We start from the raw sequence: 42104 nt of genomic DNA on the forward strand, positions 1-42104 counted from the left end.
TATTCCAGGACACACTCGATGGGTTGATTGAAGCTGGGGCAGAGCGTGACGCAGCCAGCATCTTGATACCACCGTCCTGGAGGTATTCGTCAGGCAAAGTAGCCCAGGGCGAATATCTTGGTGTGGTGATATCTGATCTGGGAAAGCAGCGCTTCGAATACACGGCATCGACAGAGGGGCTTGCCTTGTTGGGGGCGCTGGCCTTGGCATTTGTCCCGGAGAGCCCGGCGCACTAATTTTCCGTTCCCTGGATCCGGTTTCCGCAATCGATTTGCAATTCGAGGGGTGGCTTTCGGTCTCCGATAGGCCAAAGCGGAGCTATCAGTCATCGAACCCGTCGTCAGGCTGCGATGCGTCGACCGGTTTTCACATAGATCGGGGTGCTGTCAGTCGGACGCTAACCTCTCTCCGGCAGGCGCAACTCCCCTTACCCCGTTATGCTATCAGGCCATAAGCGTTTGCCACTCTGCCAATGCGGCAGAGCGGCGAGCCTTGTAAGTTTCTCTGTCGACTAGGTGGCGTTCTGAATTGAAATGATTGTGGACGTTAGCGTGGACCGAAGCGAATTTCTGTAAGCTCTTCATTAGCCGGAAACGCTGCATAACTCGTTCTCGCCTGCGTAGAGGCAAGTGTGCATTCTCGACCCTGTTATTCTCCCACCTCCCCATTATTCGACGATCCTCGATTCCCAGTTCGCGCATCGCGGCAGGATAGGATTTCAGCCCATCGGTGACGATCTCGACCGGGCCACCATGGCGCTTCAGTGCCTTCTTGAAGAATGCCAAAGCCGCAGATTTATCACGCTTTTTCGTGACATAGCTTTCCAAGATCTCGCCCTCGTGATCCACAGCACGCCAAAGGTAATGCGTCTCGCCATTGATCTTCACGAAGCACTCATCGACATGCCACCGCCACTGGGTGTAGCCCTTCATACGGCTGATCCGCTGCCGCCTGATGTCAGCCGCGAACAGAGGTCCGAACCTGTTCCACCAGAGCCTGACGGTCTCGTGGCAGATATCGATTCCGCGCTCCGCGAGCAAATCCTCCACGTTTCGAAGCGAGAGTGGAAACCGAACATAGAGCATCACGACCATGCGGATGACTTCAGGCGAAGAGTGGAAATATCGGAATGGATTTTTGGCCTTGTTCATTCAATCCGGCTAGCAGCCAGGCCGATCAGCCGCCATCGCTTTGACAACTCCGCTCTGACAGTGCCATCCTTGAAGAAGCTGATGGGGCATGGCCTCTGGCTGCCGCAGCCCATTGCGCCATGTCAGTGCCGCGAGATGCCGTAAATTTGGCATTTTGTGCGGTTCGCAATCGCAACGCGGCACATGTCAAACGAGATACTCACCTATGTAAGACGCCATGCGTTGGCCAATATCCGATAAGTCCGCGCACTGCGGAGATTCCGGCACGCGTGGCTTAACGGCACAAGTTCAGACGTCCTGAAAGAGCGGCAATGAACAATACGGAAATCAGACATGTTCGCACGCCAACACGAAAAGTAATACCAGCGAATATTTCGACCAGGTCACACCTGCCACCAGAAAACGATCAGCAATGACTGTGGAACCGAGACTCATGATCGACCCTGTAGTGCACCTTCAAACCAATGATCGGTTTTCGAGCATGTTCGTCAACGGACGCTGGCTCGAACCGTCAGGCTCTGTCGAAGTCGACGTAGTGAACCCGGCGAGCGAATTGCCGATTGCCACTATCCGGCTTGGGGACCGGTCCGACGTCGATGCAGCGGTTGCCGCTGGCCGCGCAGCCTTTGCGGGCTGGTCACAGACGCCTGTGAGCCGCCGCGTCGCGATCTTGCAACGGATTCGAAGCCTGATCCTCGAGCGGTCCGAACTGTTCGCGCGGGCCATATCCCTCGAAATGGGTGCCGCGATCACTTCGGCACGAACCGCACAGGTCCCCCTGGCGGCCGAACATGTCCGCGTCGCGGCGGAGAATCTAGCTAGCTATGCGTTCACCGAAATGCGTGGAACGACCGCGGTCACCCACGAACCGATCGGCGTTTGCGGACTCATCACGCCCTGGAACTGGCCGCTTTACCAGATCACTGCAAAAGTAGCACCGGCACTCGCTGTGGGCTGCACAATAGTGCTGAAGCCCAGCGAGCTTTCTCCTCTGAGCGCGCTTCTGTTTGCCGAAGTCTTAGAAGATGCGGGGGTACCGGCGGGTGTTTTCAATTTGATCAACGGGTCCGGTCCGGAAGTCGGTGAAGCGCTTTCGAGCCATCCCGACGTCGACATGGTATCCTTGACCGGATCGACCCGCGCGGGAGTGCTCGTTTCGCAGGCAGCGGCAGAGACGGTGAAGCGGGTGACGCTCGAACTGGGCGGCAAGTCTCCAAACGTCGTCCTGCCGGATGCCGATCTTGAGGCCGCGGTCGCTCCAGGTGTAGCCGCATGTTTCCGCAATGTCGGCCAATCCTGCAGTGCGCCGACGCGTATGATCGTGCCACGCAGCAGTCTGGCCGAAGTGGAAAGAATTGCAGAGGCGACGGTCAATGCACTGGTTGTCGGTGATCCCTCGGATGAGGAGACGACACATGGCCCCATCGCCAACCGCGCCCAGTTCGAGCGTGTGCAGGCAATGATCGCGACCGGCATCGCCGAGGGCGCAAAGCTCGTCTGCGGCGGTACTGGCCGTCCCGATGGACTGGAACGCGGATTCTACGCAAGACTCACTGTTTTCAGCGAAGTGACTGCTGGCATGACCATTGCGCAGAAGGAAATCTTCGGCCCCGTGCTCACGGTTATTCCCTATGATACGATCGAAAAAGCGATCGCGATCGCCAACGATACTATCTACGGATTGGGTGCGCATGTCCAAGGGCGCGACCGCGAACAGGCGCGCCGCGTCGCCCGCGCCATCCGCGCCGGACAGGTTCACATCAACTACCCCGCCTGGGATCCGCAGGCACCATTCGGAGGTTACAAGCGTTCGGGTACCGGGCGCGAATACGGGGTGGAGGGAATGGAAGAATATCTGGAAACCAAGGCGATTGTAGGATTCGACGCCGCCGATGATTGAGACGGTTGTGCTAGCCCCCTGCTAGTCTTGCATGACTCCGCTCGGGACGAGCAGGATCGGTGCAGCGTCATATGGGTTTGGCAAAGAGCGCCATTATCATGACGCGATGCACTTTAGCCGGAAAGCGTCTTGGTGCCAATCCAATGGTATCAAGGTCTAGATCGAGCCGACTTCGATCTTGGAACCGCCCAGAAGGCGATTGAGACTGAACGGTCGGGGATCGACGCTCGGTGTATCGTTATTGACGAAATCGGCGACAAGGTGACCTATGCCCGGTCCGAGGCCGAAGCCATGCCCCGAACAACCGGCGGCGAGGACAAGGCCGCCAATCTTCTCGACAGGCGAAATGACCGGAATTGCATCGGGAGTTGAGTCCACATACGCGCCCCACGCCGAATCGGGTTCGATCCCTGCGACTTCAGGATAAGTCTCGCGAACGTTCTTCAGGATCTTGGCCAGCAGCCGCGGCATTGGGCCGGGACCGAGGACCCGATTTTTCTCAAAGATCAGTGGGTCATTACTCAACAAGGCGCCGATCGATTCCGGACCGCTAATGAAAGATCGTCCGATGCCGAATTCCACCGCCTTCAGTCGTTTGATGAATTGCGGCATAAACTGGCGCGAAAACCGAATGCCTTGCGGCGTGATCTCCAGCGTGGCGCGGCCGCTAATGGCCATCGTATAGCTCCCGTCCAGCCGCCGGGTCATCGCGAAATCGGGGCAATAAAGGACTTCGCCCAGATTCTCGATCGGGCGCGTACGCACCGCTGTCTGGCGTACGCTGGCCTGAGGGAAGGTTACGCCATGCGGGCGAAGGAAGCGCGATGCCCATGCGCCACCCGCACACACAACCGCATCGCACCGGATCGATCCGCGTTCGGTGACTACGCCGGCAACTCTTCCGTTGGTGATTTCAAGACTACGAGCTGCACAGCCCTGATGGATGGTCGCGCCGAGTGCCCTGGCACCTTCGGCGAGCACTGGCGCTGCCAGTTCGGGCTCGGCCTTTCCGTCGTTGACAGAATGCAGACCCCCGACCCATTTGCTGCGATTCTCCGGAATCCGCTCCGCGGCTTCACGCGCGGTGAGCATGTAGGTGTTGACGCCGAATTCCTCTGCCACGGTGAGCCAGGATTCCCATCCGGCAAGCATGTCTTCATCATCGGTCGTGTAGACGAGGCCCGTACGGCGAAAACCGAGATCCATCCCGATCTCCTGCGCCAGACCGTCCCACAAATTCATCGCAAGTATCGCCAGCGGCATTTCGCGTCGATCGCGATTCTGCTGCCGGCACCAGCCCCAGGTACGGCTCGATTGCTCGCAGCCGATATACCCCTTTTCGACCAGCGCGACCGAAAGCCCGCGTTTTGCAAGGTAATAGGCCGATGCCGTGCCGACGATGCCACCGCCGACGACGACCACATCGACAGCTGACGGAAGCTTTTCGTCGCTGACGACGGTCTTGATGGCAGGGCCCATGAAAACACCTCGATTACGGTTCAGGCGGCCAGCCGAGCGGGCCGATTTCTGCTGCTTCAGTCTATCGCATCCGCCACACGAAAGATTGCTCCGAAATCTCTTGCCTGGACAGCATAAGTTCTAGGTCAGCCCATAAAGTTCGGGACCGTGGCGTGAATCAGGTGTGATGATGCGAAATTTCAGACTTGACCCGCATAGACGTTCAGGCGCCGCCGGGGTTCAACAAGCCAAGCACGGAAACCAGCGCTACGATCAGGAACATGCAGGTCGTTTCCAGTATCAGCGAGACTGTCAGCCTACGCCGGGCGCCTGCCTCTCCCCGGTCGAACGCGGGTGTGAGGCGCCAGCGGTTGAGCGCCGCAAATCCGAGCATGGCGACGAACAATGCCAGTTTTACCAATAGCAAGAGCGACCAGCTGCTGTCGATTTGCCAGCCTTCGCGGCCAATAAGTACTGCATTGGCCGCGCCGGTCAGGGTCAGCAGGATCACGACGGCCGTGCCGGTCCGCGCGAACGCGGTCAGACGTTCCACGAGTGTGCGTTCCAGCCGACCCGTGCTGGCAGAGCGAACAAAATGCACGAGCGCACCCAGCCAAAGCGAGGCGGCGGCGAGGTGAACCACATCGAACAGGCGCTGAATACTGCCGATCGTGCCCATCACTGCGCCGGCATGACCCGTCCATGCGTTCACGCCAAGCGCGGTAAGCCCCAGCACCGCCAGTAACACCGTCCGAGGAAATACGATGGCCACAAGCAGGAAGCCCGCCAGCGCGATCAGCCGCCAATGCAGCACGTCGCCCAAAGGTGTCGCGTCGAGCACGGCCAGAACCATGGCCTGGTCCAATTCCCCGACCGGCATCGCAGCCATGACCGCAACATTGGTTACGGCCCACAAACCACTCGCCACCATGGCAACCGCGGCGCCGACGGCAAACAAGAGCCGCATCGCGCCCTCGACCCTGTCGAAGCCCACCAAACGCAAGTGGAAGGGAACACCAGCAAGCACCAGCAGGAGCGCCAGCATCGCAAAGCGCGCGGCAATGAGGGCAGGATCCGCCATCACAGAGGAACTACAGTCCTTGTCACGAGGCGATCAACTCTCACTTGACCTTGAAGGAGTAAGCCCCCTCAATCCGGTGCTGATCCGCGGCGACGACGTGCCATGTCAGATGGTAGGTGCCGGCAGGCAGCGGACGGGGCAATGTAACCGTCAATGTCTTGCCCGTCACTTTCGTCGCAAAGCCCTTCACCGGCATCGGTTTGTGGTTCGCCATCCCGGGCATGCCGGTCATCGTCAATTCGATACCCGACAAGGGGGCGACCAGGTCTTCCGAATAGGTGAGCGTGATATTCGTGGGACTGCTTACCATCGCTTCGGCAGCTGGGCTGGCCGAGACCAGCCTGGGATGGGCCATGGCGGTCGTCGGCAGGACTAGGCCGGCAAGCAAGGCAGGTGCTGAAAGGCGCAGGGCGGAACTCAAGATGGACTTACGCATGATTGCTCCATTGTTTGGGCAGCGGCGTGACAAGCGCGCTGCCAGGAAGTGGCATTAAGGGGCGTCAGAAGATGATACGCAGGCCATCGGCAAATCCCTCGCGATCTGTTTCCAGCAATGGCCGGGATGTGCTAACACCAGTCTATGGAGAATGTCCGGCTGATGGAGTGATGCCTGGCGATCATGCGAATATCGTCACGCGATAAAGCCTGATTGGATAAAGCAGTGAAGGGCATCGATGCCCTGAATTCTGCGATCTGCGAAAGGCCGGTCCCCGTGCGCCTGTATGCATTAGACGACACGGTGTTCCACGGGCGAGACAAAAACTGTCGTCATTGCTTGAGGGATAAACTTCTCCCGCGCGTAACTCATGCATGACAAGTTCCAGATCGCCGTCCGTCGACCGTCGCCGTTTCATCGCCTCGTCCGCCGCCTTAGCCGCCTTGTTGGGAACCGGGCGAATGGCCCCGGCCTGGGCGCGAAGCGGAACCACAGGCCTCGCAACCGGCGGGGCGCTTTCGGGCGATGAGATCGCACTGACGATTGAGCACAACAGCTACTCAATATCGGGCCGCACCGGGCACGCGATAGCCGTTAACGGTACCCTCCCCGCCCCGCTCATCCGCCTGCGCGAAGGGCAAAATGTGCGGATTGCGGTGACCAACTGGCTACATGAACAAAGTTCGATTCACTGGCACGGCCTCCTCGTACCGTTCCAGATGGACGGCGTCCCGGGCGTAAGCTTTCCCGGTATCGATGCAGGACAGACATTCGTTTACGAATTTCCAGTCCTCCAGTCCGGAACATATTGGTACCATAGCCACTCCGGCATGCAGGAAGCCTTGGGTCTTTATGGCCCGATCGTGATCGATCCCGCCGGCATGGACACGCAATACGATCGCGAACACGTGCTGGTCCTTTCGGACTGGAGCTCGATGCATCCGCACGAACAGCTTCGGCGACTCAAACGCATGGGCGGCTATTTCAACTTCCAACGCCAGACGCTTGCGGGCCTGCTGGCGGGCAAGGGGCAAAGCCTTTCGGAACGGATCGAATGGGGCGCCATGCGGATGGACCCTACAGATATTTCCGACGTGACCGGCTCGACCTATTCCTTCCTCATCAACGGGCAAGCGACTGCCGAAAACTGGACCGGCCTGTTCAAGCCTGGCGAGCGGGTGCGCCTGCGTGTCATCAACGCTTCGGCCATGACCAATTTCAATTTCCGCATTCCCGGATTGCCGCTGACGGTTGTCGCTGCCGACGGCCTGGCGGTGCAGCCGGTTGAGACCGACGAAGTACAGATCGCCATCGCCGAAACCTACGACTTCATCGTCACGCCGGGAGAGGATGCTGCCTATGGCATCATTGCAGAAGCCATCGACCGCAGCGGCCAGGTTCGCGCGACACTGGCGACGCGCCACGGGCTCGCCGCGCCGGTGCCGCCACTACGCGAACGCCCGCTTCTGACGATGCGCGACATGGGCATGGATATGAGCGGGATGGATATGGGCAGCGACGGCGTGCTCGATCTGTCGCAGCCGGCCAGTGCTGCGGCGGACGGTGGATCGATGGAAGGGCATTCGATGTCGATGCGCGATCCCTCGGTAGCGCCGCAGGTCAAAATGGGCCCCGGCGTCGCTTCGCTTTCACCCATGCCGGTGAACCGCATGGGCGACAGGCCAACCGGGCTCGAGGAAGTGGGGCACCGGGTCCTGACCTACGATCTCCTGCGTTCGGCCGAGCCGAACCCTGACACAAGGGCGCCGTCGCGCCAGATCGAACTGCACCTGACAGCCAACATGGAGCGGTACATGTGGTCGATCGACGGGGAAGCACTAGCCGATGCCCCTCCGCCAATACCGTTCCGCTTGGGTGAACGTGTGCGCGTCCGGCTCGTCAACGACACGATGATGCCGCATCCAATCCACCTGCATGGCCATTTCTTCGAACTGGTTGCCGGCCAGCCGGGCCGCAGGCCGCGCAAGCATACCGTCAATGTCCTGCCGGGCGGAACGGCAGAGTTCGACCTTACCGCCGATGCGGAGGGTGACTGGGCATTCCATTGCCACATGTTGCTGCACATGCATGCGGGAATGATGCGGGTGGTCACCGTGCGCGACGACACGGAGGCAGCGTGATGCGACAGTTCCTGAGCGTTTGCGCGCTGCCTTTACTTGCAGTGCTTGCCACCCCCGCAGCCGGCCAGGACCATTCGGCGCATGGAGTCCAAACCGGCGACGAGAGTGACCAGGATGCGCATGAGGCAATGGATCATGGCTCGATGGAGCAAGGCGAGACGGACCATGAGGCAATGGATCATGGCTCGATGGACCACGATACGATGGACCATTCCATGCATCACGGTCACACAGCTTCAGACAGCACCGGTCCGGCGGATCGGCCAGGCGATGCCCCGCCTCCGCCAGTGCCGACCGATCATGCGGCCGATGCCGTTTTTCCGCCAGACGTCATGGCCCGCTCCCGCAGAGATCTCTATGCCGGCATGCGCTTTACAGCGTTATCCGCCAGGCTGGATATGCTGGAATATCGCCTGCACGAGGGATCAGACGGTTATGCTTTCGAGGGAGAGGCCTGGTATGGCGGCGACATCGATCGCGCAGTTCTCGGCATCGAGGGGGAAGGTACCTTCGGGGAAACGCCTGAATCCATCGAGTTGGACGCCTTCTGGCGGCACGCAATAAACCCCTGGTTCAACCTGCAACTCGGCGCGCGGCACGATCTTGGGTCCGGTCCCGACCGATCTTACGCCATGGTTGGGATTGAGGGTCTCGCTCCCTATTGGATCGAGACGCGGCTTCGCGCCTTTGTGTCGGAAAAAGGCGATATGCACTTGCGTGCCGAGGCCGCGTACGATCAGCGTATCACTCAGCGGCTTGTGCTCGAACCCGAAGTGGAGCTCGACTTCGCACTGCAAGACGTACCCGAACTCGGCATCGGCAGCGGGTTTGACACGCTCGAACTGTCGGCGCGTCTTCGTTACGAGATTGCGCGGAATTTCGCACCTTACATCGGCATCGTGTGGGAACGGAAACTCGGCCAGAGCGCCGATTTCGCGCGAGCGGAAGGCGAGGATCCGTCCGTGACTTCGTGGCAGGCTGGCATTCGTTTCTGGTTTTGATCGAAAATACCGAAAGTTGTTTGCTGTCAGCGTGTTTTGCCGTTGAGGCTGCGTAACTTGGCAGCATATCGTCGGCGCGGTCGATAGTCTGAAACGATGAAAGCACTTCTCGCGACCGGCCTGACCATCGCCACCCTTTTCTCAAGTCCGGCCCTTGCCCAGGACATCGAAGCTGAAGTCGACCTCTTCGAAATGCAGTTCGATGGCGGTGACGACGCATTTGTCTTCGACAGCACGCTCGCGATCGGCAACGGCGTCGATGGAGTCGCGCTGAAGGTCGAAGGAGGCAGCGAAGCCGGCCCCGACCTGGACGAGATCGGCGCACAGCTACTCTATACGCGCACCATCGGGGCCAGGACGACCCTTCTCATGGGGGTACGCCGCGATTTCCTTCCCGGTGATGACATCAATTACGCGACGGTCGCGGTGGAACACTCCGTCGGCGACATCGTGGAACTTGAGAGCTATTTCTACCTCTCCGAACACGGCGATCTGACGGCAACTGCGCAGGCCCTTGTCGCCGCACCGCTTACCCAGTCGCTCACATTCGAGCCGCGATTCGAAGTGGCTTGGGCGGCACAGGACATCGTGGAAGAGGATATTGCATCCGGACTTACCGGCATCTCCGTTTCGGCCCGGCTGCGCCAGGCCATCGGCCCCATCCTGAACGTTTACGGCGGGGTTATTCACGAACGGCTGGTTGGAGATACCCGCTCGATTGCCCGGGCCGCCGGAGAAAGCTGGAACATCTCCTCGTTTATCATCGGGGCCGGAATGGCGTTCTGATTCGACGCTCCGGCGCAACTATTCTATCAACGCGGCTCTTCAACCCTCATCGACAAGCCAATGTCGCGCCAGCGCGACATGGAGACGAATTCCCGTTTCAAGTACGTCGTCGTTGAAATCGTAGTGCGGGTTGTGGAGCGGCGGCGATCCATCGTCCTTGCCTTGTCCCAGCCAGATATAGCCCCCTGGCCGGGCCTGAAGCATGTATGAAAAGTCCTCAGACGTCGCCGCCGGCTCAGGGGCCAATTCCGCAGTGGCGACTTCTCCCGCAACGGCCAGCGCATCGGCTGCAGCGGAGGGATCGTTTATCGTGGCGGGATAATAACGGTCGTAATCGAGCTCGCACTCGACCTCGAACGAAGCGGCAATCCCGCTCATAATCTGGCGCAACCGTTCCTCGATCCGATCCTGGACCGCAGGATCGAAACTGCGCACCGTGCCGCCCACCCGCACCGTAGCGGGCAAGACATTGTGCGCATGCCCGCCAGAAATTTCGGTAACGGAAAAGACAGCCGAGGCGCTGGAGGGGATGTCGCGCGCGATGATCGTATTTGCCTGTTGTACCAGTGAAGCTGCGGCCAGAATGGCATCGGGCGTATCTTGCGGTAGCGCTGCGTGGCCGCCCTTGCCGGTAACGATGATGGAAAATTTGTCCGCCGCGCCCATAATCGGGCCGGGACGCGTGGAGATTGTACCCGCTGGCAGGCCGGGCCAGTTGTGCAGGGCATAGACCCGATCGCATGGGAATCGGTCGAACAATCCGTCCTCGATCATGTGCCTCGCACCGCCCAGACCTTCTTCGGCGGGCTGGAAGATAAAATTCAGCGTACCGGAAAAACCCGGATCGTGGGCCAGAAACTGTGCTGCGCCCAAAAGCATGGCAACATGCCCGTCATGCCCGCACCCGTGGAAACAGCCCGGGACCGTGCTGGTCCACGCCACATTCGTCTGTTCCTGGATCGGCAAGGCATCCATATCGGCCCGTAAGCCAAGCGTGCGGGGCCCGTCCCCGCAACGCAGCACGCCCACCAGCCCGGTTCCGCCGATCCCTTCGTGCACCTCCAGCCCAGCGGCCCGCAAGACTTCCGCGATCCGGCCGGCAGTACGGTGTTCCGAAAAGCCGAGTTCGGGATGCGCGTGAATATCGCGGCGAAAGGAAATCAGCGGTTCAAGCAGGTTCTGGATATCGGTCAACGCTACTACCCGTCATTCGCCGAACAGGTTCTGGATCGGAAAATGGTGTTTGATGAAAGGGCTCTTTATGACGACATAGCTGAAATATTTCTCGATACCGTAGTCGTTTTCCAGCATGTCTTCCATGATCTGCTGATAATGGGTGACACCGCGAGCAATGAATTTGAGCAAGTAATCGTAGCCGCCTGAAACAAGATGGCATTCGACGATCTCGTCGAGCTTGGCAATTCGCGTTTCGAACCGGTTGAAATCGCCACGCCTGTGCTCGCTCAATGTGACCTCGGTGAAGACGGTCAGAAATTCGCCAAGCTTGTTAAGATCGACCTGCGCGGCATAGCCTGTGATAAATCCGGCCTTTTCCAGACGCTTGACACGGGTAAGGCAGGGGCTCGGCGACAATCCGACGGCGTCGGACAGTTCGACATTGGTAATCCTGCCGGACTTTTGCAGTTCCGCCAGGATTTTCAGATCGATACGATCGAGCTTAAGCCCCAGTGTCACTATTTGCCTCCAACCCCAAGCGCCGCACGGACTTCCGCCACATCCATTAGCTGGTCCAGCGACTTTTCGACCCTGTCGAAAATCAGGTCCATCTCGTCGTCGGAACAGCACAACGCCGGGGCGAAGCCTATCACACCCTGCGGGAAGTTGCGCACAATAACACCATTTTCCCAAGAGATCGCGTTTAGCCTATCAGCGATGGCGAGCTCGGCCCCGAAACTGGCCTTGGTCGACTTGTCACTTACCAGCTCGATCGCGCCAAGCATTCCCCGCCAGCGGACATCCCCTACCAGCGGATGATCGGCAATGGCCTGCAGGCGCTCCCCGAACCGAATGCCCGTCTTGCGCCCGTTTTCGAGCAAGCCGTTCTCGTACAAGCGAATGACTTCAAGCGCGACAGCAGCGCTGACCGGGTGCCCCGAATAGGTAAAGCCATGTCCGACCGGCAGCGCGGCGGGCGCGGAATCTGCGATGGCCTGATAGACATGATCCGCCATCAACATCGCACCCATCGGCACGTAACCGGACGTCAGCCCCTTTGCCAATGTCATGAAATCGGGCTTCACGCCCTCGGCATCGCAGGCGAACATCGGCCCGGTCCGACCGAAACCGGTGATCACTTCGTCGACAAGCATCAGGATCCCCAACCGGTCGCAGGCATCGCGAATGGCCTTGAGCCAACCGACTGGTGGCACGATGACACCGCCCGATCCCTGGATCGGTTCGCAGAAGAAGGCGGCCACCTTGTCGGCACCGAGCTCGGCGACTTTCGCTTCCAGCGCGCTGACCGTGGACGCGATGACCGCTTCGTCGTCATCTCCATTCTCGTGGCGATAAGGATAGGGTGAGGCAATATAGTGCTGCCAGGGGCGCGGCAGGTCGAACCCGCGGTGAAACGCTGGCAGTGCAGTCATGCCCGCGCCGGTCGAGCTTGACCCGTGATAACCCCATTCCAGCGCTATGAACTGCTTCTTGTCCGGCTGACCGATCGCATTGAAATAATGCGTGATATACCGGATCGCGCTGTCGACCGCGTCGGATCCACCCAGTGTGAAATAGACGTGATCGAGGCCGGAAGGCGCCAGATCGGTGAGCTTGTCGGCCAGCCGGATCGCCGCTTCGCATCCGTAATGGAAATAGCTGGTCGCATAGGGCAAGGTGCGCATCTGCTCCGTCGCGGCCTCAACGATGCTTTCCTGCCCATACCCAGCGTTGACGCACCACAATCCGGCAAAGGCGTCGAGAACCTCACGCCCGTCGGAATCGGTCAACCACATGCCCCTACCACTGGACAGCACCCGCACGCCATGCGCTTCGTGGCCGCGGAATGAGGTCACCGGATGGATCAGATGCGCGCGGTCCATTTCCGTAAGTGAACGGTTTGCCATCGGATCCATCGAACTATGCAATCCAGCCATGTCAGTATTCTCCATAGCTCGATCCTAGCGACACGATTGCGGAGTCATTCGCCGAAGTTCTGCCTCTTTTGGGCTGGTGGTCGACCGTTAGCAGCAAGCGTGCAGCATTTTATGCCGGCCAAGGCCAATCTACCGCACACGCATCGTGACCATTCCTGCGTTCGAAAGAGTCCGCAGGAAGTATTGAGCGTGGTCAAGCGCAGCCGGATTCAACCGATCGCGGCGGCGATCGCCTTGCCACAGGTTACGGTATCGGCCTTCCCCTGCAGGTCGCCAGTACGCCCGGCCGGAGTGGCAAGCGTGTCTTCTATCGCCGTCATGATCGCATCCGCCGCCGCCTTCTCGCCAAGGTGTTCGAGCATCATCGACGCCGACCAGATCTGGCCGATCGGATTGGCGATGCCCTTGCCCGCGATGTCAGGCGCCGAACCGTGAACCGGCTCGAACAATGATGGGTGCGTGCGATCCGGGTTGATATTCCCGGACGGAGCGACCCCGATCGTGCCCGCGCAGGCGGGACCGAGATCGGACAGGATATCGCCGAACAGGTTGGAAGCGACGACGACATCGAACCGCTGAGGATTCAGCACGAATTGTGCGGTCAGGATGTCGATGTGATACTTGTCATGCGTGACATCGGGATAATCCGCGCCGATCGCCTCGACCCGGCCATCCCAGAACGGCATGGTGATCGCAATGCCGTTGGATTTTGTCGCGCTGGTAACGTGGCGACGTTCGCGCTGCATCGCCAAATCGAATGCGAACCGCAGAACCCTGTCCACGCCGTGCCGCGTCATCACGGTTTCCTGGATCACGACCTCACGGTCTGTGCCGGCGAACATGTGCCCGCCGACCGAACTGTATTCGCCTTCGGTGTTTTCGCGCACCACCCAGAAATCGATATCGCCCGGACCGCGCCCTGCCAGCGGACACGGCACGCCCGGCATCAGGCGCACCGGCCGCAGATTCACATACTGATCGTATTCGCGCCGGAATTGCAGCAGCGATTGCCACAGCGAGATATGATCGGGCACGATATCCGGCCAACCGACCGCGCCGAAGAAGATCGCATCGACATCGCCGATCTGCGACTTCCAGTCATCCGGCATCATCTGCCCATGCTGGGCGTAGTAGTCGCAACTGGCGAAATCATGCCATTGCAGATCGAGTGTAAAACCGAATGCGGATGCCGATTGCTCCAGCGCTCGCACGCCTTCGGGCATGACTTCCTTGCCGATCCCGTCTCCGGCGATACAGGCGATCTTGTAATGACGGCGCTTGTTCATGTTGTCTTTCAGAACGAGAGGCCGCCGACGTGGAAGGCCTTGGTTTCCAGATATTCCTCGATGCCATGCGTGCCGCCTTCGCGGCCGATGCCAGATTGCTTGATCCCGCCGAACGGGGCCATTTCCATCGCGATCGATCCGGTGTTGAGCGCGACCATGCCGGTTTCGAGCTGTTCCGCGACGCGGAAGGCGCGCGAGACATCATTGGTGTAGAAATAGCTGGCCAGCCCAAAGGGCGTGTCGTTGGCCATGGCGATCGCCTCCGCCTCGCTTTCGAACCGGAACAGCGGAGCAACGGGACCAAAGGTTTCTTCGCTAGCCAGTTGCATTTCCACATTCGCATTCGCCAGGACGACGGGACGCACGAACCGCCCGTCATTGCGGCCACCGCCCTCACCAAGGATCTGTCCGCCCCGGTTCAAGGCATCCTCGACATGGGCCGAAACCTTGGCCACCGCCGCATCGTTGATAAGCGGCCCGATGGTCGAGCCTTCTTCCATGCCGGGTGCGACATGGAGTTTCGCCACCTCCGCGCACAGCCGTTCAGCAAACGCATCGTGGATCGCCGAATGGACCAGCAGCCTGTTCGCGCAGACGCAAGTCTGGCCCGCATTGCGAAACTTGCTGGCCATCGCCGCCTTTACGGCGAGTTCGAGATCGGCATCCTCGAAAACAATCAGCGGGGCATTGCCGCCCAGCTCCAGGCTGAGCCTTTTGACCGTATCGGCACATTGCCGCATCAGCAGCGAACCGACCCGGGTGGAACCGGTGAACGACAGTTTGCGCACGTCAGGGCTCGCCGTGATCGTTGCCCCGATATCCTGCGGCATTCCGGTAACGATGTGGAAGACCCCATGTGGAATACCGGCTCGCAGCGCGAGATCGCCCAGCGCCAAAGCTGTGAACGGCGTCATTTCGGATGGTTTCACGACTACCGGGCAGCCCGCGGCAAGCGCCGGGGCGCATTTGCGCGTGATCATCGCTGCGGGAAAATTCCAGGGCGTGATCGCGGCAGAGACGCCGACCGGCTCTACCATCACGATGATCCGCCGATCGCGTTCGGGCGAGGCGATGTTACGCTCGCCAACGCGGCGGCCTTCCTCGGCAAACCATTTGATGAAGCTGGCGGCATAACGCATTTCGCCCAGCGCCTCGGCCATCGGCTTGCCCTGCTCCGCTGTCAGGATCCGGGCCAGATCGTCGAGATTCTCCAGCACCAGCGCATGCCAGCGTTCGACCAGCGCACAGCGTTCGTTGGCGGTCATCGCACGCCAGCTGCCCCAGCTTGCCTTGGCCGCATCGATGGCGGCCTTGGTTTCTGCCGCACCGCAGGCAGGAACGCGACCGACGACACTGCCGTCGGCGGGATTGTCCACCTCGATCGAATTGGAATCGGGCGGCAGCCATTGCCCGTTGATCAGAGCAGCCTGGCGCAGCAGCGAAGGATCGGAAAGTTCAACCATTAGCCGAATGCCTGTGTAGCTAGAGCAAAAACGCGAGGCCCCTCGGCGACCGGTGGGGGCGTCCCTTTAACCATTGTTGTGACTGTCGCGACGCAGGGCAGGCCCAGGGCCTCAAGCCAGCGTGACAGGCCCAGTCCCTCGACCGCGTCGACGCGGCAGAAACGCCCGACGCGCGTACCAAAACAGTGCGAAACCAGCAGCTTCGCTCCATCAATATCGGGCGCGACGATGGGGCCGATGAACCCGCCACGGCCGAAACGACGCAACATGGCAAAACCCGCCGGTTCGTGATCGCGAGACAACACGACCGTCTTTGCATCGCGCGACATGGCGTTGAACACTTTCGTGCGATCCATACTCATCGCCGTGCTGTACATCGCGGGCAAGGCCACATCGGCATTGCCCATAGGACGCAGCCGTTCGCCCAGATTGAGTTCGCTCAGCGGAACGGCAGGTGCAGTGCCTTGATGCTGGCGTACGACACCGGTCGGAACGAAGCCAAGCTTGGAATAAAACGGCATGCTTTCCGGTGTCGCATTCAGGATAATGTTGCGCCCCTTAAGTCGGTCGAGCATCGCGTCCATCAACTGGTGACCAATGCCATGGCCTTGCATCTTGGTCGCCACGAGCACCATGCCGACCATCGCGTAATTCTCCGCCATGCGCCACGCCAGGATCGTGCCGACGACCTTGCAATCACGTACGGCGACGATGCCCTCGCCAAGCTCACAGAACAGTTCCCAGTCTTCCTGGCGATGGGGCCATGAATATTCCTGTGACAGCTCGATCGCTGCAGGAAGGTCGGGCTCGACCATGTCGCGCAGTTCGACTCCGATCTCAACTCTCGTAGCCAAGAGCATTTCTCCATGCATGTCCGGCGTGCAGATACCGCATGCCTTGTCGTGTGATCAGATGCTCTAATGCCTCAGCCATGGCAGGAGGTGCCGGTTTCCGTCCGAAAACGAAATGAAGTTTCGTTCGCAGGTGGGGTGGAGATATGAGCGGTCATTTTCATGGTCAGCTTCGTCTAGTACCCCCGCTCGCGATCGATTTCTCCTTCGAGCGGTTCGGCGGCCATTTCGCGCCGCAAGTTCGCGATCACGGAATGCACTGCGGTTTCCTTGCGCGTCACACCCGCGACGTGCGGCGTGAGGAAAATGGCAGGATGGTGATAAATTGGATGGCCCGACGGGAGAGGTTCCGGATCGCTCACATCGAGAAAGGCCTGGGCCAATTGCCCGCTGTCCAGTGCCTCGATCAGATCATCCTGAATCAGGTGTCCGCCACGGGCGGCGTTGATCAGTGTGGCGCCCCTCTGCATCTTTGCGAATAGATCGCGACACAGAATGCCGCGTGTCTGCTCGGTCAATGGCAGAAGGCAGATTACGATATTGCTCGCAGACAGAAACCTGGAGAGACCATCTTCGCCGGAATAATTGTTGACGCCTTCAATGTCGCGACCGCTCCGACTCCATCCGTTCAATGTGAAGCCCAAGGGCCGCAAGCGCTCTATCGCGGCACGGCCAAGTTCGCCCAGGCCCATTACGCCGACGGAACGTTCCGAACACAGCAATACATCGCGCGGAGCCCAGCGCCCCTCGCGCTGGGCGGCAATGTAATGCGGCATCTCACGATGAGCGGCGAGCGTTGCCATGGTGATGTATTCGGCCATGGTGGTCGTGATCCCGCTTTCGATCATGCGCACGACCCGGACATGATCCGGCACCCGCGACAGGTCGAGTTGATCGACACCTGCACCGATACTGAACAGGATCTCAAGATGCGGCAGATCCGCGATCAGTTCTTCGTTCAGCACCCAGGCAATCAGGTAACGAATGTCATGCCCCTCGCGAGGATCATCCTCCGTCAGAAATGTTATATCCGGCATATCGCGCGCGAAGACAGCCTTCCAGTGTTTGCCGCGTTCGGGATCGCCGACATGAAGTATCGCGGTCATCGGGAAGGTTTGCCTTTCTTGCGGGCGCGCAGCCAGGTCAGCGGGCCGCTGACGACGAGGAACAACAAGGTAGCGGCAGCGGCGAGCATGAGGTAGCGCCCGAGCGGCTCGCTGATGTCGCCCGTATGAATAGGCATTACGGTTTGCCAGAGCTCTTCGCTCTGTTCGTAGGGCACGTTCGCCAGAACCTGCCCGTCGCGGCCCGATATCCGCACGACATCGACCGCGCGTACTCCGCCACGCGGCGCGCGCAAGTTTACGGCGAGATTGCCATCCGGGCCAAAGCGTATGTCTCGCACTTGTGCATCAGGATAGGCCTCGCGCGCAATTGCAATGGCGCTGTCGATTTGCGGATCGGTCAAGGTCAGGGGCGACGGTGGCGCCACTTGCACAGCTTGCGAGAAGGATAAATCGGGCGCAGAAAGCAGGATGCCGGTCATCCCGCTCGTCCCCAGAACCAAGCAGACGACGGCACCTACACTGCGGTGCCATCCGCGCAGACGCATCCGTTTGGGAAGGCGAGGCGTTGCGGCGAGAGTCTTGCCGATGCGGCCAGGCCCCGGCCACCATTGCCAAACGCCGGTGGTAGCGATCAGGACAAGGACAAACCCGTTCAGGCTCACAATCAGGAGTCCGGTATTCCCGGCATTCAGCTGGTAGTGGATATGGAGGACCGCTTCCATGGGGAAGGCCCAGATCGCTCCCTTGCGCAAGACTGCCCCGGTGCCGGGATCGATTGCGGCATAGCGGACCGTTCGGTCGGCCCCCTCGAGACGAGCAAGCGCAAGAGACGTTTCGTCCGGCGGCATGAAGATTCGCGTCACGCGCATATCGGGCCATGCCTCATGTGCGGAACGGGAAATGAGTGAGACCGGGACCGCCCCGCCAGCACTCGCCGAGGCGGGAGCGAGCAATCGGGTCAGCGGTTCGCGAAAGAGTAGCGCGGCGCCCGTTGTCGCCTGCACCAGCAGAAAAGGCGCGAATGCCAGAGCGAGCCAGCGATGGTATCTCAGAAGGCTCTTGGGTTTCGCCATGAATATCAGTCAGTACATGAAAAGCCGCTGGTCCGGGAGGGGCAGGACCAGCGGCTCATCGAAGAGACCGGTCAGAAGTAGAAATCTACTCGTGCGGTCCAGGCGCGCGGCGCGCCGGGTGCGACCCAGTATCTGTGGTACGATGCCGAATAGTATTCTTCATCGAGCAGGTTGGTAACGTCAAAGCTCAATTTGACGTTGTCACTCGGCTGGTAGCTCATAAGCGCGCGGACCAAGGTGTAACTCGGGAGGAAGAAATCGAAGCCAGTTTCACCCAACCGCTTGCTGGTATGATTGACACCGGCACCGATCGTGACGATACCCGCCGAAGCAAGCTCAAACTCCTTGGTCACCAGCAGATTTGCCTGATGCTTTGGAATGTTGATCAGCGGATCACCCTTTTCGATCGCGAGACCGAAGTCTTTGTCCGATCCGGCAGTGGTCCACGCTGCATCGGTATAGGCGTAATTCGCAAAGATGGTGAAACCACCCGGCAGCATCGCGGAGATATCCGCCTCGATACCCTGGCTCTTCGCTGAACCAGCCGCCGCGCTGAAACCCTGGTTTATGAGGTCCGACGTAAGGATATTCGACTTGGTCATGTGGTAGGCAGCAACAGTAGCGTTGATCGATTCGTCCACGGAAATAAAACGTATGCCCGCCTCATAGGACTTGCTTGTTTCCGGAGCGAACGGATCCTTGTCTACATCGGTACCGCTGTTGGGGCGGAAACCAGTGCCATAGGCGGCATAGAGACTGATCGAGTCGGTGATTTCGTAAAGCGCACCAACGGTGGGACTGAAGCGCTCCTTGGTCACTACGGTCACGTCGCCGCTCGGACGCTGAGTGATGCGTTGGTTGAAGTGATCGAATCTACCACCGACGCGCAACTTGAGCCGCTCACCCAAGTCGATCTGATCCTGGAAATAGATGCCCCAGGACTTCTGTACCTCAAGCGAGTTGGTGAGCGTTGTGTTTGGCACGACAACCTGGCCGTAGACCGGGTTAAAGATGTCTATGGCATACATGCCGGGCAGGATCGGATCGCCGACGTTATAGCCCTGGTTCCAGCGATAACGCGTTTGCAGCAGGTCAATCTTGAACCGGTCCCAGTCGGCACCGACAAGAACGTGATGCGTCAAGGCGCCCGTGTAGAGTTTGCCGGAAATCTCGCCACGGAAGACCGTATTGGTCGTGTTGTAGTCGCGGAAACGGCGCTGGCGAACAAGTATGTTCCCCGTTTCTTCCAACGTCTGGCGAAAACCGGAAAGTTCGGCATCGCTCGAAAATCCTGTAAAGCTCGTGTCGCGGTAACCCGCGCCAAACAGAATGAACCAGTCGCCCGACAATTCCTGCTGGACCTGGAGCTGATGGCCAAGCACATCGACCTCGATCGGCCCATCACCTGGTTCACCAAGGAAACGAGAGATCGGGATCACGCCAAGCTCACCGTCGACTGCGACGATGCCGCGATCGAACGGGACGTTGTTGTCCACAAATTCCATCTCGTAGCTGATCTTGGTCTGATCGGTCGGCGCGAACAGAATAGAAGGTGACGCGACGATCTTGTCGGATTCGATCGTATCGCGGAACGAGCCGGCATCCTGTGCTGCGCCATTGACGCGGATTGCAAGCTGATCGCTTAGCACCAGATTGTAGTCGCCGGCCACGCGATAGGTGTCGAAACTGCCGCCAGAGAGAGAGAAGCTTCCAAACGTCTCGGACAGGTCGGCCTTCTTGGTGATGATATTGACAGTACCGCCCGGCTCACCCCGCCCGAAGACCGCGCCATTCGGGCCTTTGAGCACTTCGATGCGATCGATATTGGATGCATCGCGCGGGCCGCCATAACCGCGTCCGCCATTGAACCCGTTGACGAGGAAGCCACTCGGGAAGTTTTCGTCGCCGGCAAAACCGCGGATCGCAAAAGCGTCCCACAACCCGCCGAAGTTGTTCTGACGTGCGATACCGCTAGCAAGATCCAGCGCTGTATCGAGGCGTGTGATGTTCAGTTCTTCGAGCAGCTCGCCGTCGAGCGTCTGAACTGTTTGTGGCACTTCGGACAAAGGGACATCGCCGCGATACTGCTGGCGCAGACCGGTGACGGTGATGACATTGCCATCATCAAGCCCCGGATCGTCTTGCGCAACGGCAAATGTGGGAAATGCCATCGTTGCCGTTCCGGCGAGTAGCGTGGCGGTAATTGCGGACTTCATAGTCGTCATGTCATGACCCCTCAATGAGTTGAACTTGCCCTGCATTGGTCGGGTTGCATTTGTGTCAAAGCAGGATTTCTATTGCTTTGGATCGACCTGCAACTTCTTCTGCCAATGCCGAGACTATGCGGCCGAGTGCGTAGGATCGTTCGAACTTGTCCCCTGGTGCAGTCGAAAATGACGAATTGATGACTGTTCCCGCGCAAAATGCTGCAGCGCGTTGAGGGCGGTGTTGCGTCAAATGGACATGGTTTGGACTTCGCAATCTGACCCCGGCGAGCTAGCGGCAAACAGGCGAGTCCCCTCGCAAGATTCTGAAGTTTTTGAACCACCGGATATCGCAGCGCCTTTGCTTCAGGGCCGCGCAAGGCATCAATGGCGATTCAGCGCGTCCGTGCTTTCGCAACGGGGGTCAACCGAGGGCGGCGGTACCGAAATCTTGCGATCCGTTGGCTGTGCGATGCTTGTCATGCCTGACTTACTGTTTCGCCAGCTGCTTCAGGGGCGATAGAGATCGGGATAGTATCCCGACATCTGCAGCTTGACCGTGACCGGCGTGTCGCCCTTGTTGCGCCAATACCAGCCGTGATTGCCATCGAACGGTGCCACGAAAGTGCCGGCTTGACCCTCTGATTGTTTTGCGACCCAGTAACTGGTGAACTCGTCATCAGCTGCATTGGGCGGCTCGCCGTGCATGTCGACCTTTACCGGGCCTCCCGATGATTCCCACTTGAAAACGAAACTGTCGCCCTTGGTCATATGCGATTTGACCTCGATCCCGCTGTGCGGGGCAAGTTCGATCGTTTCTTCATCTTCGCGCCAGGGCACCCTCGCCTCGATCGTTTCCTGCGTCGGAGTAGCCGAATGCGATGATGGCGGCGCTACGGTCGCGGCTTTGGCTTCTCCAGCGCTCATGCCCGCAAGGCCAATCGCGCCACCAACGCCAGTCGGATCGATACCGGTTTCGGCAGGCAGGACGAAGAGCGTCACTACAGCAGCTGCAACCGTGACTGCTCCCAGCGAGGCCTTCGCCAGCGCCGCCGGCGATGCGTGTGCGGTTGGCGGGAGTTTGGACTGTTCGTTCATCTCATGCTCCCTGAGCGGTGAAATAGCCGATCATCTGAAAACCGACGAGGACGAAGCCCGCGCACATCAACGCCGCATTGGCTACCAGTGCACTGCGCTGGAAACTTGGAGAAAAGCGCCACAGGTTCATCAAGATGAGGATGATCGCAAGTGCCATGAACTGCCCCAGTTCGACTCCGACGTTGAAGGCCAGGAGATTGGGCACCAGGCCGTCTTGCGAAAGCGTCAGGTCCTGGAGTTTGGTGGCCAGACCAAATCCGTGGAACAGGCCGAAGACGAGGACCGCCACTTTGGGATCCGGTCGTTTGCCGAACACGGTTGTAAAACCGTCGAGATTGTCGAATGCCTTGTAGGCGACCGAAAGCCCTATGATCGCATCGACGATATAGGGATTGGCCCGGATATCGAAGATTGTGCCGACCAGAAGCGTCGTGCTGTGGCCGATCGCAAACAGCGTGACGTAGATGCCGACGTCCTTCATCCTGTAAAGGAAGAAGACAACCCCGGCCAGGAACAGCAGATGATCGTATCCCGTGACCATGTGCTTGGCACCAAGATACATATAGGGGACGATGTTGATCCCGCTCGTCCCCTCGATGAAGGCCTGGTCGCCTTCTTCCACGCCGTGCGCCCGGGCGGCGCCGGCCAGAAAAAGGCAGACCAGCGCCGCTGCGAAGGCGATGGTGCCCCGGACAATGTCGCTTCCCCAGCCCGGACGGCGATTGAGGAAAGGCACCGTCATCGCCCCTTCCTTACGTGTAGCGGAACGTCGCAAATGTCTTCGCGCTGTTGCTCTTGTTCACAAGCACGACAACGACCTTGGTGCCGCCGCCAGGGCGAAGGCCCGCTGCGGTGAGGCGGTTGCCGCCGGCTGGTTTCAGGGCTGTGGTGGACTTTTGTCCGGAGGGCGGAGTGACGATCAGCTGGGCGTCAAAATCAGCCGGATTCAACGGCTCATCTTCTTCGGTGATATAGACGTCCAGGCCCTTGGATGTCTTGACAAGCTCCACCAGGATTTCGCCCGACATCTGGACAACCCCGCCATGCGAAGGTTCCATGCTGCCATGGGCAATAGCCGGTGCGGACATGCCAAGCGAGATCGCGAATGCGGCAAAGAGAATGTGCTTTTTCATGAGATTATGTCCTTGCGACAAGCTTATTCAGGCAGATGCGCCAGCACGAAGGAGAGCGTTGCACGCTGCTCCATCCGGTCGTATTTTTCCGGGTTGTCGCTGTCGGTGACCAAAATTCCCACAACTACGTTGAGGCCCTGGTTCCGTATACGGATTGTGGCCGTCCCGTCTTCCGACGTCAGCGCCGGAATCTGGTCGGGATCAGTGACATAGTCAGTGAGGATCTGGGCGCCCGAAACCGGCTTGCCCTTGTAAAGTGCCTTGACCGTCAAGGGCGCGCCCTTGTCCTCCGGAATCGGGCCGACGGGCACGACTTGCAGTGCATGACTCTCGATCATCGGCACCTTGGCATCGAGCGAATACATATGGACGGCATATTTGAAGTTGTGTTCGGAAAGTTCGATCTCTCCTTCGACTTCGTCTTTGCCAGTATTGTGCCAGCGACCCGTCGCATCCTTGGTCCACATGCCATAGTCCACGGCAGCGGCGGCGACGGCCAGAGGCTCTGCGCTGTCAACAACTGGGACAATCCCGGCAACTCGCAGGCTGGTCTCGACCGGCATGCCTTCGGCATCGAACCCATCGACCGCTATCAGCTTGTCCATACGGGAAACCATATCGAGATCATCGGCTCCGACGCCGTAGACCAGCGCCATCTGTTTCGCCCGCTGGGCAAACCAGATGCTATGCGCCTGGGCGGGGATGGCGGTGGCAGCCACGGCGATAGCCGCCAGACCGCTCAGGGCCGAACGAATGGGCTTGGCATTGCGAAACATAGAGAGACTCCAGTTGGCGTGATCGATGCACCAACTGTGCGCTCTTCAAGATATCATGAATGCCGAATGCTCGAACTGGACGACACTATATTATGGCGAGGTTACTGGATTTGGAAGAATCGTCTGATACCACAATTGGACGACACGAATCATCGACCCATAGCCGCACCTGCTTCTGTGAGTGCAAAGCCGTCCTAGACGTTTGAGGTACCGAGGGCATTGTCGAGAACATTGACGAACAGATCGACATTTTCCTTGCTGAAAATCAGCGGCGGACGGATCTTCAGAATATTGTGATCTTCTCCGCAGGCGCTGATCAGCACACCGTTTTCTCGCATGGCATTCACAACTCTTGTTGTACGAGCCCGGTCGCTGGCCTGGGTTTCGCGATCGGTAACAATATCCGCGCCGACGAAGAGGCCTGCGCCGCGTACATTGCCGAGGCATTCATGCCTTTCGCGAAGCCCCTCGATCTTGCCCAGGAGATAGGCCCCTACATCGCGCGAATTGCCCATTATCCGGTCGCGCTTGATGACCTTCAGTACCGCTGCGGCGGCAGCGCAAGACACCGCGTTACCGGCAAAGGTATTGAAATAGCGAGAGCTTCTGCCGAACTCCTCGACCACGTCATGGCGGGTCAGTAGACCGGCGATCGGCTGGCCGTTACCCATCGGCTTGCCAAGCGTCACGATATCGGGATCGACGCCATGACGCTGAAAGCCCCACATGGTTTCTCCGGTCCGTCCGAACCCAGGCTGGACCTCGTCGGCGACGAACAGGCCGCCCGCCTTGCGAATGGCCCCGGCCGCGCCTTTCAGAAAGCCCGGTTCCTCAGGCAGGATGCCGTCACTTGTGAACAGAGTGTCGACTATCAACATTGCCGGCTGAATGCCATGCCGCTTCAGATCGGCGATCGCCGCCTCGACATCGCTCTGGAAGCGCTCGGCCGTGTTCGGCCCATAGCGATAGGCGGCAGGAGCCCGGACACAGCGGACATGCTCGCCGAGAGGAACGCCCTCGCCCAATGTCGGCGAGAATTTCGAAACGGCATCGGTTATCCCGTGATAGGCGGTTTCGGTAATGATCACGCCGGTCCCGCCTGTCCGCACCTTGGCGATGCGATAGGCGAGATCGTTGGCTTCGCTGCCCGAACCGGTCAGCATCATGTGTGTGAGGTCACTGCTCTCGACGGTGGAAAGCAGGCTTTCGGCGAGTTCCAGGATCGTCTCGTGCAGGTAACGCGTGTTGGTGCACAGAGTGGCAACCTGCCTGGTGATCGCCTCGACCACGTCGGGATGGCAATGGCCGAGCGAAACGACATTGTTGTATGTGTCGAGATAGGCACGCCCGTCCGGATCATAGAGCCACACGCCATCGCCACGAACGAAATGCAGCGGCTTTTGATACATCAGGCGGTAGGCCGGGCCGAGGAGCCGGTCGCGCTGTTCAATCAGGCGCAACTGGCTTTCTTCCAGTTCAACCTCGCCCGGGATGAAGGCGTTAACGGAAGACACGTCCACTACGCTCATTGATCGTCTCCATTCAGACAGAATTGCAGCAACTGACGGTGCGCCTCATCGCGCGAAAGGCCGTCGATATGTTCGAGACCAGCCCATGCCAGCCCGTTGTTCCGCATGATGTAGGTACGATTTTCCGGATAGCGGGCGGCACGCCAGGCGGTGATCAGAACGGTGATGACCAATCGGGCGGCCACCAGGTCTAGCAGGACGGCCCGTTCCGCCGGCTCCAGCGGCAACACCTCATTATAGGCACCAATCATTTCCGCGGCGTACAGGAGAGGGTCGTCGGCATCGGCAAGCTGATAGGCGGCTGCAGTCGCGATTTCGCCCACAAGCGGGCCACAAATCGCATCGCCGAAATCAATGACCGCCGCGACTTCATCGGTCTGGTCGGGGTTAACCATTACGTTGCCCAGATTGAAGTCGTTATGGATCACCTGCTCCCTCATCGCCTCCAGTTGAGGAAGAGTGTTTGCTTCATATTCGTCCATGAAGCGCTGGATCAGGCTTCGGCGTGAGAGATCCGGGATGGACTCGAACATGCCTTTCAGCCGATGGGCCGCCGAGACATTCCACATTAAGTCATGCTTCGCCGCCGGGTGGGAAAACCCTTCGAGAGCCTTATCAAGCTGTGCTAGGCAACGCCCCAAGGCCTGCCGCTGCTTTCTCGTCCGTGGCGATTGGACGAGCGGCAATCCCGGCAAATATGTCAACATCCGCAGAGTTGACGAACGACCGTCATCGAGCACGATCGATGTATGGTAGGAGCCATTGAGTGTAGCGACAGGATGCTGCACCGGGAAATCGGGCGCCCTACTCTTGATGTGATTAAGAACGCCGGTCTGAAGATCGACAATCTCTGCCGCCTCGGCGGGGTTCGCAATCTTGAGGAGATACTGGTCGCCGTCGGGGCCGACCATTCTGAAATTGCGATCGCGTTCGCCACTCAGCTCATGCGCCTGCAGAGCCTTGCCAAAATGGTGCAGCGCCAACGCCTCTGCTTGCTGAACTGTCACCAGAGGTGGGCGGGTAGTGAGTGTAGGGTCGAGTAGCATGTCGTTGCCTGATGATTACCATTCCGCAAAAAGGCGGCTGCACCAGCCGTCCATTGCCGGACTACTGTGGTGAGCCTTCAGGTGACCTCTGGACGGATTGCCGCCGAAAAATATGCCGAAATCACCGTCGCGGCAGTTCTTATCAACCGTTGCTCAAAGGCAGCCGGAGCATTTGCCGAAGATTCAATCCGAAAGTTCAACCAGATCCAGAAAGCTGCGCCGTTCCAGTTCGAATTCCCGCACGACGAAATAGCTGAAATAACGATCGACCAGTCCGCTTTCCTCAACGATTTTCATGATCGTTTCACGATAGTGGGCAACTGACCGAGTTACGACCTTCAGAATATAGTCGCAGTCACCGGCAACCCTTGCACATTCGGAAATCTCATCGATCGATTTTAGTTTCTGCTCGAACCTCGACACAGTCCCCATGCGACGGTCGTGGAGAGTGATCTCGACAAATGCCGTCACTAATTCGCAAATCGCGTCCAGATCAACACGGGCGCCATAACCGGTGATAAATCCGGCTGCCTCAAGGCGATCGACGCGGGTGAGACAGGGGCTTGGTGACAAGCCCACTGCCTCTGCAAGCGCCGAATTGGTGATCCTGCCGTTATTTTCCAGAACGGTCATGATCCGCAAATCGATCGCATCCAGCTTCACGGACTTTGTCATAGAAAACCATGTCCATGCTCGACTACGATGAAATGCGGTCTACCGTGTCTGTCGGCGGCTTACAATCCGAGCAGCCCCGGAAGTTCGCTGAAGTCGCTGATCACCTTGATGCCGTAATCATCCATTGGCGGCTCGTGCCCGCGATTCACCATGATCTTTGCTCCGAAGCCAAGGTCGCTGGCGGTCATCAGGTCGTAACGCGGACTCGAGGATACATGCATCATATCTTCCGGCCCGCAACCGAGCGTGTCGAACATAAATTCGAACGGGCGCATCAGCGGCTTGTATGCGCCAGCTTCCTCGGCCGTGAGCACCGCGTGGAAGGGGACGCCGATATTCCGGGCGCTGTGCGGGATCAGATCCACCATGCTGTTGGAAAGGATCACCAGAGGGAAATGCTCGGCGACCCGTCCGAGCGGATCGGGAACGTCGGAATGAGGCTGCCACGTCGGAATCGCGCCGTAAATCGCACGAACATCGGCCTCTTCGAAAGATACGGAATGCTTGAGACAAGTACGTTCGACCGAATTAGCGACGACGTCGTAATATGGCTTCCAGGCACCCAGGCACTCGTCCAGGCGATAACCGCGGAAGGAATCGAGAAAATCGTCCATCTTCTCAGGGGCGACACGGTCAGCGAAAATTTCGCGAGCCGTGGGACCCATGATGAAGTTGATCATCGTACCATAGCAGTCGAAGCTGATATATTTGGGTCTAAACATCGACCTCTTCACCTTTGCTGTCTTGAACCATGGTCGAAACTAGTCGCGCCAAAACCGACATTTCACCCGACGATGGGGGAATCCGGAGAACTTCCTCCCATTTTTGACCAATACTCGGCAGATCAGACCACTCCGCAGTAGATCAATCGCCGAGAGGCAGGGTTTGCTGACTGATGGGTGTGCTCGACACGACCAACACCGAGTAGCTCTGGATGCCAAGATCGGCTTGCCACATCTCCTCAAGGATGCGCGCCGGCCCATCATAGCCGATCGCTACGATCTTCATCAGATAGTCGAACTGCCCGTTCACCATGTAGAATTCGACAACCTCGCTGATACGAGCGACAGCCTTCTCAAATCGCTGCGCATCTTCCCGACGATGGCTCTTTAGTCTGACCTGGACGTAAGCGGTCACGAAGTTCCCTAACTTCGCCAGATCGAACTGAGTCTCGTATCGAATGATGATACCCGCGGCTTCCAACCGCTTGACCCGTGACAGGCAGGGGCTGGCTGACAGGCCGACTGCGTCCGCAAGTTGGACGTTGCTGATGCGCCCTTCATTTTGAAGCCTGCGAATTATCTTGAGATCGATCCGGTCGAGCTTCATTGTGATCGCTTTCTCCTGCGGACCTGGCATGACCGGTGAGGTTCAGATGCAAGATTACGATAAATTTGGCAATGCGGCAAAATCTGCTCTTCGGCAGGCTGCTGAGGTCATTCTACCAGGTGCGTTGCCATTTGGACGGCAGATTTAACCACTCGATCCGTTCTAGAATAGGCGGACAATCGCTCGTCGCTATCAAACGTCAGCCGGGGGACAACAGGTGGATAGACTGGATTTCAAAATTCTGGCTTATCTTCAAGAGCATGGTCGTGTCACAAACGTCGGATTGGCAAACGCGATCGGCCTTTCTCCCAGCCCCTGCCTGAGCCGACTGAAGCGCCTTGAAGAGGAAGGCTTTATCAAATCCTATGGTGCGCGCATCGCATTGGAGAAACTGGGCGATTATCTCATGGTATTCACCGAGATAACACTGGCGGATCATCGCAACACCGATCTGAACCGGTTTCTGGCCCAGGCACGGAATGTCCCAGAGATTGTGGAATGCCACCACGTGAGCGGCGGATATGACTACTTTCTGAAGGTCGTCGCCCGTAGCGTCAGCCATTATCAGCGCATCATCGAAGGTTTGCTCGAAAGCGACGCGGGAATCATAAAATACTTCAGCTATATAGTTCTCGATTCCCCAATCGTTCGGGAAGCCTATCCGATTGACAGCCTGTTCGGCCCGGCATAGCGCCGCGCCTCAGGCCGTGCCCGGGCCCCATTCAGCGATGGCGCGCGCGGTTCAACCCAATGACTGGTTGGAAAGGGCATAAAGCGTCGTTCGCGGATCCTTGCGGGGAGGCTCTCCGCGTGACATCGAAACCACGCGGCCGACATGTGGTAATCCGAGCGTTTCCAGCCAAGGGCTGAGCCCGCAGCTTTCCGTTACGTCGATCCGCACGAAGGTTCCGACGTGGCGCGCCGCAAGTACCGCGATCAGTGCCTTTGCATCGGTGGTATCGCGCGCGATTACGGGCCCAACCACAACGCCGCGGCCCCACCGGCGCGCGATAGCATATCCAGAAATGGCCTCATCGCGCGCGACCACCAACGTTTCGCCGCCCTGGATCAGCGCGTCGACAAGCTTTTCCCGGCCCATCCCCGAACCCACGCGGTCGACAGCCATAAGCGAATCCCGGTCCTGTGGGGTAGCGGCACGCAGAGGCACGGAAATATCGATCGCTGGCGCCTCTGCCAGGATGGCCTGATGCTGGTGCACGATGTCGTAGGGCTCGAAGCCCAAACGGGTATAGAGCGCCTCGCCTTCCACTGTCGAATTCAGGATCATCGTGCGCCCTTCGGCATCGGCCAGCAGCGCATCCATTAGGCGGGCTCCGATGCCCTGCCGTTGAGCCTTGTCCGCCACAATGATCATGCCCACGGAGGCGTAATCCGGCTTGTAGGGCCACCAAAGTGCCGTCCCGACCAGTTCGCCGTCCTTTTCGGCCGCGAAGCCATGACCCAGTTCGAGAGCTATTTCCCAATCCTCAATCCGGTAAGGCCAGTCGAGCGCCTTCGACAAAGCCAATGCCTGCGGCAAATGTTCACCGGTCAGTGGCACGACGTCGCTAGTCGCAGTCGCGGAACCGCCGGAAATGGGAGTGGGACTGTTCATAAATCACCTGATAATTCAAAAGCATGTTTGCGAATAGCGGAGGGCACGGTGCCTACGCTGCCGAAATCAGACGCGATCGTCCCGAACGTCGAGTGCATCGCGCAGCCCATCGCCCACAAAGTTGAAACTGGTCACCGCAATGGTGATCGCTATCCCCGGAATGATGGCGAGCCACGGCGCCGTCGCCAAATACTGCTGCGCACCGCCGAGCATGTTACCCCAACTGGGCAGCGGCGGTTGAATGCCATAGCCAAGGAAGCTGATATAGGCTTCCATCAGGATCGCGCGTGCGACTGTCAGCGTGGCGGCCACGATGATCGGCCCCATCGCATTCGGCAGGATCTCGCGGAACATGATGTGCGCTCCGCCCAGTCCCAACATCCGGCCTGCCTGCACAAATTCACGCTCACGCAAGGAGCGGACCTCCGCTTCAACGATACGCGCCACCTCCATCCAGCCAGTTATTGCGATAATGACGGTAACCATGGCCGGTGACGGCTTCAGGGCCGCCGCCAGCGCGAGCAGCAGGAAGATCGACGGGAACGCCAGGAAACCGTCGACAGTCCGCATCAAAACCGCACCAAGCAAACCACCACGATAGCCGGCAATCACGCCGACAAGCGTTCCGATCACTATCGACATCAGCATTGCGGAAAAGGCAACAAGCAGGGACACGCTGCCTGCCATGAGAAGGCGCGACGCGATATCGCGACCCAAGGGATCGGTCCCGAAGTAGAAATCGTCTACCATCGGCGGGACAAAACGCACACCCAGATCGATATAAAGCGGGTCATGGGGCAGGAAGTAGGGACCAACGAAGCACGCCAGTGTCAACAAGGCGATCATCGTGAAGCCAAGCAACGCCAGGCGATGGTTCGCGAATCGGCGCACGGTCCGGCTTTGCCACCAACGGCCCGTTCCCGGATTTGCTGCAACAGCGGTCATTTGGGCTGCCTCCTTTCAGGCATGGGCTTTGTCGCTCAGCTCAGGCGGATGCGGGGATCGACGATGGCGACGGCAATATCCGCGATAAGATTGCCGAAGATGACGAGGATGGCCGAGAACATCAGTAGCCCCATCACGACCGGGTAATCGCCGTAACTGATACTATCCAGAAACAGGCGCCCCATCCCGGGCCAGGTGAACACGGTTTCAGTGACGAGAGCGCCAGTCAGGAGCGAGGGAAGCTGCATGCCGGCCAGTGTAATCATCGGCAGGAGCGCGTTTCCGACAACGTGCTTCATCAATATCCGGCGTTCACTCAGACCCTTGGCCCGGGCCGTCTTCACGAAATCCTGATTGATGACATCGAGCGTCGCGGTCCGCATGTAACGGCTCCAGATCGCGATATGCACCAGTGCCAGAACGATGCTCGGCATGATGAGGTGGTGCAGGTAATCGAAAACCGATTCATCGCCGATCGTGTACATGTTGCCGGCGGGCAGCCAGCCCAGTTGCAGCGAGAATATGTAGATGCCGACCAACCCGAACCAGAAGGTCGGAATGGAAAGCGCGACCATGGCACCGACCGTCGCCACGTGATCGAAGGCGGAATAGCGGTGCGTCGCCCCGCGAATGCCGACCCAGGTGCCCACCGCTATGGCGATAGCGGTCGACGAACCCATCAGCAGAAGGGTGGCGAATATGTGCCGCCCGATCACATCCAGTACCGACGCGCCGTCTCGGAACGAGTGCCCCCAGTCACCTTGCAGGAGCCGCCAGGCCCAGTCCAGATATTGCACCCAGATCGGCCGATTGAGGCCCAGCTGTTCCTTCAGCCGCTCCATGTCGTCCTGGGTCATCCCCGGATCGAGCGCGTATTGCGCCAGTGGCCCCCCGGGAATGAGGTTGAGGATGAAGAACCCGATGAGCGAGACGATCGTCAGAAGGATGAGAATCTGAGTGATCCGGTTAAGCAGGAAACGCAGCATTCATCCCTCCTTCGCGCTTGATCGCGAATCCGCGTGCGGACTTCGGGACGCCTCCCGGGCGCCCTCCGGTTTCTTCCGGCCGTCGGCCAGGTACCAGCTTGCCGCATTCCAGGATTCCGTGCGCGTGTTGCTATTGGGCTCGAAGCCCTTGATGTCGGCACTTCGTCCGAAGACATTCCTGTATTGAAACATCGGCAGCAACGGCAGGTCGTGGCGCACGATTTCCTGCACACGATTATAGATTGCACGGCGCTCTTCAGGGTCGAAGGTCCGGGTGCCTTCTTCCAGCAAGGCATCGACCTCTTTGTTCTTGTATTGGGCGTTGTTGGAACCGCTGCCGCCCTGAACGACTATCGACTTGCTGTGCAGGCGGTTGGTCACATCCGGATCTGCACCAATCACATAGGTGCTTCCCACGATCACCGAATCGAAGCGCGAACGGGACCAGAAATCCCCCCACATGACTGCAGGCGGGAGGTTGGCGATGGTCATTTCCGCGCCGATCTCGCGGAAAGTCTGCTGTAAATATTGCTGCACCATTTCGCGCAGGTGATCGCCAGATGTCGTCGAATTTTCGAACGACAGACGCACCCTGTTCTTTATGCGAATGCCGTCGTCGCCAGGCACCCAGCCTGCCTCGTCGAGAATCCGCCGCGCCTCCTGCAAATCAAACTTCTGTTTCGGCAGGTCAGGATTATAGAAATATGACTGCTGCGGCATGAAGGTTTCGGTCACCTCCGGCACACCGTGATACAGCGCTCCGATTATCGCTTCGCGATCCAGCGCTGCATAGAGTGCCTGGCGAACGGCCAGTTCCTTGAACTGCGGTCGGCCAAGGTTGAGGTAGAACGATTCGACCGAGGAGGCGAGAACCGGCTCGACCACCTTGCCAGGCAGCTTGCGTGCCTCCTCGTAATTATCGGGGCTGATATAAACCTGACCGACCAGATCGACGCTACCGCTCTTGAATTGGGTATAAAGCACGGTGACGTCTGGAATATATTTGAAGATCAGCCGGTCGATATACGGCCCTTCGCCAAAGTAATCGGGATTTGCGACCAATTCCAGATGGTCACCGGGAACCCGGTTGCCCCATTTGAACGCTCCGGTTCCGACAGGCACTTGGTTGAATGCGGCGTTATTGGGATCTGCCTCGTCCACAAGCAGGTGCTTTGGAACGATGAAAGTTTCAGTCAGGAAGGACAGATAGGGTGCGAAGGGTTCTTCCATCTTCCATGTCAGCTCGGTCGGCGAGACCACGACAATGTCGCGAACGAGCGTATGGCCAGCCGTGCGCCAGGCGCGGAAATCGGGATTGGTGATGAGTTCAAGCGTGAATTTGACGTCTTCCGCCGTGAACGGAGTGCCATCATGCCAATGCACATCGTCGCGAAGGCGAATGCGCCAGTTGAGCCCGTCTTCGGAAATGCCGCCGTTTTCGAGGCTGGGCACCTCGATTGCCAGGTTCGGCTGCACGACGCCATCGGGATCCATTCGGACGAGGGCGTCGAACATCGAGAAGAGCACGCCGTCGTCCGGCTCGCTGTGAACCATCAGCGGATTGAAAACGGTCGGTTCCTGTGAAAGCCCGACGACGACATTGTCGAGGCCATCGGCGGAAGACCCTGCCGCTTGGCCAACGGCCTGGTCCGCGTTCTGCTCCGGCTTGCCCAGCAAATTATAGGCGATAAGTCCGCCTCCGCCGATCGCCAATGCCGCCAGAACTTCGCGACGCAGATAACGTCGCTTCGAATCGGTAGCTTCGGTCATTGCATTGCCTTCGTTTCTGCCGCGTCCTGCCCCGCATCCTTTCCGGGAATCGCGGCCACCAGTTCACGCGTGTAGGCCGACTGCGGATTGAGAAAGATTTGCGACGGCGGGCCGCACTCCACGATCCGCCCTTTTTGCATCACTGCGATTTCATCGCAGACCTGGCTGGCGACGCGCAGGTCATGCGTGATGAAGATCATCGATACGCCGGTTTCTCGCTGAATCTGGTCGAGCAGTCTCAATATCTGCGCCTGGATCGACACGTCGAGAGCCGATACGGCTTCGTCTGCGATCAGCAGCTTCGGTTTGAACATCAGCGCACGCGCAATACCGACACGCTGTCGCTGACCACCAGAAAATTCATGCGGATAGCGATCGAAGGCACCGGCATCGAGCCCGACATGTTCCAACAGAGCCATCGCGTCCCTGCGCGCATCCTCGTGGGACATCCCGTGCGCAACAGGGCCGACTGTCAGGCTATGGCCGATCGTGGCACGCGGATTGAGTGACGCGAACGGATCCTGAAAAATCATCTGGACCTGCGGTCGCAACGGTCGGAACTCAGCCTCGGACAGGCCTGCTATATCGCGACCCTCGAACAGAATTTCCCCACCGTCATTGTCCAGCAGCTTGATGAGGACCCGGCCCAGCGACGATTTACCGGAACCGCTTTCGCCGACAACGCCCAGCGTCTGCCCGGGCGCGAGATCGAACGAGACATCGTTGACGGCGGTAACGACCCGCGCCTTCTGGAACATGCCGCCCTCGGTGCGGTATGTCTTCATCAGACCTTCGATCTTCAGGATCGGCGTTTTGTCGGCCACTTCCAGAGCCTGGCGATCTTGTCCTGTCAGATGCGGAACAGCGGCGATAAGGCGCCGGGTGCAGGGATGACTGGGCGAGTTGAGCACCTGCTGGGCATCGCCCTGCTCGACCAGATGGCCCTTCTCCATCACGATGACGCTATCGGCGATTTCGGCCACCACACCGAAATCATGGGTGATGAACATGACGCTCATTCCCTTGCGTCGCTGAATGTCGCGAATGAGCTCCAGTATCTGCGCCTGCGTGGTGACGTCGAGCGCAGTCGTCGGCTCGTCCGCGATCAGGATCGTCGGCTCCAGCGCCAGCGCCATCGCGATCATGACGCGCTGCCGCTGGCCACCCGACAGGCGGAATGGATATTGGTGAAGCATCAACTCCGGGTCCGGCAACCCGACCTCGGACAGGAGAGCAAGAGCCCTTTCGCTACGGGATTGAGGTGTCCCCACGCCGTGCGCGGCCATGACCTCCTGGATCTGCGCGCCGACGGTCATGAGGGGGTTAAGGGCGGATAGCGGGTCCTGAAAGATCATTGACACAACCCGTCCGCGCAGGTCGCGAAGCTTGTCCGGTGACATTCCCGTGACGGTCATGCCATCGAGCTCAATGGTGCCCGAAGAGATGCGGATCACCTTGGGCAGGAGACCCATGATTGCATTCGCCGTGACCGATTTCCCCGAACCCGATTCTCCGATGATGCACAGAATCTCGCCGCGCTCCAGGTCGAAGGAAATATTCTCGACCGCATGCGGTCGTTCCATACCTTTCGGCAGGTCCACCGTGAGATTGCGCACCGAGAGCGCCACATCCCCGGGTTCTCCTGGCTCATTACTTGCGACCATCGCGGCCAACTCCCTCTTCATCGCGGAACGTGCGCTTGTCCCTGGACTGTGTCATCTCACCTTGATCAATAGCGCCGATCCCGTTCGTCGCGGCGTCAGGCGGGTGTGAATGGCGGGTTCCGTCCAGCCTGACTTGCGCAGATAACGTCTCGTTTGCAGACTGGATGGTGCCTCTCTTGTTTAGTGGACTGCAAGAAGTACGAGATCGTTTCGCTGTGAAACCTTATGAATTCCCCTTGCCGTGGGCTGGGTCGCTCACATTTGCCAGTCTGGAGATTATCGCTCGCCATATTCGTTAAATCGGTGCCATTGCGCGGCAGGAAATTTTGTATTGCGGCTCGGACTTGGCATTTCCTTGAGAAGTCGCAGTTGCCACTGATGGCTGTGATTGAGATCCGTCATCACCATCAACGAATGTGCCGGCCCGGCGCCGAATGGCGGCGATTTTCAAGTCGCGAGCAAAAACCCCGGAGCAGGTCGCGACAGAAGGCGGAGAGAGCGCACTCCTCGCGTGAGACCGAACCGCATGACAATCGAATATTGGCTTCGAACTGATCGAAACTGGCTGAAATCAACGGATCTTCGACATCATGTGCCGAGCGGTTCATGGAAGATCTGCCATATCAGATCGCTTCAGGATCAAGGGGCCAGAGGAATTGTCACCCTACGTCGAACGCATTCCCAGTGATGAGCGTCTGCCCGATGCCGCCGATGTGGTTATCGTCGGTGGCGGGATCATCGGTGTAACAGCAGCCTATTTCCTGGCGAAGCAGGGGAAGTCGGTGGCCCTGGTCGAAAAGGGCCACATTGCGTGTGAGCAGTCCAGCCGCAACTGGGGCTGGTGCCGCCAGCAGAACCGTGATCGACGCGAATTGCCCCTGTCGTCGGTGGCCATGCGCCTGTGGGACGAATTTTCCAAGGAGCTTGAGCAGGATGTGGGCTTTCGCCGGTGCGGCCTGTTCTACGCCACAGACAATGAGGCGCAGATGGCTGAATGGGCTGCCTGGCAGCCGTTCGGTCTCGAAAACGGAGTAGATACGCGTATCCTTGGTGCTGCGGAAATCGCGCAGCATATTCCCGAAGGGTCCCGCAAGTGGATCGGAGGCGTTTCTTCCCCAAACGACGGCAAGGCAGAACCCGCGATAGCCGCCCCCGCGATCGCGCTGGGAGCGCGTGCGCACGGCGCGACAATCCACCAGGGATGCGCCGCGCGCGCGCTCGACATTGCGAACGGCCGAGTTGTCGGTGTGCACACCGAGAAAGGCCTGATCAGGGCGGACGCCGTCTTATGCGCGGCTGGTGCCTGGGCTTCTCGCTTCCTTCGTCCGCACGGAATCAGCTTCCCGCAGGCAGGCGTGCGTCAGACGGCCTTGCGCACGAAGCCCACCACCGATGTCGGAGGCTGCCTCTATTCTCCTGATTTCGCGATGACGCGCCGCCTCGATGGAAGCTACACAATGGCTATCAGCGGCAAGGCGACCATCGACATCACGCCGCAGGGCATTCGCTATGCACGCGAATTCCTGCCACAGTTCGTACGCCGCCTGAAGAATGTCAGGCTGGCAGTGGGTCGCTCTTTCGTTTCAGGGCCGGAATCGCTGCTTTCGTTGCTCAGGAACGACGAAACGATCTTCGAGCGGACCCGCGTTCTGGATCCCGCACCTCAGCAATGGCTCGTTCGCAAGATCCTGGCCAATGTTGGCCAAAACTTTCCGCAATTTTCCGACATCGAGATAGTCGGCGCATGGGGCGCGCTGGTGGATTGCTCTCCCGACGCTGTCCCTGTCATTTCGAAAGTCGATCAGGTCGACGGGCTCGTGCTCGCCGCAGGCTGTTCTGGCCACGGTTTCGGCATGGGTCCGGGCATCGGCCGACTGGCGGCCGAATTACTGGTCAACGCCGACCCATGCGTGGACCCCACGCCGTTCCGCCTGTCACGCCTGGTCGACGGCTCCCCGCTGGAAATCGGAGGACTTTGAATACTACCGGTAGAGGCGGCTAGCGCCTCTGCCGGAATGAAACCAGGCTGGTGCGGCTCAGGCCGCTGGCTTGAACGTCGAATAGATCTTGGCCACGTTCACGCGGCTGTCCCACGAGCATTCAGCGCCCTGCTCGATGATGAGGGTATCGCCCTTCGAAAAGGTAGCGGTGGTGCCAACCGCGTCGGTGAACGTCACTTCGCCAGCCAGAAGATGCATCAGCTCTGTGTGATGGAAGAAGATCGGCTTGCGCGTGTAAGGGGTTGAATCCCAGACCCCACAGCTGAACTGGCCGTCTTCTGAGGAGAAGTGGTTGTTCGATCGGCAGGACGGCTTTTCGCTGATCAGAACCTCGTCCGCCGGCGGATTGGACGGGTTGAGGGACGCATTGTTGTCGATCTTGACGATCCGTGCCTGTCCGCCTTCGCCCAGCGGATATGACATGCCGATCAGTGTGGCGGGCTTTTGGGCACGCCAGGAAAACGGAGTGCCGCGCGCGATCACCGCACTTTCGCCGGCGGCAAGGTCGACCGCGCCGTTGGACCCTGTCAATTGCACCGCGCCTTTCGTCACCAGCACAAAGGTATCTCCATCGAGCGCTTCCGATGCGCCGCTACCGGCTGCCAGGGCGATCGCCTTGACCGTGCAAGGTCCGGCGCCGATGTCCAACTCGCGCGCATCGTGCCCGAAAGGATCGTCCCCTGCCGGCGTTGCGGCATCGGCAAGTGTCTTGAGATCGATGAATGTCGGGCAGTCGGTAATCGTGGTCACGGAAATCTCCTTCAGGGGCAGGGGATGAAATTGCGTTGATCCGGTATCGCGGGTGTGCCCTTGCCGCGCTTCGTGCACTCGGTGGCGCACTCCACCGTCAGAAATACTTGAGCCATGCAATATCGCGGCGGCGGCGCTTCAGGCGCGCGTACCAAACGGTCGGAAAATAGAGGATCACCAGCATGATGGGATACCACAACAGGACCCAGTGATAGTTGTCGAACATGTATGCGCTGCCATTGTTCGGACCGTAGATCGCGAGCGCACTGTGGTAGAGGATGCGCAGAACGGTGAGGTGCAGCAGATAGAAGAACATCGGTGCCGCGCCGAATACCGCCAGAGAAGCGATCAGCTTTGAATCGTTGATCTTCTCAAACAATACCAACAGCAGAGCACCACCGCCCAGCGTGGGCAGGAGGAAGAGAAGCGACGGCGGATACTTCGTCATCGAGATAAAGCTGATGACGCTGCGCACGGAATCTCCTTCTGTCATGTACCAGGGCTTGTCGCCATACACGTTGAGCATCCGCAGCAGGACGAATGCGGCAATCATTCCGAAGCCGAGCACAAGCAGGTTGCGATTGCGCTTTTCCGGCGCGAACTCCGGACGGAACCAGTTTCCGATGGCATACCCTAACGCAATGACTCCCAGCCACGGCAGGAGGGGATAGGTGGTCTTGGCGAGGAACCCGAACGGCAGTTCGATGACATCGCGCTGATACAGGATTGCCCAAAGCGGGAACAAGGGATTGTCGGGCGTCAGCCGCACCGGGTCGAGCAGATTGTGGAAACACAGGATGACAAGCCCGAATGCGATCAGAGCCGGCCGCGGCAGCCGCATCAGGCCCGCAAGCGCGATCATGCATAATCCGATGGCCCAGATCACCTGCAGCCACAAAGTCGGCTGCGGCACGATCCCCCAATACAGCGGAGAAAGATAGGCCAGTTCAATCACTACAAGCAGAAGCCCGCGCTTCAGCAGGTATGACGACGTTTCCTCGACCGTATGGTTGATGCTGAACAGATAGACGCCGAGCCCAGTCAGGGCGACGAAGATAGGTGCACAGAAACTGACGGCAAAGCGCGCGAAGCCAATGGCAGGCAGCACAGTTGCCGCGTCGATCGGATCGCTGACGACATAGTTTACGAACCAGGTCTCACGCAGATGGTCCAGCAGCATGAGAACCATGACGAAGCCGCGCAGCGCGTCGATATTGGCCAGACGCGCCTTGGCTTTAGCGTCAGGACGACTAGGCGCCGGAAAATCGGTCGGCACTGCCGTGAATGTTCCAACACTTGCCATGATCCGCATCCATTCCAGTTATCGCCAGACTCAGCGATGTTGACTCAGGACAGGTCGATATGGCGGGTGAGTTTGCGTCGAATCTGGCGGATTGTGTCAAATTTGGCGCGGTGGAGAGCAGTAAATTCCGTCAGTGCAAAGTCGGGCTAAGTCAGTCCTCGCTTGGCACCGTCGCGATGGCGTCGACTTCGACGAGATAGCCATAATGCAGTTCAGGCACCGGCACCACGCTCCGGGCAGGCCGCACATCTCCGAGCATATCACCGTAAACGCGGTTGAATTCAGGCCAGTTCGCAACCCCGACGATATAGGCGGTAACCCGGTGTAAGTACTCGGGCGAACCGCCAGCAGCTTCCAATATGCCGAGCAGGTTCTCCATGGCCTGACGCGCCTGCGAATCGAAGCTCATGTCTTCAAGCGGGGCACCGTTCGGGCGTATCGGAAGCTGTCCCGAAATATAGAGCGTTTCACCGACACGGACGGCCTGCGAATAGGCACCGCCGGGCGCGGGGGCCTTGTCAGTGGAAACAGGTGTGGGCTTCATAGTCATCACCAACCTCCAAATCGGGGCCATTCACCTTCGACAAGGTCATCGTTGCCGCGGACGACATGATAGGACTGATGTTGTGCCCCCGTGGCACAGGCGTGATTGGGCAAAATGCGTACCCGGTCGCCGATCTTGAGATAGGGGAGCGTTGCATCGGAACCTGGGCGAACCGCGATAATCCCGTGCTCCTGGTTCGCATCGGCCAGGATAATGTCGGCGAACGGTTTGCCGGTGCTGTCGCAGACGATGCCATAACCTTGATCGACTGCCTGCTTGGCCGTGCCCCGGTCGCGCGACATGGCCATCCAGCCAGCGTCGATCAGGATCCATCCCTTTTCTTCCTGGTGGCCAATGACCGTCCCCAGCACGGAAAGCGCGATGTCGTCTATTTGGCAGATGCCAATGCCTGCCATGACGAGGTCGAAAAAGACGAAGACCCCAGCGCGCACTTCCGTCACGCCGTCGAGATTGGTGGCGTTATGGGCCGTGGGTGTGGAACCGACGCTGACAACCGGACAGGCATGGCCGGCATCGCGCAAGGTTGTGGCGGCATCGACCACGGCCAGACGTTCCTCTTCGGCGCAGCGCTGGAGCGCCTCGGTCCCTTGCGCAGTATAGCTCCCGCCCGCATGGGTAAGGACGCCGCGAAGTTCCCCACCTTTGGTCAATGCGGCCGCAATGTCGACGAGGCGCTTCGTATCGTGCGGCAACACGCCGGAGCGGTGACCGTCGCAGTCGATCTCGATCAGGGCCGGAATGGCGATCCCCGCCTCGACCGAAGCGGCCGTAACCGCCTCTGCCTGCTCGACCGTGTCCAGCACAACCGCAAGATCGCATCCGCCGCGCCGCAATTCGATGACCTTGGCAAGCTTCCAGGGTACGATACCGACGGCGTAAATCAGGTCGTTCACACCCGCCGACGCGAAGAACTCCGCTTCGCGAAGTGTCGATACGGTGGCCGGCCCTTGCGGCGAAGACATCACCTTTTGCGCCACTTCGATCGACTTGGCAGTCTTCAGATGGGGACGCAGCGTCACACCGAACTTATCGAGCCTGCCGCGCAAACGGGCGATGTTTCTCTCCATCCGGTCGGCATCAAGGATGAGGCAGGGCGTCTTAAGATCGTCGATCGTCATGGTCTTGGGCGAATCCTTTTCTGCCTCGATGGTAAGTGCTTGGTTCATGAATAGGTATTCTCGACCGTTTCCAGGCTATGCGTCATGCCGGAGGCCGTATGCACGGCCTACGACGTGGTTGAAATGAATGTGTGCGAACCAGGAAACCCTACAGCCTTCACCATGAAAAGAATGCCGAATCTGCAGGTGGGCCAACAGTTTGTCACGACCGGGCCGAGCCATGCAGAAGAATCGTCTGAATGCCGCATTTGGGTGACATTCGGGAAAGGACGAGTAGGACACTGGCTGCTCTACGCATGGCAGAGAGCATCCTTCCCTCAGCCCTTACCCGTCATTCGGGTGCATTTGCCTAATCTGGACCAGACTGTTTTCCTCTAGGACCGTGCAAAGGGCCTGGTTGAACTGCGCTCGATCACTTTGCATGGCAATCGCAATTGGTCTCCGACTCCGGAAGGCCCCTTTTCCCCGATAAGCATAGCAATTGTGGCTTCGACCATATCGGCAATAGGCTGGTTGACCGATGTGAGCGGCACAGGCGTAAGGCGTGCGTAGGGAGAATCGTCGAATCCAGCCACCGAAAGGCCATTGGGTACACCAATGCCGCAATTGAATGCTGCCGCAACGACACCAGCGGCCATCTCGTCATTGGCTGCAAAGATTGCCGTCGGAGGTTGTTCTCGCGCAAGGAGCTTTTCGGCCGCGCCCCACCCTCCGGCGAAGGTGAAGCTGCCGATTTCCGTCAGTTCTTCTGTTTCCTGACTAGCGCTCATCGCGTCGTGAAAAGCGACATA

39 protein-coding genes are annotated in these 42104 nt (G+C 59.1%); 7 read left to right on the plus strand and 32 right to left on the minus strand.

Features of this window, described 5'->3' with window-relative positions; translation table 11 throughout:
- Window positions 1-236: hypothetical protein (locus tag ACQY6C_RS12790; protein ID WP_427969329.1), on the plus strand; the 236-nt coding region annotated here is incomplete at its 5' end.
- Between the two features lie 207 nt (window positions 237-443).
- On the opposite strand, the gene ACQY6C_RS12795 is transcribed toward ACQY6C_RS12790, so the two are convergent.
- Entirely contained in the window at window positions 444-1151 is a 708-nt protein-coding gene (locus ACQY6C_RS12795; RefSeq protein WP_427969331.1) for an IS6 family transposase, read from the minus strand.
- 433 nt (window positions 1152-1584) lie between these two features.
- On the opposite strand from ACQY6C_RS12795, the gene ACQY6C_RS12800 reads away from it, so the two are divergent.
- Window positions 1585-3051, plus strand: coding sequence for an aldehyde dehydrogenase family protein (locus ACQY6C_RS12800; protein WP_427969333.1), 1467 nt, complete (start codon window positions 1585-1587; stop codon window positions 3049-3051).
- Window positions 3052-3207: 156 nt separating this feature from the next.
- Here the strand turns inward: ACQY6C_RS12800 and ACQY6C_RS12805 are convergent, their stop codons facing one another.
- From ACQY6C_RS12805 to copC, 3 genes are all read right to left on the minus strand, one after another.
- Window positions 3208-4530 (minus strand): NAD(P)/FAD-dependent oxidoreductase, encoded by a 1323-nt coding sequence (locus ACQY6C_RS12805; protein ID WP_427969335.1) that lies wholly within the window; start codon window positions 4528-4530, stop codon window positions 3208-3210.
- A gap of 202 nt (window positions 4531-4732) precedes the next feature.
- Window positions 4733-5590 (minus strand): CopD family protein, encoded by an 858-nt coding sequence (locus ACQY6C_RS12810; protein WP_427969337.1) that lies wholly within the window; start codon window positions 5588-5590, stop codon window positions 4733-4735.
- A gap of 40 nt (window positions 5591-5630) precedes the next feature.
- On the minus strand, window positions 5631-6026 hold the full coding sequence (gene copC, locus ACQY6C_RS12815) for a copper homeostasis periplasmic binding protein CopC (RefSeq protein WP_427969339.1): 396 nt from the start codon (window positions 6024-6026) through the stop codon (window positions 5631-5633).
- A 374-nt stretch (window positions 6027-6400) separates the two neighbouring features.
- Between copC and ACQY6C_RS12820 the strand changes: the two genes are divergently transcribed.
- The 3 genes from ACQY6C_RS12820 (at window position 6401) to ACQY6C_RS12830 (ending at window position 9954) form a co-directional block, all read left to right on the plus strand.
- Window positions 6401-8167 (plus strand): copper resistance system multicopper oxidase, encoded by a 1767-nt coding sequence (locus ACQY6C_RS12820; RefSeq protein ID WP_427969340.1) that lies wholly within the window; start codon window positions 6401-6403, stop codon window positions 8165-8167.
- Window positions 8167-9168, plus strand: coding sequence for a copper resistance protein B (locus tag ACQY6C_RS12825; protein WP_427969342.1), 1002 nt, complete (start codon window positions 8167-8169; stop codon window positions 9166-9168). Before ACQY6C_RS12820 ends, ACQY6C_RS12825 begins: the two co-directional genes overlap by 1 nt.
- A 96-nt stretch (window positions 9169-9264) precedes the next feature.
- Window positions 9265-9954: a copper resistance protein B gene (locus ACQY6C_RS12830; protein WP_427969344.1), complete on the plus strand. Its 690-nt coding sequence runs from the start codon at window positions 9265-9267 to the stop codon at window positions 9952-9954.
- A 39-nt stretch (window positions 9955-9993) separates the two neighbouring features.
- On the opposite strand, the gene ACQY6C_RS12835 is transcribed toward ACQY6C_RS12830, so the two are convergent.
- The 18 genes from ACQY6C_RS12835 to ACQY6C_RS12920 form a co-directional block, all read right to left on the minus strand.
- Window positions 9994-11148, minus strand: a complete 1155-nt coding sequence (locus ACQY6C_RS12835; protein WP_427969346.1) for a M20 aminoacylase family protein — start codon at window positions 11146-11148, stop codon at window positions 9994-9996.
- Between the two features lie 12 nt (window positions 11149-11160).
- Entirely contained in the window at window positions 11161-11649 is a 489-nt protein-coding gene (locus ACQY6C_RS12840) for an Lrp/AsnC family transcriptional regulator (protein WP_427969348.1), read from the minus strand.
- Entirely contained in the window at window positions 11649-13067 is a 1419-nt protein-coding gene (locus ACQY6C_RS12845; RefSeq protein WP_427969350.1) for an aspartate aminotransferase family protein, read from the minus strand. Before ACQY6C_RS12845 ends, ACQY6C_RS12840 begins: the two co-directional genes overlap by 1 nt.
- A 209-nt stretch (window positions 13068-13276) precedes the next feature.
- Window positions 13277-14353 (minus strand): tartrate dehydrogenase, encoded by a 1077-nt coding sequence (locus tag ACQY6C_RS12850; protein WP_427969351.1) that lies wholly within the window; start codon window positions 14351-14353, stop codon window positions 13277-13279.
- Window positions 14354-14361: 8 nt separating this feature from the next.
- Window positions 14362-15816, minus strand: coding sequence for an NAD-dependent succinate-semialdehyde dehydrogenase (locus ACQY6C_RS12855; protein WP_427969353.1), 1455 nt, complete (start codon window positions 15814-15816; stop codon window positions 14362-14364).
- On the minus strand, window positions 15816-16670 hold the full coding sequence (locus ACQY6C_RS12860; protein WP_427969355.1) for a GNAT family N-acetyltransferase: 855 nt from the start codon (window positions 16668-16670) through the stop codon (window positions 15816-15818). Before ACQY6C_RS12860 ends, ACQY6C_RS12855 begins: the two co-directional genes overlap by 1 nt.
- A 173-nt stretch (window positions 16671-16843) precedes the next feature.
- Window positions 16844-17773 carry a 2-hydroxyacid dehydrogenase gene (locus ACQY6C_RS12865; protein WP_427969357.1) on the minus strand — a complete coding sequence of 310 codons (930 nt, stop codon included), beginning with the start codon at window positions 17771-17773 and terminating at the stop codon, window positions 16844-16846.
- On the minus strand, window positions 17770-18807 hold the full coding sequence (locus ACQY6C_RS12870; protein ID WP_427969359.1) for a PepSY-associated TM helix domain-containing protein: 1038 nt from the start codon (window positions 18805-18807) through the stop codon (window positions 17770-17772). The genes ACQY6C_RS12865 and ACQY6C_RS12870 overlap by 4 nt, the downstream gene beginning before the upstream one ends.
- Window positions 18808-18878: 71 nt before the next feature.
- Window positions 18879-21032, minus strand: a complete 2154-nt coding sequence (locus ACQY6C_RS12875; protein ID WP_427969361.1) for a TonB-dependent siderophore receptor — start codon at window positions 21030-21032, stop codon at window positions 18879-18881.
- 489 nt (window positions 21033-21521) lie between these two features.
- On the minus strand, window positions 21522-22109 hold the full coding sequence (locus ACQY6C_RS12880; protein WP_427969363.1) for a hypothetical protein: 588 nt from the start codon (window positions 22107-22109) through the stop codon (window positions 21522-21524).
- 1 nt (window position 22110) lies between these two features.
- Window positions 22111-22851, minus strand: coding sequence for a HupE/UreJ family protein (locus ACQY6C_RS12885; protein ID WP_427969365.1), 741 nt, complete (start codon window positions 22849-22851; stop codon window positions 22111-22113).
- A 10-nt stretch (window positions 22852-22861) separates the two neighbouring features.
- On the minus strand, window positions 22862-23242 hold the full coding sequence (locus ACQY6C_RS12890; protein ID WP_427969367.1) for a hypothetical protein: 381 nt from the start codon (window positions 23240-23242) through the stop codon (window positions 22862-22864).
- Window positions 23243-23265: 23 nt separating this feature from the next.
- Window positions 23266-24018: a DUF4198 domain-containing protein gene (locus ACQY6C_RS12895; RefSeq protein ID WP_427969369.1), complete on the minus strand. Its 753-nt coding sequence runs from the start codon at window positions 24016-24018 to the stop codon at window positions 23266-23268.
- A gap of 194 nt (window positions 24019-24212) precedes the next feature.
- Window positions 24213-25547: an aspartate aminotransferase family protein gene (locus ACQY6C_RS12900; RefSeq protein ID WP_427969371.1), complete on the minus strand. Its 1335-nt coding sequence runs from the start codon at window positions 25545-25547 to the stop codon at window positions 24213-24215.
- Entirely contained in the window at window positions 25544-26554 is a 1011-nt protein-coding gene (locus tag ACQY6C_RS12905) for a phosphotransferase (protein ID WP_427969373.1), read from the minus strand. The genes ACQY6C_RS12900 and ACQY6C_RS12905 overlap by 4 nt, the downstream gene beginning before the upstream one ends.
- A gap of 222 nt (window positions 26555-26776) precedes the next feature.
- A complete protein-coding gene (locus tag ACQY6C_RS12910; RefSeq protein ID WP_427969375.1) occupies window positions 26777-27268 on the minus strand; it encodes an Lrp/AsnC family transcriptional regulator in 492 nt (163 codons plus the stop codon).
- A gap of 59 nt (window positions 27269-27327) precedes the next feature.
- Entirely contained in the window at window positions 27328-27990 is a 663-nt protein-coding gene (locus ACQY6C_RS12915; protein ID WP_427969377.1) for a haloacid dehalogenase type II, read from the minus strand.
- Window positions 27991-28132: 142 nt separating this feature from the next.
- Complete coding sequence (locus ACQY6C_RS12920; RefSeq protein WP_427969379.1) at window positions 28133-28597, minus strand: Lrp/AsnC family transcriptional regulator; 465 nt, start codon at window positions 28595-28597, stop codon at window positions 28133-28135.
- 217 nt (window positions 28598-28814) lie between these two features.
- On the opposite strand from ACQY6C_RS12920, the gene ACQY6C_RS12925 reads away from it, so the two are divergent.
- Window positions 28815-29288, plus strand: a complete 474-nt coding sequence (locus ACQY6C_RS12925; RefSeq protein WP_427969381.1) for an Lrp/AsnC family transcriptional regulator — start codon at window positions 28815-28817, stop codon at window positions 29286-29288.
- A 51-nt stretch (window positions 29289-29339) separates the two neighbouring features.
- Here the strand turns inward: ACQY6C_RS12925 and ACQY6C_RS12930 are convergent, their stop codons facing one another.
- From ACQY6C_RS12930 to ACQY6C_RS12950, 5 genes are all read right to left on the minus strand, one after another.
- Window positions 29340-30212 (minus strand): GNAT family N-acetyltransferase, encoded by an 873-nt coding sequence (locus ACQY6C_RS12930; RefSeq protein ID WP_427969383.1) that lies wholly within the window; start codon window positions 30210-30212, stop codon window positions 29340-29342.
- A gap of 66 nt (window positions 30213-30278) precedes the next feature.
- A complete protein-coding gene (locus ACQY6C_RS12935; RefSeq protein WP_427969385.1) occupies window positions 30279-31157 on the minus strand; it encodes an ABC transporter permease in 879 nt (292 codons plus the stop codon).
- Between the two features lie 35 nt (window positions 31158-31192).
- Window positions 31193-32143, minus strand: a complete 951-nt coding sequence (locus ACQY6C_RS12940) for an ABC transporter permease (RefSeq protein ID WP_427969387.1) — start codon at window positions 32141-32143, stop codon at window positions 31193-31195.
- On the minus strand, window positions 32144-33913 hold the full coding sequence (locus ACQY6C_RS12945; RefSeq protein ID WP_427969388.1) for a peptide ABC transporter substrate-binding protein: 1770 nt from the start codon (window positions 33911-33913) through the stop codon (window positions 32144-32146).
- Window positions 33910-35577 carry an ABC transporter ATP-binding protein gene (locus ACQY6C_RS12950; protein ID WP_427969390.1) on the minus strand — a complete coding sequence of 556 codons (1668 nt, stop codon included), beginning with the start codon at window positions 35575-35577 and terminating at the stop codon, window positions 33910-33912. Before ACQY6C_RS12950 ends, ACQY6C_RS12945 begins: the two co-directional genes overlap by 4 nt.
- Window positions 35578-36233: 656 nt before the next feature.
- On the opposite strand from ACQY6C_RS12950, the gene ACQY6C_RS12955 reads away from it, so the two are divergent.
- Window positions 36234-37556 carry an NAD(P)/FAD-dependent oxidoreductase gene (locus ACQY6C_RS12955; protein WP_427969392.1) on the plus strand — a complete coding sequence of 441 codons (1323 nt, stop codon included), beginning with the start codon at window positions 36234-36236 and terminating at the stop codon, window positions 37554-37556.
- Window positions 37557-37613: 57 nt separating this feature from the next.
- On the opposite strand, the gene ACQY6C_RS12960 is transcribed toward ACQY6C_RS12955, so the two are convergent.
- From ACQY6C_RS12960 to ACQY6C_RS12980, 5 genes are all read right to left on the minus strand, one after another.
- Window positions 37614-38327: a cupin domain-containing protein gene (locus ACQY6C_RS12960; protein ID WP_427969394.1), complete on the minus strand. Its 714-nt coding sequence runs from the start codon at window positions 38325-38327 to the stop codon at window positions 37614-37616.
- Between the two features lie 97 nt (window positions 38328-38424).
- Window positions 38425-39630: a DUF1624 domain-containing protein gene (locus ACQY6C_RS12965; protein WP_427969396.1), complete on the minus strand. Its 1206-nt coding sequence runs from the start codon at window positions 39628-39630 to the stop codon at window positions 38425-38427.
- 151 nt (window positions 39631-39781) lie between these two features.
- A complete protein-coding gene (locus ACQY6C_RS12970) occupies window positions 39782-40180 on the minus strand; it encodes a RidA family protein (protein ID WP_427969398.1) in 399 nt (132 codons plus the stop codon).
- A complete protein-coding gene (locus ACQY6C_RS12975; RefSeq protein ID WP_427969402.1) occupies window positions 40180-41313 on the minus strand; it encodes a DSD1 family PLP-dependent enzyme in 1134 nt (377 codons plus the stop codon). Before ACQY6C_RS12975 ends, ACQY6C_RS12970 begins: the two co-directional genes overlap by 1 nt.
- Window positions 41314-41687: 374 nt before the next feature.
- Window positions 41688-42104 (minus strand): substrate-binding domain-containing protein (locus ACQY6C_RS12980; protein WP_427969400.1); only part of this gene is annotated, 417 nt, incomplete at its 5' end.

The sequence above is a fragment of the Altererythrobacter sp. genome (assembly GCF_050299635.1).
Lineage (GTDB): Bacteria > Pseudomonadota > Alphaproteobacteria > Sphingomonadales > Sphingomonadaceae > Erythrobacter.

Coding starts and splice junctions, on each gene's coding strand:
- ACQY6C_RS12800 (WP_427969333.1), top strand. CDS start 1,585: ATGATCGACCCTGTAGTGCACCTTCAAACCAATGATCGGTTTTCGAGC.
- ACQY6C_RS12875 (WP_427969361.1), bottom strand. CDS start 21,032: ATGACGACTATGAAGTCCGCAATTACCGCCACGCTACTCGCCGGAACG.
- ACQY6C_RS12920 (WP_427969379.1), bottom strand. CDS start 28,597: ATGAAGCTCGACCGGATCGATCTCAAGATAATTCGCAGGCTTCAAAAT.
- ACQY6C_RS12895 (WP_427969369.1), bottom strand. CDS start 24,018: ATGTTTCGCAATGCCAAGCCCATTCGTTCGGCCCTGAGCGGTCTGGCG.
- ACQY6C_RS12950 (WP_427969390.1), bottom strand. CDS start 35,577: ATGGTCGCAAGTAATGAGCCAGGAGAACCCGGGGATGTGGCGCTCTCG.
- ACQY6C_RS12850 (WP_427969351.1), bottom strand. CDS start 14,353: ATGAACAAGCGCCGTCATTACAAGATCGCCTGTATCGCCGGAGACGGG.
- ACQY6C_RS12940 (WP_427969387.1), bottom strand. CDS start 32,143: ATGCTGCGTTTCCTGCTTAACCGGATCACTCAGATTCTCATCCTTCTG.
- ACQY6C_RS12890 (WP_427969367.1), bottom strand. CDS start 23,242: ATGAAAAAGCACATTCTCTTTGCCGCATTCGCGATCTCGCTTGGCATG.
- ACQY6C_RS12810 (WP_427969337.1), bottom strand. CDS start 5,590: ATGGCGGATCCTGCCCTCATTGCCGCGCGCTTTGCGATGCTGGCGCTC.
- ACQY6C_RS12885 (WP_427969365.1), bottom strand. CDS start 22,851: ATGACGGTGCCTTTCCTCAATCGCCGTCCGGGCTGGGGAAGCGACATT.
- copC (WP_427969339.1), bottom strand. CDS start 6,026: ATGCGTAAGTCCATCTTGAGTTCCGCCCTGCGCCTTTCAGCACCTGCC.
- ACQY6C_RS12930 (WP_427969383.1), bottom strand. CDS start 30,212: ATGAACAGTCCCACTCCCATTTCCGGCGGTTCCGCGACTGCGACTAGC.
- ACQY6C_RS12805 (WP_427969335.1), bottom strand. CDS start 4,530: ATGGGCCCTGCCATCAAGACCGTCGTCAGCGACGAAAAGCTTCCGTCA.
- ACQY6C_RS12970 (WP_427969398.1), bottom strand. CDS start 40,180: ATGACTATGAAGCCCACACCTGTTTCCACTGACAAGGCCCCCGCGCCC.
- ACQY6C_RS12965 (WP_427969396.1), bottom strand. CDS start 39,630: ATGGCAAGTGTTGGAACATTCACGGCAGTGCCGACCGATTTTCCGGCG.
- ACQY6C_RS12845 (WP_427969350.1), bottom strand. CDS start 13,067: ATGGCTGGATTGCATAGTTCGATGGATCCGATGGCAAACCGTTCACTT.
- ACQY6C_RS12825 (WP_427969342.1), top strand. CDS start 8,167: ATGCGACAGTTCCTGAGCGTTTGCGCGCTGCCTTTACTTGCAGTGCTT.
- ACQY6C_RS12910 (WP_427969375.1), bottom strand. CDS start 27,268: ATGACAAAGTCCGTGAAGCTGGATGCGATCGATTTGCGGATCATGACC.
- ACQY6C_RS12915 (WP_427969377.1), bottom strand. CDS start 27,990: ATGTTTAGACCCAAATATATCAGCTTCGACTGCTATGGTACGATGATC.
- ACQY6C_RS12935 (WP_427969385.1), bottom strand. CDS start 31,157: ATGACCGCTGTTGCAGCAAATCCGGGAACGGGCCGTTGGTGGCAAAGC.
- ACQY6C_RS12945 (WP_427969388.1), bottom strand. CDS start 33,913: ATGACCGAAGCTACCGATTCGAAGCGACGTTATCTGCGTCGCGAAGTT.
- ACQY6C_RS12830 (WP_427969344.1), top strand. CDS start 9,265: ATGAAAGCACTTCTCGCGACCGGCCTGACCATCGCCACCCTTTTCTCA.
- ACQY6C_RS12900 (WP_427969371.1), bottom strand. CDS start 25,547: ATGAGCGTAGTGGACGTGTCTTCCGTTAACGCCTTCATCCCGGGCGAG.
- ACQY6C_RS12795 (WP_427969331.1), bottom strand. CDS start 1,151: ATGAACAAGGCCAAAAATCCATTCCGATATTTCCACTCTTCGCCTGAA.
- ACQY6C_RS12870 (WP_427969359.1), bottom strand. CDS start 18,807: ATGGCGAAACCCAAGAGCCTTCTGAGATACCATCGCTGGCTCGCTCTG.
- ACQY6C_RS12880 (WP_427969363.1), bottom strand. CDS start 22,109: ATGAACGAACAGTCCAAACTCCCGCCAACCGCACACGCATCGCCGGCG.
- ACQY6C_RS12865 (WP_427969357.1), bottom strand. CDS start 17,773: ATGACCGCGATACTTCATGTCGGCGATCCCGAACGCGGCAAACACTGG.
- ACQY6C_RS12855 (WP_427969353.1), bottom strand. CDS start 15,816: ATGGTTGAACTTTCCGATCCTTCGCTGCTGCGCCAGGCTGCTCTGATC.
- ACQY6C_RS12975 (WP_427969402.1), bottom strand. CDS start 41,313: ATGACGATCGACGATCTTAAGACGCCCTGCCTCATCCTTGATGCCGAC.
- ACQY6C_RS12820 (WP_427969340.1), top strand. CDS start 6,401: ATGACAAGTTCCAGATCGCCGTCCGTCGACCGTCGCCGTTTCATCGCC.